General features: G+C 55.2%; 52 protein-coding genes. 25 read left to right on the top strand and 27 right to left on the bottom strand.

The window, feature by feature from the left end; all coding sequences use genetic code 11:
* Window positions 1–34 precede the first annotated feature (34 nt).
* Both AC2FLP_RS19760 and AC2FLP_RS19755 read right to left on the bottom strand, forming a co-directional pair.
* Window positions 35–1,147: a sigma-54-dependent transcriptional regulator gene (locus AC2FLP_RS19760; protein WP_496685707.1), complete on the bottom strand. Its 1,113-nt coding sequence runs from the start codon at window positions 1,145–1,147 to the stop codon at window positions 35–37.
* Window positions 1,144–3,141: a sensor histidine kinase gene (locus AC2FLP_RS19755; protein ID WP_496685709.1), complete on the bottom strand. Its 1,998-nt coding sequence runs from the start codon at window positions 3,139–3,141 to the stop codon at window positions 1,144–1,146. Before AC2FLP_RS19755 ends, AC2FLP_RS19760 begins: the two co-directional genes overlap by 4 nt.
* Window positions 3,142–3,452: 311 nt before the next feature.
* On the opposite strand from AC2FLP_RS19755, the gene AC2FLP_RS19750 reads away from it, so the two are divergent.
* Complete coding sequence (locus tag AC2FLP_RS19750) at window positions 3,453–4,169, top strand: DMT family transporter (protein WP_496710069.1); 717 nt, start codon at window positions 3,453–3,455, stop codon at window positions 4,167–4,169.
* 652 nt (window positions 4,170–4,821) lie between these two features.
* Here AC2FLP_RS19750 and AC2FLP_RS19745 read toward each other — a convergent pair.
* The 3 genes from AC2FLP_RS19745 to AC2FLP_RS19735 form a co-directional block, all read right to left on the bottom strand.
* Window positions 4,822–5,208, bottom strand: coding sequence for a YybH family protein (locus AC2FLP_RS19745; protein ID WP_496685713.1), 387 nt, complete (start codon window positions 5,206–5,208; stop codon window positions 4,822–4,824).
* 25 nt (window positions 5,209–5,233) lie between these two features.
* Window positions 5,234–5,668 (bottom strand): hypothetical protein, encoded by a 435-nt coding sequence (locus AC2FLP_RS19740; protein ID WP_496685715.1) that lies wholly within the window; start codon window positions 5,666–5,668, stop codon window positions 5,234–5,236.
* A gap of 72 nt (window positions 5,669–5,740) precedes the next feature.
* Window positions 5,741–6,127 (bottom strand): YybH family protein, encoded by a 387-nt coding sequence (locus tag AC2FLP_RS19735; RefSeq protein WP_496685717.1) that lies wholly within the window; start codon window positions 6,125–6,127, stop codon window positions 5,741–5,743.
* 147 nt (window positions 6,128–6,274) lie between these two features.
* Here AC2FLP_RS19735 and AC2FLP_RS19730 point away from each other — a divergent pair, with 147 nt between their 5' ends.
* Window positions 6,275–7,177 carry a LysR family transcriptional regulator gene (locus AC2FLP_RS19730; RefSeq protein WP_496685720.1) on the top strand — a complete coding sequence of 301 codons (903 nt, stop codon included), beginning with the start codon at window positions 6,275–6,277 and terminating at the stop codon, window positions 7,175–7,177.
* A 25-nt stretch (window positions 7,178–7,202) separates the two neighbouring features.
* On the opposite strand, the gene AC2FLP_RS19725 is transcribed toward AC2FLP_RS19730, so the two are convergent.
* The gene (locus tag AC2FLP_RS19725; RefSeq protein WP_117869982.1) at window positions 7,203–8,117 is read right to left on the bottom strand and encodes a LysR family transcriptional regulator; all 915 of its coding nucleotides are present in this window, start codon (window positions 8,115–8,117) and stop codon (window positions 7,203–7,205) included.
* 108 nt (window positions 8,118–8,225) lie between these two features.
* Here AC2FLP_RS19725 and AC2FLP_RS19720 point away from each other — a divergent pair, with 108 nt between their 5' ends.
* From AC2FLP_RS19720 to AC2FLP_RS19705, 4 genes are all read left to right on the top strand, one after another.
* Window positions 8,226–8,861: a glutathione S-transferase family protein gene (locus AC2FLP_RS19720; RefSeq protein ID WP_496685723.1), complete on the top strand. Its 636-nt coding sequence runs from the start codon at window positions 8,226–8,228 to the stop codon at window positions 8,859–8,861.
* A 1-nt stretch (window position 8,862) separates the two neighbouring features.
* A complete protein-coding gene (locus AC2FLP_RS19715) occupies window positions 8,863–9,285 on the top strand; it encodes a nuclear transport factor 2 family protein (RefSeq protein WP_496685726.1) in 423 nt (140 codons plus the stop codon).
* Between the two features lie 171 nt (window positions 9,286–9,456).
* Window positions 9,457–11,427, top strand: a complete 1,971-nt coding sequence (locus tag AC2FLP_RS19710; RefSeq protein ID WP_496685729.1) for a pyridoxamine 5'-phosphate oxidase family protein — start codon at window positions 9,457–9,459, stop codon at window positions 11,425–11,427.
* 389 nt (window positions 11,428–11,816) lie between these two features.
* Entirely contained in the window at window positions 11,817–12,170 is a 354-nt protein-coding gene (locus AC2FLP_RS19705; protein ID WP_496685731.1) for a nuclear transport factor 2 family protein, read from the top strand.
* 413 nt (window positions 12,171–12,583) lie between these two features.
* Here AC2FLP_RS19705 and AC2FLP_RS19700 read toward each other — a convergent pair whose 3' ends face one another.
* Both AC2FLP_RS19700 and AC2FLP_RS19695 read right to left on the bottom strand, forming a co-directional pair.
* Window positions 12,584–13,951, bottom strand: a complete 1,368-nt coding sequence (locus AC2FLP_RS19700) for a sensor histidine kinase (RefSeq protein WP_496685733.1) — start codon at window positions 13,949–13,951, stop codon at window positions 12,584–12,586.
* A complete protein-coding gene (locus AC2FLP_RS19695) occupies window positions 13,948–14,616 on the bottom strand; it encodes a response regulator transcription factor (protein ID WP_496685736.1) in 669 nt (222 codons plus the stop codon). The genes AC2FLP_RS19700 and AC2FLP_RS19695 overlap by 4 nt, the downstream gene beginning before the upstream one ends.
* A gap of 139 nt (window positions 14,617–14,755) precedes the next feature.
* On the opposite strand from AC2FLP_RS19695, the gene AC2FLP_RS19690 reads away from it, so the two are divergent.
* From AC2FLP_RS19690 to AC2FLP_RS19670, 5 genes are all read left to right on the top strand, one after another.
* Window positions 14,756–15,844, top strand: coding sequence for a type 2 periplasmic-binding domain-containing protein (locus AC2FLP_RS19690; RefSeq protein WP_117869994.1), 1,089 nt, complete (start codon window positions 14,756–14,758; stop codon window positions 15,842–15,844).
* A gap of 77 nt (window positions 15,845–15,921) precedes the next feature.
* Window positions 15,922–17,952 carry a tripartite tricarboxylate transporter permease gene (locus AC2FLP_RS19685; protein ID WP_496685739.1) on the top strand — a complete coding sequence of 677 codons (2,031 nt, stop codon included), beginning with the start codon at window positions 15,922–15,924 and terminating at the stop codon, window positions 17,950–17,952.
* A gap of 10 nt (window positions 17,953–17,962) precedes the next feature.
* The gene (locus AC2FLP_RS19680) at window positions 17,963–19,051 is read left to right on the top strand and encodes a 4-oxalomesaconate tautomerase (protein WP_496685742.1); all 1,089 of its coding nucleotides are present in this window, start codon (window positions 17,963–17,965) and stop codon (window positions 19,049–19,051) included.
* Between the two features lie 50 nt (window positions 19,052–19,101).
* Complete coding sequence (locus tag AC2FLP_RS19675; RefSeq protein ID WP_117870000.1) at window positions 19,102–19,338, top strand: hypothetical protein; 237 nt, start codon at window positions 19,102–19,104, stop codon at window positions 19,336–19,338.
* Window positions 19,335–20,315 (top strand): D-2-hydroxyacid dehydrogenase family protein, encoded by a 981-nt coding sequence (locus AC2FLP_RS19670; RefSeq protein WP_496685745.1) that lies wholly within the window; start codon window positions 19,335–19,337, stop codon window positions 20,313–20,315. Before AC2FLP_RS19675 ends, AC2FLP_RS19670 begins: the two co-directional genes overlap by 4 nt.
* Here the strand turns inward: AC2FLP_RS19670 and AC2FLP_RS19665 are convergent.
* Complete coding sequence (locus AC2FLP_RS19665; RefSeq protein WP_117872859.1) at window positions 20,284–21,348, bottom strand: AbrB family transcriptional regulator; 1,065 nt, start codon at window positions 21,346–21,348, stop codon at window positions 20,284–20,286. The genes AC2FLP_RS19670 and AC2FLP_RS19665 overlap by 32 nt on opposite strands.
* Window positions 21,349–21,426: 78 nt before the next feature.
* Here AC2FLP_RS19665 and AC2FLP_RS19660 point away from each other — a divergent pair, with 78 nt between their 5' ends.
* Genes AC2FLP_RS19660 through tcuB form a run of 3 tightly spaced genes read left to right on the top strand, consistent with a single transcriptional unit; the run spans window position 21,427 to window position 24,582 of the window.
* Window positions 21,427–22,107 (top strand): GntR family transcriptional regulator, encoded by a 681-nt coding sequence (locus tag AC2FLP_RS19660; RefSeq protein WP_117870004.1) that lies wholly within the window; start codon window positions 21,427–21,429, stop codon window positions 22,105–22,107.
* Window positions 22,108–22,118: 11 nt separating this feature from the next.
* The gene (tcuA, locus tag AC2FLP_RS19655) at window positions 22,119–23,513 is read left to right on the top strand and encodes an FAD-dependent tricarballylate dehydrogenase TcuA (RefSeq protein WP_496685749.1); all 1,395 of its coding nucleotides are present in this window, start codon (window positions 22,119–22,121) and stop codon (window positions 23,511–23,513) included.
* Window positions 23,503–24,582 (top strand): tricarballylate utilization 4Fe-4S protein TcuB, encoded by a 1,080-nt coding sequence (gene tcuB / locus AC2FLP_RS19650; RefSeq protein WP_117870008.1) that lies wholly within the window; start codon window positions 23,503–23,505, stop codon window positions 24,580–24,582. The genes tcuA and tcuB overlap by 11 nt, the downstream gene beginning before the upstream one ends.
* Before the next feature lie 960 nt (window positions 24,583–25,542).
* On the opposite strand, the gene AC2FLP_RS19645 is transcribed toward tcuB, so the two are convergent.
* From AC2FLP_RS19645 to AC2FLP_RS19630, 4 genes are all read right to left on the bottom strand, one after another.
* Window positions 25,543–26,619 (bottom strand): lyase family protein, encoded by a 1,077-nt coding sequence (locus AC2FLP_RS19645; protein WP_117870014.1) that lies wholly within the window; start codon window positions 26,617–26,619, stop codon window positions 25,543–25,545.
* Complete coding sequence (locus tag AC2FLP_RS19640) at window positions 26,612–28,126, bottom strand: tripartite tricarboxylate transporter permease (protein ID WP_496685750.1); 1,515 nt, start codon at window positions 28,124–28,126, stop codon at window positions 26,612–26,614. The genes AC2FLP_RS19645 and AC2FLP_RS19640 overlap by 8 nt, the downstream gene beginning before the upstream one ends.
* Window positions 28,127–28,131: 5 nt before the next feature.
* Entirely contained in the window at window positions 28,132–28,599 is a 468-nt protein-coding gene (locus AC2FLP_RS19635; protein WP_496685752.1) for a tripartite tricarboxylate transporter TctB family protein, read from the bottom strand.
* 69 nt (window positions 28,600–28,668) lie between these two features.
* Window positions 28,669–29,628, bottom strand: a complete 960-nt coding sequence (locus AC2FLP_RS19630; protein WP_496685754.1) for a tripartite tricarboxylate transporter substrate binding protein — start codon at window positions 29,626–29,628, stop codon at window positions 28,669–28,671.
* Between the two features lie 109 nt (window positions 29,629–29,737).
* Between AC2FLP_RS19630 and AC2FLP_RS19625 the strand changes: the two genes are divergently transcribed.
* A complete protein-coding gene (locus AC2FLP_RS19625) occupies window positions 29,738–30,655 on the top strand; it encodes a LysR family transcriptional regulator (protein WP_162896818.1) in 918 nt (305 codons plus the stop codon).
* Window positions 30,656–30,680: 25 nt separating this feature from the next.
* Here AC2FLP_RS19625 and AC2FLP_RS19620 read toward each other — a convergent pair whose 3' ends face one another.
* Window positions 30,681–30,842 (bottom strand): hypothetical protein, encoded by a 162-nt coding sequence (locus AC2FLP_RS19620; RefSeq protein WP_496685755.1) that lies wholly within the window; start codon window positions 30,840–30,842, stop codon window positions 30,681–30,683.
* A 131-nt stretch (window positions 30,843–30,973) separates the two neighbouring features.
* On the bottom strand, window positions 30,974–31,552 hold the full coding sequence (locus tag AC2FLP_RS19615) for a TetR/AcrR family transcriptional regulator (RefSeq protein WP_496685794.1): 579 nt from the start codon (window positions 31,550–31,552) through the stop codon (window positions 30,974–30,976).
* Window positions 31,553–31,648: 96 nt separating this feature from the next.
* Between AC2FLP_RS19615 and AC2FLP_RS19610 the strand changes: the two genes are divergently transcribed.
* Genes AC2FLP_RS19610 through AC2FLP_RS19600 form a run of 3 tightly spaced genes read left to right on the top strand, consistent with a single transcriptional unit; the run spans window position 31,649 to window position 33,919 of the window.
* On the top strand, window positions 31,649–32,755 hold the full coding sequence (locus tag AC2FLP_RS19610) for an NmrA family NAD(P)-binding protein (RefSeq protein ID WP_496685756.1): 1,107 nt from the start codon (window positions 31,649–31,651) through the stop codon (window positions 32,753–32,755).
* Window positions 32,756–32,802: 47 nt separating this feature from the next.
* Window positions 32,803–33,375 carry a carbonic anhydrase gene (locus AC2FLP_RS19605; protein ID WP_496685758.1) on the top strand — a complete coding sequence of 191 codons (573 nt, stop codon included), beginning with the start codon at window positions 32,803–32,805 and terminating at the stop codon, window positions 33,373–33,375.
* Between the two features lie 55 nt (window positions 33,376–33,430).
* Window positions 33,431–33,919: a DUF8737 domain-containing protein gene (locus AC2FLP_RS19600; protein ID WP_496685761.1), complete on the top strand. Its 489-nt coding sequence runs from the start codon at window positions 33,431–33,433 to the stop codon at window positions 33,917–33,919.
* A 294-nt stretch (window positions 33,920–34,213) separates the two neighbouring features.
* On the opposite strand, the gene AC2FLP_RS19595 is transcribed toward AC2FLP_RS19600, so the two are convergent.
* On the bottom strand, window positions 34,214–34,675 hold the full coding sequence (locus tag AC2FLP_RS19595; RefSeq protein ID WP_496685764.1) for a hypothetical protein: 462 nt from the start codon (window positions 34,673–34,675) through the stop codon (window positions 34,214–34,216).
* Between the two features lie 385 nt (window positions 34,676–35,060).
* Between AC2FLP_RS19595 and AC2FLP_RS19590 the strand changes: the two genes are divergently transcribed.
* Together AC2FLP_RS19590 and AC2FLP_RS19585 are read left to right on the top strand one after the other, a co-directional pair.
* Window positions 35,061–35,972: a homocysteine S-methyltransferase family protein gene (locus AC2FLP_RS19590; RefSeq protein WP_299898892.1), complete on the top strand. Its 912-nt coding sequence runs from the start codon at window positions 35,061–35,063 to the stop codon at window positions 35,970–35,972.
* 315 nt (window positions 35,973–36,287) lie between these two features.
* A complete protein-coding gene (locus tag AC2FLP_RS19585; RefSeq protein WP_496685766.1) occupies window positions 36,288–38,786 on the top strand; it encodes a tetratricopeptide repeat protein in 2,499 nt (832 codons plus the stop codon).
* A gap of 97 nt (window positions 38,787–38,883) precedes the next feature.
* Here the strand turns inward: AC2FLP_RS19585 and AC2FLP_RS19580 are convergent, their stop codons facing one another.
* The 11 genes from AC2FLP_RS19580 to AC2FLP_RS19530 form a co-directional block, all read right to left on the bottom strand.
* On the bottom strand, window positions 38,884–39,810 hold the full coding sequence (locus AC2FLP_RS19580; RefSeq protein WP_496685769.1) for a DMT family transporter: 927 nt from the start codon (window positions 39,808–39,810) through the stop codon (window positions 38,884–38,886).
* A gap of 807 nt (window positions 39,811–40,617) precedes the next feature.
* The gene (locus AC2FLP_RS19575; protein WP_496685771.1) at window positions 40,618–41,745 is read right to left on the bottom strand and encodes a cytochrome-c peroxidase; all 1,128 of its coding nucleotides are present in this window, start codon (window positions 41,743–41,745) and stop codon (window positions 40,618–40,620) included.
* Window positions 41,742–42,047 (bottom strand): hypothetical protein, encoded by a 306-nt coding sequence (locus AC2FLP_RS19570; RefSeq protein WP_496685774.1) that lies wholly within the window; start codon window positions 42,045–42,047, stop codon window positions 41,742–41,744. The genes AC2FLP_RS19575 and AC2FLP_RS19570 overlap by 4 nt, the downstream gene beginning before the upstream one ends.
* A gap of 68 nt (window positions 42,048–42,115) precedes the next feature.
* Window positions 42,116–42,922 (bottom strand): amidohydrolase family protein, encoded by an 807-nt coding sequence (locus AC2FLP_RS19565; protein ID WP_299898903.1) that lies wholly within the window; start codon window positions 42,920–42,922, stop codon window positions 42,116–42,118.
* A gap of 21 nt (window positions 42,923–42,943) precedes the next feature.
* Window positions 42,944–43,810 (bottom strand): dioxygenase family protein, encoded by an 867-nt coding sequence (locus AC2FLP_RS19560; RefSeq protein WP_299898905.1) that lies wholly within the window; start codon window positions 43,808–43,810, stop codon window positions 42,944–42,946.
* Window positions 43,811–43,820: 10 nt separating this feature from the next.
* Entirely contained in the window at window positions 43,821–45,125 is a 1,305-nt protein-coding gene (locus AC2FLP_RS19555) for a TRAP transporter large permease (RefSeq protein WP_171117805.1), read from the bottom strand.
* Window positions 45,122–45,673 (bottom strand): TRAP transporter small permease subunit, encoded by a 552-nt coding sequence (locus AC2FLP_RS19550; protein WP_171117803.1) that lies wholly within the window; start codon window positions 45,671–45,673, stop codon window positions 45,122–45,124. The genes AC2FLP_RS19555 and AC2FLP_RS19550 overlap by 4 nt, the downstream gene beginning before the upstream one ends.
* 30 nt (window positions 45,674–45,703) lie before the next feature.
* Window positions 45,704–46,777 carry a C4-dicarboxylate TRAP transporter substrate-binding protein gene (locus tag AC2FLP_RS19545; RefSeq protein WP_171207041.1) on the bottom strand — a complete coding sequence of 358 codons (1,074 nt, stop codon included), beginning with the start codon at window positions 46,775–46,777 and terminating at the stop codon, window positions 45,704–45,706.
* A 29-nt stretch (window positions 46,778–46,806) separates the two neighbouring features.
* A complete protein-coding gene (locus tag AC2FLP_RS19540) occupies window positions 46,807–47,262 on the bottom strand; it encodes an OsmC family protein (protein WP_171615300.1) in 456 nt (151 codons plus the stop codon).
* Window positions 47,263–47,280: 18 nt separating this feature from the next.
* Entirely contained in the window at window positions 47,281–47,946 is a 666-nt protein-coding gene (locus tag AC2FLP_RS19535; protein ID WP_496685780.1) for a malonic semialdehyde reductase, read from the bottom strand.
* The gene (locus AC2FLP_RS19530; protein ID WP_496685783.1) at window positions 47,943–48,827 is read right to left on the bottom strand and encodes a fumarylacetoacetate hydrolase family protein; all 885 of its coding nucleotides are present in this window, start codon (window positions 48,825–48,827) and stop codon (window positions 47,943–47,945) included. The genes AC2FLP_RS19535 and AC2FLP_RS19530 overlap by 4 nt, the downstream gene beginning before the upstream one ends.
* A gap of 83 nt (window positions 48,828–48,910) precedes the next feature.
* On the opposite strand from AC2FLP_RS19530, the gene AC2FLP_RS19525 reads away from it, so the two are divergent.
* The 5 genes from AC2FLP_RS19525 (at window position 48,911) to yghX (ending at window position 53,802) form a co-directional block, all read left to right on the top strand.
* Window positions 48,911–49,297, top strand: coding sequence for a YciI family protein (locus AC2FLP_RS19525; RefSeq protein WP_496685786.1), 387 nt, complete (start codon window positions 48,911–48,913; stop codon window positions 49,295–49,297).
* Between the two features lie 42 nt (window positions 49,298–49,339).
* Window positions 49,340–50,005: a GntR family transcriptional regulator gene (locus AC2FLP_RS19520; protein WP_299898915.1), complete on the top strand. Its 666-nt coding sequence runs from the start codon at window positions 49,340–49,342 to the stop codon at window positions 50,003–50,005.
* Window position 50,006: 1 nt separating this feature from the next.
* Window positions 50,007–51,305 (top strand): malonyl-CoA decarboxylase domain-containing protein, encoded by a 1,299-nt coding sequence (locus tag AC2FLP_RS19515; protein ID WP_496685789.1) that lies wholly within the window; start codon window positions 50,007–50,009, stop codon window positions 51,303–51,305.
* Window positions 51,302–52,825, top strand: a complete 1,524-nt coding sequence (locus AC2FLP_RS19510) for a malonate--CoA ligase (RefSeq protein ID WP_496685792.1) — start codon at window positions 51,302–51,304, stop codon at window positions 52,823–52,825. The genes AC2FLP_RS19515 and AC2FLP_RS19510 overlap by 4 nt, the downstream gene beginning before the upstream one ends.
* Before the next feature lie 89 nt (window positions 52,826–52,914).
* Window positions 52,915–53,802: a YghX family hydrolase gene (gene yghX, locus AC2FLP_RS19505; protein ID WP_299898922.1), complete on the top strand. Its 888-nt coding sequence runs from the start codon at window positions 52,915–52,917 to the stop codon at window positions 53,800–53,802.
* The last annotated feature ends 353 nt before the right edge of the window (window positions 53,803–54,155 follow it).

Below are 54,155 nucleotides of genomic sequence, written 5' to 3'. Positions count from 1 at the left end.
TTGGCGGTTACGATGAGCCAGAAACCCTCTCTTATCAAATCGACCTAAACTGTCCCATTGGCGCTGACGTCAGACAACGTACATTCCCGGGCCAGTCATGTGCTAGCAGAGCAGCCAAATCGTCCTGATCAAGTTCTGGCGAGTCTATCTCATAAACCTGCGCGTATTCGTTCAAGAAATGCGTTGCCAACAGAACAAGATCATCCCGTCTTTGACGCAAAGGAGTTAAAGACAGGACAACGGTATTCAATCGAAACAAAAGGTCCTGACGCAGGCGACCTTCCTCGGCTGCCAGTACAACATCTTCGTTGGTTGCTGACACGACCCTGAAGCTTACTGGCACTGGCGACACAGCCCCCACCGGCAGCACCTGCTGATCTTCGATGACCCTTAACAGCTTGGCCTGCGCTGCAGGCGGGCATGAGCAGATTTCATCCAGAAACAAGGTCCCGCCCGATGCCGCCACAAGCCTTCCGTCGGATTCACCTGCGACGCCGAACATTTCCGCTTCAAACGTATCGGCCGACAACGCGGCGCAATTCAGCGCTAAAAACGGTGCCTCCGGCGAGCGGCCCAAATCATGTAAAGCATGAGCAACCAGCTCTTTCCCGGTGCCCGTATCCCCCTGCAACAAAACCGCAACCGAGGTATCAGCAAGATCAAGTACATCTTGTCGCAAGTCTGTGATGGCGTCTGTTTGGCCCAGCAGGATGCGGTCAAGGCCTGACAGTTTGAACAGCCGGTCTTTGAGGCGGGCATTGATTCTTCGCATTCGGTTTTGTTCAGCCGCGTGCCTCAGCACCGTAAGCAATCGCCGTGGCTCATATGGCTTTTCGATGAACCCATACGCCCCGTCCTGTATAGCCTGAACCGCCATCGGGATGTCACCATGTGCCGAAATCAATACCACCGGAGGTGCCACTTGCCTGTCCAGGGTGGCCAGCAATTCAAGTCCCGACATGCCGGGCATACGCACATCCGACAAAATGACATCGGGCGAGGCGTTGGCCAGATGTTCCGTCACCTGGGTCGCACGTGGCAAGGCGCTGACAGTCCAGTCGGCGGCTTCGAGCAATTCGACAAGAGATTGTCGCAGAGATTTGTCATCATCAACGACCAGAACTTTAAACGGTTGCCGCTGGGTCATTCGTTCGTTTCTTCAGTAATAGAGGCCATCGGGAAGGTGACACGAAAAACTGTTCCGCCGCCATCACGATTTCGGGCCGTCATCGTGCCATCGTGATCTTTGACAATGCTGGTGGAAATGGCCAGTCCCAAGCCCATGCCTCGCCCGCTCTCTTTTGTGGTTACAAATGGCTCTTGCAACTCAGCCAGCGTTGCCTCGCCCAACCCGTGACCGTTGTCCTGAATTTCCAACACTGCCTCATCATCAGATGCCATGATAGCGATTTGAATTTCAGGCGCATCCGCTTCATCCGTTGCATCTATGGCATTGCGCAAAAGATTGGTGATGACCTGTTCGATCCGCAGGGCACTGCCCCGGATAAAGACCGGATCGGTCGGCGCATCAACTGAGATTTTCACTTTGCCCTGCTCGATGTTTGGCGCAACCAGAGCCAAAGCGGCATTGACCGAAGTGCATAAGTCTACGTCGTCAAACGCCTCACTCTCTGAGCGCGCGAAGAACCGCAATTGGCGCGTGATCCCTTCCATCCTGTCGACTAGACTTCCAATTTTTTGCGGCAGCTTGGACTCACCGGAAGATGAGATCTCTTCTGCCACCAGGTGATTGCGCATCGCAGCGATGGGCTGGCCCAGTTCATGCGTGACCGACGCGGATAATTGCCCCAGAGCCGCCAATCGGCTTGCGCGCTCCAACTCACCTTGGGTGCGTTTGAGGCTCCGCTCGGCTGTCTTGCGGTCGTCGATTTCGATAGCGAGCCTTTCATTTGCCTCCCGCAGCTTTGCTTCTTCCTCTTCCGACCGCTCCAAGGCCGCGCTTACGCGCCTTGCGCGTTGTATCTGGAAAAAGATAAATGCGAGCCCCGCCAAAAGGACAAAGACTGCAGTTACAAGCCAACTACGTGCTACGGCCTGATCGTCACTTGCAAAATAGTGAAGCGACCAGCCATGGGGTAAATCCGTAGCTGCAAGGTGCAGGCGCTTCGTACCAGCAATTCTGGCCTGATCTCCCGGCAACTCAACCCAATCCAACACATCTAAGTCTTGCCCCGGAAACTGCCTGGCATCTCGAATCCGTTCTTGCTGAGTTTCTGACAATGGCGTCAACGAGCGATATTGCCAATCCGAGTTCGAAGAAAGCAAAACGACGCCGTCTTCATTGGCCAAAAGAACCTGCTCGCCCGAATTTTTCCAGCTTTCCTGAAGGTTGGAAAAATCAATCTTAATAGCAACGACGCCAGCTGGTTTTCCTGCTTCGCCACGCACCGCATTGGCAATGAAATAACCCGGCAATCCTGTTGTTGTCCCGATCGCGTAAAACCGCCCCTGGTCGCCGGAGAGAGCCATTTGGAAATATGGGCGGAACGCGTAATTCTGTCCTACAAAACTTCCGGCCTCACGGTAGTTGGAAGCCGATATCGTTATACCATTCCGATCCATCAGATAAATCGCGTCCAGGCCTGCTTGCGCTGCAAAATCCTCGAATCTCTGATTGAGAATTCCGGTACTGTCACCTTGCGCAGTTCCGATTACGAATGGGTCTTGCGCCATTACGTATGTGAGATGCGAAAAGCGCTCCAGCTCAGCGGTGACCGAACTTTGATAAAGAGAAAGCCGTCCCTGTGCTTTCGAAAGCTCTTCCGAAAGGAAATACCTGTAAGATGACAGGTAAAGGCCGGTGCTGGCGACAACTGCAGTAACCAGGATCGCAATATGTGACGATGACCGCATTAAGCACCCTTTGATCCCATAAGATAGGAACATAGTAGCTTGGGATAGTCTATCCCACACGCTGAGCGTGAGCGTAAGACACTGCTGCGTTGTGAATGAACGGCCAGTTTTCAGCCGCGTTACGGAGTTTGATTTTCTGTGCCAGCAACATCTGTCGCACTTTGCGCGCGCGCAGCATGAAACTAATATGACTGAAATGGGCTCACTGTCGGCATTCTCTGCGGTGGGCGTCGATTGGCGGTAAAAGCCCTTACCTGCCTTTTCCAAGCTACTTGACCTCTGCGGGTGCATGCGTCCGGTAAGCGGGCAAAGTTGCCGTTTATTTGTCTTGACGAGGTCACCCGCAATATAGCGTGTTAGTTGTCAGCAATGAACCAACTAACCTCAGCCAAGCGGAACGCCATACCCTATGCCCTTGCGGTCGTTGGTGTGCTTTTTGCATCCATCTGTTTTGGCCTTGTACCTTACTTTAGCCGTGGGCTCACCGATCAGGGCCTCGCTCCCTATGCGGTTGCCTTTTATCGGTACATCTTGGCAGCGGTTGTCCTTTTGCCCGAACTTGTAATGCATCGCTCGAAGTGCGGGAAATCGTCTGGGGTATGGTTGCAGGCGCAGTGATGGGTCTTGGCTGGGTCGGCTATGTTACCGCTCTTGAGACTGTTCCTGCATCGACGGTTGGTGTTCTCTACATGACCTTTCCGGTGTTTACGATTGCTATCGCATGGGCGCTTTTTGGTGATCGACCAACACGGCGTAGCCTTATTGCGGCTGGATTGATCGTTGTTGCTGCGATATTCGCAGGTTCTCCGGCATCTGTGCCTCCAGACCAAATTCCAATCCTGCTCGTCTCATTAGCGGCACCTTTCGGTTTTGGCTTCAGCATATGTGTTCTCGTGCACCGCCTGTCACGTATTGCGCCTTTAGCCAGAATGGCGTCAGTCTCGCTTGGGTCAGTTATTGGCCTTGCGCCTCTCATTCTTTCATCCGAGGTCGGCGAAATCCTACCAGAAAGTGGGGACGACTGGTTTCTAGTTGTCGGATTTGGCCTTGTGACGGCGCTTATTCCACAACTGATTTACACGATCTGCTCGCCTATTATTGGGGCAGCGCGCACTGCTGTAGTTGGAAGTATTGAACTACCCACGATGTTTGCTGTTGGCGTTCTTGCATTCGGTGAAGTAATCACGGGTGCACAGGCACTGGCCTGCGCGCTGGTTTTGGGTGCGATAGCTCTCACTCAAAGTCGGTCAATTCAAACTGTGACGACCGTGATCAGCAAGGAGCCTGAGAGGTAGCTTTGGTCTCGTTGCCGACTTTCTCTACGGCGAGTTTGGACACGCAGATTGAGCCCTTTGCAGACCACCGCTAGCACGACTGATTTTGCCAGCGCAGCACGTCGAGAACCGCAGAAACCGGACATTGTATTTCCTAGGCGGGATTGGTGGTCAGCAGGACATTGCTGCCGTTTGCTTCCGCGGATATTGCTGACGCAGCATTTGCTCGCACTTGCAGCACGGTCATCTTTGCACTGCAGCCGCGGTCACTAGAGCGGCCATTGCAAACTGGTCTAAGCCGTCAAATCCAAACTGCTCTTTGGCTCTTTCGCTGTTTGGTTGAGCAGTTTTCGAGACGCGGATCTAGGCGACGTGGAAACTTTGAACTTCGCTGACGCCGCATCATTTCGCGGTCACAGCTTTGCTACTATTGCTTCGCAAAGTGAGTTAGCAATGCTTTTGTTTGATGATATCGATTTGCGCCGATTTGAATTCGCTCTTTCGCTTTCTCGCACACATGTCAACGGAGCGCCGGTCTATCCGGCGCGAAATCCCACATGTAATGCGCGGGCGTCACGTCGACCTTTGCCCGAATCCCGATCTGTTTTGCAATCCCACCCAGCGATCATGAGAGCGTCCGGTAGCCGTGGGACGCCCTCAAATGCTCGTACGATCAGGCAATGCTTGGAGGACCGTTAGGGCAGTCGATCAGATACCCCCAACCGCCGTTTTCCAGCTTTTTGGCGACTTCGGTGGATTGGCCTTCGGCCATCACATTACCGTCCGGGGCAATAACGCGCCAGTTTGCGCGCAGCAGAGCGACATCGCCATTAATGACCTCGCTGAACACCTCGCTCTTGATTTGAGGGCGGATGTCCAAGAATCCTTCAAAGGCTTTGCGAGCCCCTTCCAACCCTGTCAGGGGCGGCTGGTCGGGTGGAAAGAAGATCCGGCAATCTGGATGGAACATTGAGGTGATGCCATCCAGATCACCTTCTTGCAAATAGGCGCTGACGCAATCAGCGATTTCACCGGGGTGATGGGCGATACGTTGTGTCATGTCGTTGCTTTCAGATTAGAGGTGATCAGAAATCGAATGGGCCTGCCGCGCGTAGAGCATCGGGAAGCCATGTTTCCTGAATGTGCAGCCAAGTCACCGGGTCGGTCATTTTCATTAAGACGCTGGACACACGCGCGTTTTTCTTTTCGGCTGACAACGCGGCACCTATCTGCCACTCGGTATATGTTACCATCACCAGATCACCGATTTCATGCCGGATGGTGACGTCGCGGATTTTGATGCGGAAGTCCTTGTTCGAGCCATACCCGCGGTCGAACCCGCCCTTGAGCATGTCGCCTGTCATGATGTGTCCTTCGGGCGGGATGAAGACGACATTTTCATCCAAGCGTGACAAGAACCGTGGCTCCAGTTGGTCGCGCTCTACGGTTCCGTTGAACCACTCGGTAAAGAAGTCGTGCAAATCGACGATTTCCTTTGTGACAATCTGAAGTGTTTTCATCTCGAACTCCTGGGGTCTTGGTTTTTCCTGAAAGAGGTCCGGTCGCGCCAGATCAGGCGCGGCGGCGACGGCCTAGGCCGGGCCGTTGTTGTCGATGTCGAGGAACATCTTCCACGCTCCGTTTTCGTCGCGCCTGTACACAAGCACCAAGCGGCCCTCAGGCTTCTTGACCTCGCCTGTGTCGCGCATCTTCATCGTGCCGTAGAAACGGCCGGACACGATGGCTGTGTCACCGTAGACCTGCAGATCTTCGATGTCATAACCAGAGATGATTTCTGCGGCGGCAATACGTGGGTTGTATTTGTCGCGGATCGCTTGCGTGCCGATTGTTACGGGGTTGCGTTCGTTCACCGTCATCACATCAGGATGGCATGAAGCCACCATCCGTTCGATGTCACCACTGTCGAGGCCATTGTTCCATTCGTCGATGGCGGCTTGGATTTCTTCACGTTCGGTCATTGTCTTGCTCCTTGGGTTGTTGATTGAAGAACCGGCTATCGACCTGATCTTCGTTGCCACATTTTTGCGTCTTGCTGAGTATGTATGGCGCTGCTAACGTAAGGATAACCCCACTTCATCCTGACAGCGAGATCGGAAAAGCGAACAATGGCCCGTAGTAGCTTTGGTGACATTCGTGTATTTGTCGAAGTCGCGCGCCGTGGTGGTTTCCGCGCGGCGGCCGAGCATCTTCAGCAAGCTCCGGCGTCGGTTAGTGAGGCAATCCAACGTTTTGAAGACCGTCTGGGCGTGCGGCTGTTTGAACGTTCATCACGGTCCGTCGTGCTGACACCGGTAGGCGAACAGTTCTATGTAAAAAGCCTGCCCGCCATACTTGATCTGGAAGGCGCGCTGGATGACATCCACGCGCAGAAAGATGAGGTCGCAGGCACCTTGAGGCTTTCGGCCCCTTACAGCGCTGGCCCCTTCTTTCTGGATGATCTGGTCGCGCGTTTCGCGGCTGCATTTCCAACGGTCGATGTCGAAGTGATCTATGATGATCAGAAGGTCGATCTTCTGACGTCAGGCGTCGATGCCGCCATCCGTTCAAGCACGCTACTCGGGCCAGATACTCATGCTGTTTCTGTTGGGCCAGAGCTGGAGATGACCATCGTCGCTTTGGCTGAGTACCTTGCGCAGAAGGGGACACCCGACCATCCGCGGGATATCCTAGATCACGATGCAATCTGCTATACTTTTGGCTCGGGTGATAATCTGGCCGCGTGGGAGTTCAACGGTCCAGAGGGTATTTACACGATACAGCCAAAACCGCGTATGGTGGTAAACGATATGCGGTCGCTTCTTGCCTATGCAAAGCAAGGGCTTGGTCTTGCATATCTTTACAGAGAAATAGCTGTGCCTCATTTGGAAGAGGGTGGCCTGACCGAAGTTCTTAGCGGCCAAGTGGGACAGCTTCCGCGCTATTCTTTGAATTACCGCAGTAAGCGTAATATGACACTACGGCTCAGAGCATTTATCGATATGGCAAAAGCGTCTGGCAAGGCGGCGTAGCGCAGGGTTGGGGCGATTGTCCGGGTCAGCCTGGCAGTGTCGCGACGCTGTCAGAACATAAGGCCGCGTCGCCTGAGAGATGATCAATAAGCGCGCGCACCCGCGTTGTAAGGCGCCTGTTCTGCGGGAAGAGCGCGGCAACAGTATATGGAGAGACCCGGTGCTCGGCGAAAAGTTCAACCAAGTCACCGGACCTGAAGGCGTCCGCCACCGTGTAGGCGGGGCAACGTGCTATTGCAGCCCCTGTTGCGGCGAGCCGGGCTGCGGCTGCGGGCGCGTTCATGCGAAAGCGTCCGCTGACTGAGACAGCCTCTTCCTGGCCATTGATATTGAACCTCCAGACGGTGGGCTCGGTCATGTTCCCGTCGAGAATACACTCATGCGTGGCCAGCGCGCGCGGGTGGTTTGGCGTTCCGGCTTGCTCCAGATAGGCAGTTGATGCGCAGACCACCAAGGGCATGCGGCCCAGTTGCCGTACCTTGAGTGAGCTGTCTCGCATGGGGCCAATCCTGATGGCGAGGTCGAAGCCTTCTTCAATGATCGACACGCGGCGGTCAGAGAATTGCAGATTAAGTTCCACGTTGGGGTGTTTCGCCGCAAACTTTGCAAGCGACGGCGTTAGCCGCAATGCACCGAACCCGGTGGGGGCCGAAATGTGTATCGCACCACGTAGCGACGCCTGATCGTGTCTGACCCTTTCTTCCAACTCATCAAAGCCATCAAGAAGCGGTTCACACAGCGTTAGGTATGTCGCGCCGGCGTCTGTCAAAGAGACACTACGTGTGGTGCGATTGAGCAGCTGCACACCAAGCGCGTTTTCCAAGTCAGCGACGTATTTGCTGACCAAACGCGCAGATCGCCCCATGCGTTGCGCGGCAATAGTGAAAGAGGCGTTCTTGGCGACAAGCGCAAACGCCCGCATTCGGTCAATTTTGTCCATCTTATTGCGCCTTCTCAGGGCTTAAACATACGCCAATTTAAACAATTATCGCTGGAATGTGCAACTGGTAGGGCTAGCGCATACCTTGGAACATAACTGGAGACACTGATGTCAAACGCCGTTCGCATTCACCACTTCGCAAAGTCAGGTCACGCCCATCGTGCCTTGGTTTTTGCGAAGCTCGCCGGGATCGCTCATGAAGAAGTTCCCGTGGATTTGGCAAGTGGTGCGCACAAATCACCGGAGTTTTTGGCCATGAACCCAAACGGACAGGTGCCCGTTATGGAAGATGGCGATGTAATCGTATCGGATTCAAACGCAATTCTGGTCTATCTCGCGCGGACATATGCGCCTGACTGGATGCCAAGCACCCCGGTCGACGAAGCCAATGTTCAGCGCTGGCTGACCCTTGCGGCTGGTGAAATTGCATTCGGGTCTTGTGCCGCACGTCTGATCACCGTTTTTGACGCCCCGCTGGACCCAGTCTTTGCTGATTCCACAGCGACCAAGGCGATGCAAAAGCTGGAACATGGGCTGGAAGGCCGTGATTGGCTGGTTGGCGATCGTCCGACGATCGCTGATGTCGCGAATTATTCCTATACCGCCCATGCGCCTGAGGGGAATGTCTCGCTTGATCCTTACCCGAATGTCCGGGCATGGCTCGCCCGTTTCGAAGCCTTGCCAGGTTTCCAGGCCATGCCAGCGACGGCTGTCGGCCTTGTGGTTGAATTAGGGGCGCGCTGATATGACATCCGCAGCCCCGCGCCATCCGGTACCGCCGTTTACGAAAGACTCCGCGATCGAAAAGGTGCGTCTTGCAGAAGACGGTTGGAACGGTCGAAACCCTGCGAAAGTCGCACTTGCGTACACACCCGACAGCAAACGGCGCAATCGGGCCGAGTTTCCCGAAGGCCGTGCGCAGATTGAAGAGTTTCTGACCCGCATGTGGGCCAAGGAACTGGACTATCGGTTGATCAAGGAATTGTGGGCTTACGGCGGTAATCGCATCGCCGTGCGATACGCCTATGAGTATCACGACGACAGCGGAAACTGGTTTCGGGCCTATGGTAATGAAAACTGGGAGTTCGACGAAGATGGGTTCATGGCGCATCGTTTTGCCAGCATCAACGAACACCCCATTCAAGAGGCAGATCGAAAGATTCATTGACCGCTTGGTCGCCGCCCTGATGATCATCCGGGTCTAAGCGATCTGGGGCTATAGCTCTGACGCCGTAGCACGAAAAGTCGCTAACGCCTTCCAGACCCACAGATCCAATGGAAGGCGTCAGCGGAAGCATTGCAATACAACTGATTGTCAAACGGATGAACGGAGCACGGGATGGTTCGGATACATGAATCTCACAAGGGTGAGCTGTTGCTTCAAAAGCGGCGCAAGACACCAAAAGAGCTGATCGACTCCATTCCTCGGTACATCGACAGTGACATGCCGCAGCAGCACGCGGATTTCTTTGCGGGCCTGTCTTACTTGCCGCTGGCGACGCTGGATCGCGACGGGCGACCGTGGGTCAGCCTGCTGGTCACACAGTCAGAGAGCGATCCGTCGGTCGGCATCAAGATTTCGGGCCACAATGCGATGGACGTCTTCGCCGAAAGCAACGCTTTCGATCCCTTTGCCCGCTCTTTGAAGCAGGACCCAATATCTGGGCGGCAACAACGGCTCTTTTCTGGAGTAGGGGTCGACTTCCGCAACCGTCGACGGAACAAAATCGCAGGGGGAATTCGCTCTGCATCTGTTGAAGAGGCTGGAAAAATCAGCCTACAACTGGAGTCTGATCAACACCTTGGGAACTGCCCCAAGTACATCACCGTGCGGGCATTGGCGCATGAACAGCGCGCCGCTGAACTGGTTCATGATTCCTTTGACAGCCACACAACTGCTTTGCCGGATGCGGCCAAGGCGGTCGTGGATCAGGCCAGCACGGTCTTTCTGGCGACAAAGCACAGTGGAAATGAAACCGCTACTGGCACGAAGACGGATATGGGGGTAAATCATCGTGGCGGTGCACCGGGTTTTACCCGCATTTACGAAGAAACCGATGGCGACGATATCACGACCTATCTGGTTTTGCCCGACTATTCCGGCAATCGCTTCTATCAGTCCTTGGGCAACATTGAGACTGACCCAGAGGTCGGCCTTGTCTTTCCAGACTTCACCACGGGTCATGTCCTTTATGTCACGGGTAAGGCAGAAAACCTGATGGATGATGAAGCGCCAGCGATCATGCCGCGGGTCAGCCTGCTTACGCGCATCAAAGTTACAGGGGCGGTTTTTGTGAAAGACGGCCTGAACCTCAGGCTCATGTCGGAAGAGCACTTCTCGCCCTATAATCCGCCGGTAAAGCCCTTGCGTCAGGAACTGGAACAGATGGGGCATGCACTCGTTGCGCACGAGACTGCAACCCCAATCACTGCCACTCTTGTTTCGACGAAACCGCTTTCTGAAAGTATCACAACTTTCAACTTCGATCTGTCACAGCCGATCAACTCACCTTTGCCGGGTGGGTTTGGTGTTTTCGATTTCTCTGGGCTTCTGGACACGGGGTACAGCCACATGAACGAAGCCAACCCTCAGCTTGTCAACGAGGACTTCGTGCGCACCTGGACGCTTTCGAATGCGCCCAGCTTTGCGGCAGAAAGAAATGCGTTTGCCGCGACCCATCAGGTCAGCGTCACTGTCAAACGTAAACCGGGCGGCTTGATGTCGAATGTTCTACATAACAATGCCCAAAAATTGATCAAGGACAGACTGCCGATTGAATTCAGAGGGTCTGGCGCGGGGTTCACCTGCTTTTCGCAAGGCGCCAAAGACACGCCTCCACATATCCCATCAAAGGTTCTGTGGATCGTCGGCGGTGTCGGCATTACCCCATTTATGGCGATGTGGGACGGCATCCTCCAGTTGGCGAACGCTCACCCGCAAACATCGACCGACATCGTCCTCCTGTTTTCTGGTCGTGGTGATGACATCAAAGTGCTGGAGCATTTTGCCGGGCAAATTGGTCCTGTCCCAGCCAGTGTGAAACTTCGCATTGTGGCGTTTCAAAGCGTCGGAGATGACCCATTCGTCGCAAAATCTGCAAGGGATGATCTGCGTCTAGCATTTTCTGAGGATGCGCTGCAGACCGAAGAACGGCGCGCGCAGATTGAAGATATCCAATCCATCTCCGCACTCAACACGCGAGAAGTCTATATGTGCGGACCCGATGCGTTAATGACGTGGAGCGAAGCAGCGCTCACTAAACTAGGCGTCGAAGAAGGGAGACGTCATCGCGAGTCCTTCGTCTTCTGATTACAAAATTCACAAAGCCAATGACCATTTTTACCCGCAGTTAGTGAATTCTGAACCAGATTTTTGCTGCAGTATGTACGAATGGCTGATTTATCCACCGCGCGGCAGCACTAAATTTTACACTGACGCAGCAGTTCCCGCGCTGCATGCGCGCGCAGCGAGAAAACCGAATTCACAGGTAGGGCTCAAACCAGACCTCGGAGGCGGCGCAGCATGTGAATTGAGGGATACCAGAAGCGGTATCGTGGACGGCCCGGATCGGATGAAGTGGTTGGCTCCTGCACATTCGACATCGAACGTGCCATAGTGCAGCTTTCATGCGGTGGCTTGTTCACCTTCAAGGTCCCAATTAGAATTTTCGGAACGAATAATCACTGAGGGACGTAGCCATGACACCTGATATCCAAACAGCCCGAAAATTGGCGCAAGATCATTGTGATGCCTGGACGAACAAGGCTCCGGATCAAGTCGCCAGTCGGTATTCGGAAAATACAACGATGATTATGAATGGTGGCGAACCGATGAACAGTCGCTCGCAGATCGGTGAAATGGCGGCCGGTTTCATGACTGAATTCCCCGACCTAGTGCTTAACCTCGATACTGTTCTCGTAGCCGATCATCACATGGTTTACGCATGGACGTTCGAAGGCCAGCACAAAGATACAGGAAACAAAGTTCGCTTTTCGGGTTGGGAAGAGTGGGACCTCGATGAAAATCTAAACGTGACCAAGTCGCTGGGGTGATATGACGGCGCAGATTACGATCGTCAGGTTTCAGGGACGTAACCAGCCAAATCGCAAACACACTAACGGTCGATTTTGGGGTCAATGGTGGCCTCTGGTCAGCGCAGCCTTTCCCGTCGCGATACGAAGTCACTTGTGGGTGACGGTCCAAAACTGCCGTTGACAGAGAGACATCTTTGCTGCGATGCGGTCCGTCAGATGAGACATTCGCCGCGGGCGCAAAACCGAGATCGAGTCGAACTCACGGTTTGCGGACCAAGCGCAATTTCGCTGCAAGAGGCTTCAAAGTCTGGTGAAGACGTATCAAGACCGCCGTGCCCAGCACCTAGGGTGGAAACCGGTCATTCGCTGCAATCGCAAAAATTCGCTTTGATTGTGACAGGTCTCGGGCTCCGAGCAGAAATAGAAACGAACTACAGGGCTATGGGAAGCTGAAGCGTAACGCTTGCTCCTTTTTCGACTTGGTTGATCGCGACCACTCCTCCGTGGCGCTTCGCTACAGCTGAGACAATCGATAACCCTAAACCGCTACCTTCGGAATATTCCAACTGCGAGAACCGACTGAAAACAGCTTCGCTTTGGTCGGGTGAAAGGCCGGCTCCGTCATCGGATACGGTTAGCTTGACGTCCCCTCCTTCACAGCGCAGCACAACTGAAATTCGACTCAGTATAGCGCCGCCGTGCTTAACCGCGTTATCCAGCAGGTTCTTAATAGCCTCTGCCAAAAAGACCCGATCTCCCAAGACCAAGATTGTCGGTTCTGGCATTGAGACTTCAAAATCGATCCCTTTTGCGAGGATATGAACACCCATGTCCGCGCAGGCTTCTTCCACAACCGCACGGAAATCAATCTTGTCCATCTGATCCTGATGCGTAGGCTGCCGCAACCGCTCCAACGACAATAGCTGTTCGGCCACCTTGGCGGAGTTTTTTGCTGCCGACACAAGCTCGACAATCCGTTTGTCCTTGTCCTCATTCGTTTTTGCATCCCGCAACGCCTCGGCCATGGACTGAACTGCTGCCGCCGGATTTCGCAGCTGATGTGCGGCTTCTGAGATAAACACCTGGTGGGCGTTGATGCTGTGCTCGACCTGTCCAAACAGCCGGTTCAAGGTCTGAACAATGCCAAGAACCTCGACCGGGACCGGGCGTTTGATTTCGCTCAGGTCGTCAGGTGAGCGTAGGTCGATCGCATCCTGTAAATCCAGCAAGGGCCGCAACCCGCGAGCGACCCCAAACCACACTACAAAAGCAAGGGTGGCCAGCAGGATACCCATCAGGATCGCCGCGCGGATCGACAGTTCGTTGGCAAAGGCGTTGCGGTCCGCAACGCGTTGCCAAGCTGTTACCGTCGCATCGCCCACTAGGTTACCCAGTGTGACACGCTCGGTCATTTTCAATACGCGCACCGGCTCATCCCGATAGATAGCCTCGAAAAACCTCGGCTGGTACGCGTCTTGCTCAGACGGGTTTGCAGCGGCCGGAGGATATGCATACCCTGTGACGTAGATGCCGCCGGGTCCGGTCACGTGATAGAAAATCTCTCCGCCTGATGCGTCGCGGATCAAGCTGCGCGTGGTGGGCGACAGGGCATCGCCTTCGGACACCGCCACATCGCGTGAAATGGCCAGACCGGCAGACAACAGGCTGTCGTCAAATAACTCTTGCGCCGTCTTTTGGGCGACCGTGTAACGCCAGTATCCAAGCAGGATCGCGAGCAGTACCAAGGGCGTCAGGATCAGAATGAACAGCCTGAGCCTGAGCGAACGGTGCCGGATCACTTTTGCACCTCAAGCAGATATCCAAGACCACGGGCCGTCTTGATCCGGATGCCAAATTTCTGAAGGCGCTTGCGCAGTCGTGACACATGCGGCTCGATGGCTGAATCGTCGACATCGGCGCCCACGCCGTAGACGTAGTCGGTCAACTGACTTTTGGGGACGATCCTGCCGCGCCGTTCCAACAGGCATTCAAGCACAGCCATTTCCCGACGCGGCACATCGAGAACTTGGCCCTTTGCGCTCACTTGCCGGGCGGTACGGTCAAACTCAAGATCTCCGATGGTCTCTCGCGCGCCATAATCCAGTTGTTTGCGGCGGGACAGCGCGCGGATGCGGGCCTCAAGCTCATCCATCTCAAAGGGCTTCACAAGGTAATCGTCTGCGCCCATATCCAGGCCCGATACGCGATCGCTGGTATCGGTGCGCGCGGTCAGCAGGATGACAGGCGCACTGTCGCCCCGATGGCGCAGCGACCGCAAGATCTCAAGACCTGACCGACCCGGCAGGTTGATGTCCAGAACAATCAGATCCGCGCCTTCCTGTTCCAGATACAGATCGGCGGCATCGCCATCTGTCAGCACGTCGGCGGCATGGCCCCGATCCCGCAGGCGATAAGCAATGGCGTTGGCGAGGGTTTCATTATCCTCGACGATGACGATCCGCATTTGGGCTCCTGCAAGTTTCGCGCAAGGTTGGCGTTCCATGATTGCCAGATGGGAGGGGGAATCAACCCCGCAGTTCTATTTGCGATCACGGTGGCGCGGGGAGCGCCGACGTGGTTGTCTGGTCAACAGGGAGGAACCAATGGCCATTTCCAACTTTACCCGTCGCGCCGTCGTGGGGCTGATCGCCGCCGCCGGAGTCGCCGCACCTGCCGCTGCCGAAGTCGATTTCTCAGGCAAGACCATCGAATGGGTCATTCCGTTCTCAGAAACGGGCGGGTCGGCCAAATGGGCCAACTTCTTTGCGCCGCTTCTGTCCGAAGCACTGCCGGGTCAACCGACTGTGGTTGTGAAATTCATGCCGGGCGCCGGTTCGACCAAAGGCGCAAACTGGTTCCAGGAGCAAAGCCATGATGATGGTACGCTGCTGTTTGGCACCTCCGGTTCGACTCAATTCCCGTATCTGCTGAGCGATCCGCGCGTACGCTATGAATACAACGATTGGATTCCGGTCATGGCGTCGGGAACAGGTGGCGTTGCGTATCTGAACCCCGAAGATGGGGCCAAGTTTGATGGTTCCGCCAATGCGCTGAAAGACACCAACTTCATCTACGGCTCGCAGGGTGCAACCCGTTTGGACCTTGTGCCTCTGCTGGCCTGGCAGATGCTGGGCATGAATGTTGAGCCGGTCTTTGGCATCAAGGGCCGCGGAGATGGTCGCCTAATGTTCGAGCGGGGCGAGGCCAATATCGATTACCAGACGTCCTCGGGCTATCTGGGCGGTTCGGCCCCGCTAGTCGAAGCTGGTCAGGCCGTTCCGATGATGACATGGGGCGCATTGGACGCGGATGGCAACATCGTGCGCGATCCGACCTTCCCGGATATCCCAACTTTCAAAGAGGTTTGCGCGGCCACCGAAGGGTGCGAAACCAGCGGAGAGGCATGGGATGCTTGGAAAGCGTTTTTCGTGGCAGGGTTCCCTGTGCAGAAACTGGCGTTCTTGCCCGGTGACACGCCACAGGAAGTGGTCGACGCATATACCGCAGCGTTCCAAGCCGTGACCGAGCGGGGTGATTTTGCCGATATTTCCTCTAAACGCGTTGGTAAGTATCCTGTGTTTGTCGGCGATGGTTCGAAAGCGGCGCTGCAAACGGCGACCAATGTGGACGACAACGCCAAGCAATACGTCTTGAACTGGCTGAAAGAGGCCTATGGTGTCGAGCTGAACTAAGCCCGGACACCGCGGCGCGCGCCCGGATATTGGGCGTGCGTTTTCCAACAAGTTACAATTAATGAAAGGCGGCCGCTATGGAGGTTTTCGCCACCGCTCTACCTGCGCTCAGCGACGCGTGGGGTTTGATCCTGCAACCCATTGTTCTGGGCTATCTTGTGCTCGGCGTCGTCATGGGGCTGGCCGTGGGCGTTTTCCCGGGTCTCGGAGGCATTGCCGGCCTGTCGCTGTTGCTACCTTTCATGTTTGGCATGGACCCGATCCTGGGTCTGGCCCTGATGATCGGTATGGTCGCGGTGGTGCCGACCTCGGACACCTTCGCTTCAGTCTTGATGGGCATTCCCGGCAGTTCTGCTTCGCAAGCCACGGTGCTGGACGGCTTCCCTATGGCCAAAAAGGGCGAGGCTGCGCGGGCGCTTTCGGCGGCCTTCTCCTCGTCCCTATTCGGTGGGCTTGTCGGCGCGACTTTTTTGACCATGTTCATCCTGATTGCGCGGCCTATCGTTCTGGCCTTCGGCTTGCCCGAGATGCTGATGATCACAATTCTCGGCCTGTCGATGGTCGCTATTCTGGCCGGGCGGATCCCGCTGAAAGGCGTCGCCGCCGCCGGTCTGGGCCTGATGGTTGGCACAATTGGCGAGGCCGACGCAGGCGGATCGCTGCGGATGGCAACCTATGACATTCCCTATTTGACGGACGGCCTGAAGCTGGTCATCGTGGGTCTGGGCATCTTTGCAGTACCCGAGATCGTTTCGCTGCTACGGCAGGATCGGTCTATTGCCAAAGGCGCTTCGTTGGGCGCTGGATGGTTGGATGGCGTCAAAGACTGGTTTGCGAACATCTGGTTGTCGGTGCGCTGTTCCATAATCGGAGTGATCGTCGGGGTTATCCCCGGCCTCGGCGGCTCGGTTGTCGACTGGATTGCCTATGGTCATTCAGTTCAAACGACCAAGGACAAAAGCAATTTCGGTAAAGGCGAAGTGCGCGGTGTCATCGGCCCGGAAAGCTCGAACAACGCCAAGGAAGGCGGCGGTCTGGTGCCGACGCTTCTGTTCGGCATCCCCGGCTCAGGATCGATGGCGATCTTTATCGGTGCAGTCGCTCTGCTGGGGTCGGGGGATATCGAAGTCGGTCCGAGCATGCTCCAGGACAATCTCGACATCACCTATTCGATCGTTTGGCTGCTGGCGCTGGCCAACGTCGTGGGCACGATCCTGTGCATCGCAGCCTCGGGCGGAATCGCCAAGCTGACCACGATCCGGTTCACCTATCTGGCCCCGTTCCTGTTCATGCTGATCAGCTTCGCGGCCTTTCAATCCGGACAGAACTTCGAAGACCTGCTGGCCCTGTTCGTGATCGGCCTGATCGGCATCTTTCTGCGTCGGTTCGACTGGTCGCGTCCGGCCTTTCTGATCGGCTTCGTACTGTCGAACCCGGTCGAGAAGTTCACCAATCAGGCGTTCCAGATCGCCTCATTCCGGTTCCGCAAAAGCTTTGGCGAGGGGATGGAATATGTCTTCAGCCCCATCGTCATCGTGCTGATCGTGGTCACGGTTGTTTCGGTCATTCTGGGTATCCGGCAGGCCAAGATGATCATGGCCGAGGGTGATGTTCAGGCCGGTACCAAACGCGCGCCGCTTATCTTTCTGCTGGTGATCATGGCCTATCTGATCGTCGCTTTGGTCAACGCCAACATGATCCCCGACTACAACATGACCGACAAGATCATCCCGCTGGTTATCGGCAGCGTCTCGCTATTCTGTTGCGTGATCCTTCTGATCCAGATGATGCGACGTCCCGAAGGCGACGTGATCTTTGCCGACAAGGAAATCGCCGGTGAAGACGCCAGCGCACCCCACGGTCTGTGGTCCACTCTGGCGTGGTTCGCCAGTTTGATCGCGGCCACGTGGGTGGTGGGCTTCATCCTCGCCCTGATAGGGTTCCTGATCGCCTTTCTCCGTATCCGCGCCGGGTCCAGCTGGCAGATGACATTGATCCTGACCGCCTGCGGCATTGGGTTCATGTGCCTGATGGCCGGTGCGCTGAACCGCGATTTCCCGCCGGGTCTGTTGCAAGACATGGTCAGCCTGCCCTGGCCGTTGAAGTGAGGGATCCAAAATGACCCAAACTGCGATCCCTTACATCTTCATGCGTGGCGGCACTTCGAAAGGTCCGTATTTCCGCCGCTCAGATTTGCCCGAGGATTTGGACACGCTGGCCGAGGTGCTGGTCGCCGCCCTTGGTTCCGGGCAGTCGCTGAACATCGATGGTATCGGCGGCGGCGCGGCGGTGACCACGAAGGTCGCGATGCTGTCGGTCAGTGAGGATGACTGGGCCGATATCGACTATTTCTTCGCGCAAGTCTCGGTCGACGAGAAACTGGTCGATTTCAAGCCCACGTGTGGCAATATCCTGTCCGGCGTTGCCCCTGCGGCCATCGAAATGGGACTGTTTGTACCACAGGGCGATGAAACTGAGATCCGCATTCGGGCCGTCAATACGGGGGCTCGGGTCGTGGCCAAGGTGAATACACCCGAGGGCGAATTGACCTATGAGGGCGATGCGGAGATCGCTGGTGTACCCGGCCATTCAGCGCCGGTGCAGCTGAGTTTCATGGGTGTGGTGGGCTCGGCAACCGGAGCTTTCCTGCCCACGGGCAACTTACGCGATACCGTTCAGGGCGTTGAACTAACTTGCATGGATGTTGCAATGCCGATGGTCATCGCCCGCGCCGCAGACTTCGGGCTGACGGGCTATGAAAGCGCCGAGGAGTTGGATGCCAACCACACTTTTTTTGATCGGATGGAGGCTGTTCGGATTGAGGCCGGGGATCGGATGGGTATGGGGGATGTGTCCAAATCGGTCACTCCCAAATTCGGCCTCATCGCGCCTGCCAGAGAGGGCGGAACGCTTGCGGTGCGGTATTTCATGCCGTGGAAGACCCACCCGACCATGGCGGTCACCGGCGCGCAATGCATGGCGTCCTGCGCGCTGACGCCTGGCACAGTCGCGGACGGCTTGCTGGATCGCCCCACTGCAAGTCCGGCTGAAGTCGTGCTGGAGCACGCCTCCGGCGAAATCGACGTGCTGGTGGAGTTCTCCACCACTGACGGGTTCTCCGTGGACGCGGCGGGCCTAGTACGGACCGCGCGCAAGTTGGCGGACGGGCATGTTTATGTGCCGCAATCTGTTTGGAATGGAAGTTGATCAGGTGCCATCTATTAGGTATACGACGGTATACAATATTGGAGGATACGATGGACGACTATTCGGAATGCCTCGCTATCGCGCGTCAGGAACTTAGGTTGGCGCAAGCGGTCCTAAGGCGGGATATGGCAGAGTACCCGACACCGATCGCTGGGTGCGATGAGCAGTTCAACCATCTGCTGGACCAAAGCGAACGCGTCCGGAACGCGCTGGCCGCCCTCGACGCTCCGCATTTTGTACCAACCCCAAGAAAGCTGACCTACGGTCAGGGTATAGAAAGCCGATGAACGTACATATTCTGGATGACTGGTTTGACACGCTGCGTGGCCTGCCGTGCTTTGAAAAACTCATCAGTCATGAGGTGACGGTATGGACGGATCATGTCGAAGACACTGACGTTCTGGCCGAGCGGTTGCAGGATGCAGAGGTGCTGGTGCTGTTCCGGGAACGCACCAAAATCACTCGCGCCTTGCTGGAGAAATTGCCGAAGCTGAAACTGATCAGCCAGCGCAGCGTTTATCCTCATGTCGATGTTGAGGCCTGTACAGAACACGGAATGTTGTTGTGTTCGAACATGCATGGTGGGACGCCGTCCTACGCCGCAGCCGAACTCACTTGGGCGTTAATCATGGCTGGGATGCGCGACTTGCCCGCACAAATGGCCTCGGTCAAAGCGGGGCATTGGCAGGCTGGTGTGGGCAAAACGCTGCGGGGCCGTCAGTTGGGGCTCTATGGCTATGGTCGCATTGCCCGCGCCGTTGCGGGTTATGCCGAGGCGTTCGGGATGAATGTTGTCTGGTGGTCGTCTGAGGAAGGTCGGGCACGCGCGCAGGCGGATGGCGCGCTGGTCGCGCCCAGCCGTGAAGCGTTCTTTGCCGACAGCGATGTCGTCTCAGTCCATGTGCGCCTGAAACCGGACACGCGCGAGATCATCACCGCATCGGATTTCGCACAGATGCAGCCGGGGGCGCTGTTTGTGAACACCTCGCGGGCCGGGCTTATCGCTCCGGGCGCTTTGATTGAGGCGCTGAACGCCGGTCGCCCCGGCAAGGTGGCCATTGATGTGTTCGATACCGAGCCACTGACCGATACGACCGATCCGTTATTGTCGCATCCCAACCTGATCGCGACCCCACATATCGGCTTCGTCACCGAGGATGAGTTCGGCCTGCAATTCGCTGATATTTTCGATCAGGTGAACGCCTATGCCGAAGGTGCTCCGATCCACATGATCAACCCCGAGGTTTGGACCAGCGCAGAATAAGATTTGCGGCGATGGGCGCACCGATGATCACCAACACGATCCTTGTAAGATGGTGGGTGATCACAAAGCCCAGATCCGCGCCCGAGACGATGGCCAGCACCGTCATCTCTGCCTGCCCACCAGGGGCGAAGGCCAGAAACGCCTCGACAGGTTGGCCCAGTCCCAAGGTCGTGACAACGGCGGTGAAAGCGGCTGCCAGGACGGCGAGGACAATGACATAGGCGAAGCCCGCTGCCACTACCCGGCGCAACTCGACCCAGGTAACACCAACAAACTTCACTCCAATCCCGCAGCCAATGAAAAACTGCGCTGCAAGGATGGCCTCGCGAGGCGGTCGGGTATGAATGAAGTCGCCCAGTGACAAGGCTGCCGTCAGGATCATTGGCCCCAGGATTGACGCCCCGAATAAGCCGATCCGCTCCCCGCCTTTCCAGCCGACAAAGGCGGCCAGAACCATCAGCGCTAATTCATTTATTGGCAGGTTGTGCGCGGGCTCGCCAATCGGATTGGTGAGTTGGGCATCATAGAACACGGCGAGGAACAAGGGGGCCAACGTCACGATGATCAGCACGCGCGTACCGTGGATCAAGGACAAGGTACGCGGATTGGCCCCCGCCTCAGTGCCAAAGATGATCATGTCTTGCAAACCGCCCGGCATAGCTGCGTAGAAAGCCGTTGTGGAGTCAAAGCCCCAGATCTTGCGAAAGAATGGCACACCTACCAAAGCGATCAGCAAGATGAAGAACGGGATCAGCGCAATCGACGCGGCCATTTGGGGCAATTGGGTAAAAAGAGCCGGCGTAATCGACGCCCCTACTGCCACGCCCAGTATGGTGCGGGCGGCGACGGAGACCTGTCCAAAGCCTTCCATCGGTGCATGCGCAAGCGCTGCAATCAAACATGCGCTCATTGGCCCGAACAGAAAGGGTAGCGGCAGGTTCAACGCCCAGAATACCCCCGTGCCCAGAACGGCAAAGCCGAGCGTCACGGCCCGCTTTGTCAGCAGAGAAGGTGTCTTGTTCTGGGTGGGCAAGGTGCGGGTTCCGACAATATTGACTCGATTTGCATCCAACTGTATACATCTGGACGCAATAAGACAAGTGAGCCCGTTATGACCATTCAGGACGACCCCTTACAGCCCGGCCCGCAAGGCAATTCTGCGTATCAGCGGTTGCTGGAGGAGATTCGAGACGGCAGTCTTCTGCCTGGCGAACGTCTTCGCGAGGTCGAGCTGTCCGAACGGTTGGGAGTCAGCCGCACCCCTGTACGCGAGGCGATCCGGCAATTGGAGGCCGACGGGTTGGTCACGCATGTGCCACGGCAAGGCGCGACTGTGCGCAGTCTGGATTACGCCGAGGTCATGGAACTCTATGAGATGCGCGCGGTGCTTGAAGGGACAGCGGCCCGTCTGGCAGCCCGCGCGGCGTCTGATGTCGAACTGGATGAGCTTGAGGTTCTGAATGACCGGCTGGCAGAGGCAGGCACGGGACCTGACGCAGCGCGTCTCAACCGGGTTTTTCACGCGACGCTTCTGGATGCGGCCAAAAATCGGTTTCTGGCGAAATCCATGTTGTCGCTGCAAAAGGCGCTGCTGATCCTTGGGCCGTCTCAACTGCTGGATAGTGATCGGGCCGAGGCTGCGGTGGCCGAGCATCGGCGCATTATGGCGGCTTTGAAGGCCCGCGACGGCGCAGCGGCCGAAACAGAAATGCGGGCGCATATTCAGGCGGCGCAACGTATGCGCATCCGTGCGTTGCAGGAACGCGATCGAACAACCGACGAACATCAATAGGTGGACAGGATATGGCCACCCAAAAGGAAACTTACGATATCGTTGTGATTGGCGGCGGCAACGCTGCGCTCTGTGCCGCGATGACCGCCGCTGAAGCAGGCGCCCGCATTCTGATTCTCGAAACGGCTCCGAAACCTTATCGTGGTGGGAACTCGCGTCACACGCGTAACTTTCGGTGCATGCACAAATCTCCTCTGGGTCCGTTGATCGAGGAGTATAGCGAAGACGAATACCTCTCGGATCTGCTCAAGGTCACCGGCGGAAAAACCGACGAACATCTTGCCCGCCTTGCAATCCGTACCTCCGAGGAATGCTTGCCCTGGATGGAAGAGCACGGGGTTCGGTTTCAGCCATCTTTGTCGGGAACTTTATCTTTGGCGCGGACCAATGCGTTCTTTATGGGGGGCGGTAAGTCTCTGGTAAACGCGTATTATCGGACGGCGGCTGGGCTGGGCGTTGATGTGCTGTATGAGGCTGCAGTCACGCATTTGGAACTGAATGGTGATCAGATCGATTGGGTCAATTACACCTACGAAGGTCAGTCTCATCGCATTACGCCCAAAGCGGTCATCGTTGCCTCCGGTGGGTTTCAGGCGGATACGGATTGGCTCACTAAGGCCTGGGGTGAGCCCGCAAAGAACTTCCTGATCCGGGGTACTCCTTACAACAGGGGCGTGGTGCTGGCCGATCTGCTGGACCAAGGCGTCGATAGCGTCGGTGATCCGACCCAATGCCACGCTGTTGCCATTGACGGGCGTGCGCCGAAATTCGACGGCGGCATCGTCACCCGTCTGGACTGCGTGCCATTTTCCATCGTCGTGAACAAGGACGCCCAGCGGTTCTATGACGAAGGCGAGGATGTCTGGCCCAAGCGCTACGCGATCTGGGGTCGATTGGTGGCAGCCCAACCGGATCAGGTGGGTTATGTGATCATCGACGCCAAGTCGTTGAACCTGTTCATGCCGTCCGTGTTCCCGCCGCTAAAGGCGGAGACGTTGGACGAATTGGCCGGGATGATGGACCTGCCTGCGGACAAATTGAAAACGACCGTCAGCGAATTCAACGCCGCTTGCGGTGACACCAGCGGGTTTCATCCGACCGAGTTGGACGGGGTCGCGACCTCGGGTCTGACACCGCCTAAGACCAACTGGGCGCGCCCAATTACCGAACCGCCTTTCTATGGCTATTCACTGCGCACCGGTGTGACCTTCACCTATCTTGGGCTGAAGGTTGATGAGGCGGCCCAGTGCTCGACCTCAAACGGAAAGATCAAAAACCTGTGGGCCGCAGGCGAGACCATGGTCGGGTCGATCCTTGGGCAAGGTTACTTGGCCGGGTTCGGCATGACCATCGGAACTGTTTTTGGACGCATCGCAGGACGTGAGGCCGCCGCTTATGCAAACTGATCTTATTCAGGAAGCCCGCCGTCAGGCAGAGATCTGCAACGCATGCCGATATTGCGAAGGCTATTGCTCGGTCTTCCCCTCCCTGCATGCGGAACGCGCGTTCTCGGATGGGGATATCACGCAACTGGCCAATCTGTGTCACAACTGCCGGGGCTGCTACTATGCCTGCCAGTACACGGCGCCGCACGAGTTCGACCTGAACTTGCCCAAGGCGCTGGCCGAAGTGCGGCGCAATAGCTGGGAAAACTTCGCCTGGCCGCAGCCGCTGGCGCGCCGGTTTCACACGCATGGCGGGGCCATCGCCCTGGCGCTTGTGATCGGATTTGCCATGTTGCTCTGGGCCATCCGCGCCATCGGTTCTAGTGGAGGCGGGGGATTCTACGCCGTCCTGTCGCACAACGCGATGGTTGCGATCTTCGCGCCTGCGTTCCTGCTGCCTCTGTTCAGCATAGCCATCAGCCTTCGGCACTATTGGTTCAAGGTCGACGGCAAACCGATCCAGGTGTCTGATCTGATGGCCGCGTTCAAACACGCGGGCCAGATGCAGGATCTGGCCGCAGGCCACGGCGAGGGCTGTAACTTCGAGGACGAAGACCGTTTCAGTCAGGCACGACGCCACATCCACCACGCCATCATGTATGGGTTCCTGTTGTGCTTTGCGTCGACCTCGGTGGCGACGGTCATGCACTACGTCTTCGGATTGCACGCGCCTTACGGGTTCTGGTCTTTGCCCAAATTGTTCGGAATTTCCGGGGGGCTGCTGCTGACGGTGGGATGTGGTGCGATGGCTGTGCTTAAGCAAAAGTCAGACCGGGATCTGGGGGACCCGTCGGCTTGGGGCGGCGATATTGGTGTCATCCTGCTGCTGGGCTTTGTTGGGTTCAGCGGTTTGGTTCTTTTTGCCCTAGTTTCAACGGCACTGATGCCCGCGCTGCTGGCCATCCACCTCGGATCGGTTCTGACCTTCTTCCTGCTGACGCCCTACTCAAAAATGGCACATGGGTTTTACCGATTAGCGGCGCTGATCCGGGACGCGCAACGGAAAAGAGATGTGTCTGTGGTCCGTTAACAGCTCGTCGCGTCTGTGTGAGCAGAAAGAACATGCAATAGGGTCAAATATGATTGTGAAGAACTCTGCGTTGCAGCACTTCGAGTGGCGGTCAACGTCTGGAATGGACCGTCCCTTGCACGACCGACGGCAGCGACGCACGCTTCGCTGGTATTTGGGCCAACCGCAGCATTTGGCACTCTGGGCTCACTGCCGCCGTTCCGGCTCGACCCAACTGGTGACCGTTTCCAACCAGCGAATGTCCTCACATCGTGGCACTGAGTTGAAAACGCAGAACTATACCATCTTTGGAAATGGCCGCTTTCGGATTGTTCTTCAGACTTGAACTACTGCGCCGCCGCAAGTCGGCTCTGAGCCCAAAGCCCCGGATGCTGCAGCGTTCTTGAAAGTCGGTTTCGGAGAGTTTGGTTTGCCTCTTATCGGCGGCGCCGTAGAAGCCAAAAACTGAAGCTGAATAATTCAAATACAAATGCGCCGGCAACTATGCCAATGAACAAGGGGAGCCCAAAGAATGCGCATATCGCCCCGCCCAGCGCGGCACCTACGGCTGCGCAGCCTATGACGAAGGCTGCCATTAGTATGAAGTCTTTCAAGTGCCACTTCAGGCCTTCGTGGAACTCTGACTTCCAGTTTCGTTTCGTGCGATATTCCATCACCTGACGTTGATCAAAAAAGAATGTCCATAATGCGGCAACTCTATTTTCGAACCTTGACGTATTCAAAGCGGTCATTGGAGGATGTGCAGCGAGTTGGCGCTTCGTTCGCAAGTTTGACATCGGCCACCAAAATCTTGCTGCGGTTGGGACGAACGGCAGCTTTTCCTGCTGCGAAGCGGCTATCGGCTTAACTCATGGAATTGCTGCAGCTGCGAATTATGGGCTTTGTCGATCTCACCGAACGCGGACAGCGTTGCCGTTCGCCGCAACAACGCGAATGACGGCTAGCGTTTCTTAACTCTTCTCAGATTAAATTCTGTTCCATCCCGCCTTCGTCGACTCTCAAATCAGATAGCATCCGATTTGCCCATGACAAAGCTCCTGAAGACAGCAAGAACACTTCAGGAACGACAAGCCACTCACCGACCCAAACACCGCCAGAGCGCTCATGTTGGTGCAGAGTCAGTTCCCCTATTTGCTCCGACCTTTGGCGCCCCAATCTTGCTACGGCCTCGGCAAATTCACTGGCCCGTTGGTTACGTTTGTGATGCATTGAGGATGAAGCACCCCTACCGTTTTCATGGCATTCGCAGACCTCACCGATATCACTGGATGAAAGCAGGTTGATGTTGTGGGCTATTTTGCAGATCGTCGCACACAGCGCGCCGAGGGCGGTGACAATATCGGCCACGCCGTCACGCGCGTTTTGCCAATGAGGTTCTGCAACGCCCAAACCAAGCGCCTCTGCCATTCGCACCTTTATCTCTGTCCCTGTTCCATCGCTATAATTTGACAAATCCCCTAACGGCCCGCCGACCTGAACGAACACCCCACGCTTTTCCGCTTCGGTGATCACCTCGCGACGACGTAGAAGCTCCTCTAGCCAGACTTCAAACTTGGTCCGGAGCAGCATCGGGATCGCGTGTTGCCCGTTGGTGCGCCCGATCATTCGCGTGTTGGGGTGCTCCTTGATCAGGCCCGTCAGGGAAAAAACGAGCTGATCGAGGTCGCTCAACACGGTCGCCAGACCGAGCTTCATTTGCATCGCAAGCGCTGTGTCCATGATATCTTGCGTCGTGCTATTGAAATGGACGAACTTGGCGAGATCCTCGCCGACGTGTTCGCGCAGTTGCCCGACCAATCCCACAATGGGCCGCCCGACAAGCGCCATGTCCTGCCGCAAGCGCTCCTGATCGAGCTTTCCGATGCCAAACCCGTCGAGTGCAACAACAGCTTCATTCGGCACGAGACCCGCATCACTTTGCGTACGCGCCAGCGTTTGTTCGACTTTGATCCAGGCAGAGATTGTCGAGGATTCAGACCAGATGTGCCGCATATCTGTGCTGGAAAAGCTGCCTTGCATGAGCTGCCATTCAAGCATCGCCCAACCCTCCCTGCGCCAGTTTGCGTTCTTTTAAGATGCCGCGAATGCGAAAGGCAATAGCCCCGGCACCAAGGATCAGGAAGGCAAGCGCGATCGGGCGTTCAACAAAGATCAGCGCGCCGCCATCCGACATCAGCAGGGATTGCCGGAACGTCTCTTCCGCACCTTTGGCCAGAACGAAGGAGATTACGAATGCCGCAATGTTGAAGTCATGCTTGCGCATCAGCCATCCGACGAAACCGGCAAAGGTCATAACCGTCACATCGAACATCGAGCCTCGTGCTGAGTATGCCGCGACGAAGGCTGTCATGAAGATTAGCGGATAGAGAACGTTGGTCGGGATTTTCAGGATTAGTCGGGCGACTTGTGTGGCTCCGAAATAGCCGATCAGGCCATACACGAGGATACCAAGCATCCCGCAGGCAAAGAGCTTGTAGACAAGTTCCTTGTCGGTCAGAAATAGCGTCGGCCCGACCTGGATGCCATGGATCAGAAACACGCCCAACAGGATCGCGCCGATGGTCGAGCCTGGAATACCCAAAGTCAGCAGAGGAGCCATGGACGGGCCGGACACCGCGTTGTTGGCCGCTTCTGGCGCGGCCACGCCTTCCAATGCGCCCTTACCCCATTGTTCAGGGTTTTTCGCACGGCGCTTGCCTTCTCCGTAAGAGATGAAAGCCGCAATCGCTGAACCAAGTCCCGGCAGTACACCAATGCCAGCACCGATGAACCCGCCCCGCACAGCATGAGGCAGACAGGGTTTGTATTCCTCCCATGTCAGATCATTGCCATCAGCCGAGCTTTCGTTTTCTTTGGTCTCGCCTGTTGCTTTGCGCCGCTCTTCAAGTTGCGCAAAGACTTCGCCCAAGACAAAGACACCGATCATCAGCGGCACCAAGCCGATGCCATTGGACAAGTCGAACGAGCCGAATGTGTAGCGCTCTTCGCTGGAAATCGGATCGAGCCCCACCATTGCCACCAGAATTCCCAGGAGCGCGGAGGCCAGACCTTTAACAATGGATTCTCCGATCACCGAACCGATCACCACAAAGGCGGCAAAGTAGATGGCAAAGGTTTCTGGAGGTCCCAGCTTCAGAGCAATTGCTGCGATGAACCCGACACCAACAACCAAAAGAACGTCGCCCATGAGATCGCCGATCACGGATGAGATTGTGGCAACTTTCATTGCTTTACCCGCCTTACCAGCGCGAGCCAGTGGATAGCCGTCAATCTGCGTCGCAGCACTCGCGGCTGTACCAGGCGTATTAAACAAGATTGCTGCGATGGAACCGCCATAGCGTCCGGATTTTCCGATCACATAAAGAAAGGCGAGAGCAAAGAGGGGCGACATATAGAAGGTGATTGGCAGCAGCATCGCGATTGCTGCTGAAGCTGTCAGACCCGGCGTTGCGCCCACAATCATGCCAACTGTGGCAGCAAGAACGATGGCAAAGAGCAGCATCGGATCAGTGATGACCGAAAGAAGGGCGGGAAAAATTTCCATGAGACTTACCTCTGTATCCAGCTGAGTAGGTCGAACACTTCGCCATAGGGCGGGAAGACACCAAGCAGCACAAAAAAGATGAGGTGAAAAACCAACGGGCAGATGACTACAGAAACTGCAAGGCCGATCCAGCTCCGCACACCGAACAAATATAGCACGATGGGAGCCACGATGGCCGTAGGTAGTAGAAACCCGAACCAGCGGAATGACTGTTGGTAGACCAACGCAATGATGAATAGTGCGATGATCTGAACAGTCGCCCCATTATCTGTGCTGGCGGCGGCGACATCGCCTGTCTGACGGGATGCACCTATCAGCAAGAGACCAGACAAGCCCAATAGAGCGACGGATGCGGCAAAGGGAACAATCCCGGCCCAGGTATCTCCGGGCGATGCAGCGGGCACCTGCCACGCGCCCCAAATAGCCACAAGTGAAACGGCCGCCAGTACCAAACCTTCGGCATAAGCGCGCATGTCATCCTCCCTCAACAACGCGTGGGCAAAAAAAGGCCGGGGAATCATCGAACCCCCAGCCTTGAAGACTTAATTAGTCAGACTTTCGACCAACGGAGCGGCGTCCTCTTTCATAGCGCTAAGCGCTGCCTTGGCATCCGCGCCATTCTGATAGACAGGACCGGTCCCACGCGAAGCCAGCAGCTCGGCGAACTCGGGCTTAGCCGAAATCTGCGCAAGCGCGGCTTCCATTGCTACGACCACCTCGGCAGGCGTACCCTTCGGAGCAAACACTATTACCGGCGAGGAGACAGCAGCAAACGGAATGCCCAATTCTCCAAAGGCAGGTACATCCGTCATGATGCCGTCGCGTTCCTGGCTGTTGACCGCCAGCGCGCGCAGTTGGTCCTCGAAACCGGCAAGCTGTTGTACGCCCAAGAAGCCGAAGTCGGCTTGCTCACCGATGAGAGCAGCACGGGTCGGGCCACCACCTTTGAATGGAACGTCTTGCGCTTCGATGCCGTTATTGGCCAGAAAGCCCAGACCGCCTACATGGTGGAAACCACCGCGGCCTGAATGCGCCCAACGAAGCGAGCCAGGATCAGCTTTAGCCGCGTCGATCACGTCTTGAACGGATTGAAACGGGCTGCTCTTCGGGACCATCAGAGAGGTTTGCAATTGGCCGACCTGTGCGACGAACTCAAAGCTGTCCAGCGCATCAATGTCGGTGTCGCGGGTCATGGTGGACAGCAAGAACGAGCCCCCTGAGGTCATCATCATAGTATAGCCGTCGGGTCGGGCGCCGACGACAGAATTGGCTCCATTCAAGCCGCCCGAGCCAGGTTTGTTCACGACCACTACGGGGACATCCAAAATGCCATCAGCTGCCGCCGAGATGGCGCGAGCATAGGCGTCAGTGCCGCCACCCGCCTTGTAAGGCACGACCAGATTGATCGGGCGTTTGGGCCAGTCAGCCGCAAAGCTTGCTGTTGCTGTTGCCGCAAGGGCGATGCCTGCCAGTGCGGCAGAAATGAGTGTTCTGCGTTTCATAGTATCCTCCCTAATTCCTCTCCTGATCTCACCTAGCAGATGATGGAGATTGCGAAAAATGCAAAGGTGTTTAGTTTACTTGCAAAAAGTGCAAGTGACGGTGGCGAACATGAACATCAAAGCGCTTCGTGCATTCAGAGCAACGCTGTCAGAGGGATCGCTCGCAGCAGCAGCAAATATACTGCACCTTTCGCAACCGGCAGTCAGCCGGTTGATTTCTGGACTCGAGGGGGAGTTGCGGCTTAATCTTTTTGATCGAAGCGGCCGGAACCTCACTCCAACACCCGAGGGACTTGCGTTCTATCGCGAAGCTGGTCGCATCCTCGACAACCTGGATGAGATCCCCAGAATCGCCGCCGAGATTCGTGCAGGCCGCACTCAGAACCTTCGGATCGTCGCAATGCCGCGCATCGCCCGCGCGCTCGCCTCCCCCGCTGTTGGCCAATTCATAAGGGAAAATCCTGATATCAATGTCAGCCTCGATGTGCGCGCGCGCAGAGAAGCTGGCAAATGGTTGGCCGGTCGGGAATATGACGTGGGAATTGGTGCTCTACCGGTCGAACACCCCGATATCCAAACCGAGTTGCTATTGCGCGTAAGAGCGCAAGCCGTCGTACCAATTGATCATCCGCTTGCCGATCTTGAAGAAGTTTCCATTGACGTTTTGGCTGAAGTTCCAATTGTTCGCCTTATGCACGGATTGCTCTTGCGCGACCAACTGGATGATATGTTTAGATCTGCAGGGGTGCTGCCAAAACAAACCTGCGAAGTCGCATCTTCTTCGCTGGCATGTGCTCTGGTAGCAGATGGCGGTGGTGTCACAATCGCAGATGAACTCGTGGCCGCCGATGTAGATCAGACCCGTGTTCGGACAGTTCCAATTTCGCCTGAACGCTGGATGTCGTTTGGGCTTCTCTTTCCATTGCATTCAGAACCAAACGAAGCGCGTGACAAGTTCGTTGAAGTATTAAAATCGCATGTCGCAACACTCGCGGCATCGAGCCAGTCGATAGAGGTAGTTAGTTAGCGATTTAACTAGTCCCACTGAGCATTCACTTGGAAACTCGACTTTCAGAGAGCCAAGCATCCAGGAAGCTGTCATTGGTGGACAATGCAGCATCGGTATCATCGGGCTCATTGAAGACTTCGGTGCCGTTGCAGCAAAGCCCCTGCCCCACAAACAACTGATCACGCGGACGGCCCAAGCCAGCCATTGGCCACGCTACTCGACGCCAAAGCGCAGCTTTCGCATTGCTGCCGTTCGTGCACCTTGCAGCATTGTCGATTAGCGTGTGATGGCAATGCACAACGCAACTGCGAATCCCTCGGAATACCCTGCAGCAGTTTAGGACCTGTCTTGCGGCCAATGATCCTGCAGCAAATCTATGGCAGTGCGTCCGGCCTCCAGAGCTCGGTCCGCCTCCTCTTCAGTTCCTGCCAAACGAGCCAGAGTAATCGTACCCATAAGGAGTGCCATCGCAGCCAGGCCCTGGTGCGAGCCGGATTCCGGCGTGTCCTGCAAAAGGGCCGCCATGCGATCCGAAGCTTGAGCGCCCGCGTGCCGGGGTGCGCCCTTGGTACGGGCAAGCTCGGTTCCCATTGCCGCAAGCGGGCATCCATGCCGACTGTCTTGAACATGTGCCTGGGACAGGTACTTGGCTATATAGTCCTGACGTTCTTTCCCTCGCCCTTCGCTGGACCCCTCGCGCTCCATTTCGGAAACCACATCATCGACTGCGTGCCGGAAGGCTGCCGCGATCAAATCTTCTTTCGAATGGAAATGCCGGTAGAAACCTCCATGTGTCATTCCGGCTGCCTTCATGACGTCCGCGAGGCTAGTCGCTTCGATACCGCGTTCGCGGAACAACTGTGCTGCAGCATCCAGTATCCTGTTGTGACTGCGCCTTTTTTCCACTTCCGACATTCTCGGCAAATTCGCACTCCTAGGCGGGTTGACAATTAAGATTATATCTATCATCTAAATTATAGATTGCAAGTATCATCTAAAAGGAGTGTGCCTATGCCTGCCAAGCCTAAGATCCTCGTCACCAGCGCAAGCGGCAAGACCGGGCTGCAAGTCGCGCTTCAGCTCAGAGCCAAAGCCTATCCTGTCCGTGCGTTCATACGGCAGAGGGATCATCGCTCTGATATCCTCGAACGCGCGGGCGCTGAACTATTCGTGGGTGACCAGTATTCGCTGAGCGACATGCGCAACGCCATGAATGGCGTGCAGCGGGCCTATCAATGCGCCCCGACGGCACCCAATGGGCTGCACTTCAACGCGGTCTTCACCGTTGCGGCTTACGAAGCTAAGATTGAGCACGTCGTTACGCTAAGCCAATGGCTTTCGAGCGTAGATCACCCGTCGCTGTTTACACGCGAAGTCTATTTAGGCGACATCCTGATCGGCATGCGCCCCGAGATGTCTGTGACCACGGTGAATGTCGGCTGGTTTGCTGAAAACTACCTGATGGTGCTGGGCATGGCGGCCCATCTTGGGCAGTTCACAATGCCGCTTGGCGACGGCGACGTGAAAAAGAATGCTGCCCCCTCGAACGAAGATATTGCACGCGTGGCGGTCGGTGCCTTGACGGACCCGGCACGCCATGCGGGCAAGACCTACCGCCCCACGGGACCAACGCTGCTGTCACCCAACGAAGTCGCCGAAGCAATGGGCCGCGCGCTGGGGCGGCGGGTACGTTATGTCGACATTTCCGAGCGTATGATGGTCAAGGCTCTGAAAGCCCTGCGCCCAGCCAACTATTCGGAAGCGGCAGTCACCCAGCTTGCAATCTATTCAGAAGAGTACAGGCGAGGCGCCTTCGCGGTGAACGCCCCGACCGGGGATGTATTCCAAGTAAGCGGGCACGAACCTGAAGCGTTTGAAAGCATCGTACGGCGCAAGGTCGCTGATCAACCGGACCTGGCACGCAGCCTGTTCGGCAGCATCGGTGCGATCGGCAGCTTTCTGAAGATCATCACGACGCGCGCCTTCGATCTTGATCACGCTCAGAAGCAGCGAGACTACGTTCAGCTTTCCACTTCGTCGTACTGCCTAGACGACTCGACATGGACGGAAAAACACCAACCCAAGGATGTTCAAGCCGCACCAATGCGCGTTGCCTAACGCAGCATAAGACGAAGGTTTACCCTCCAAGACGAAAGGACCTCTTCATGAACGTTCAAGACGAACTCATCACTCGAAACCAGGAATTCTCTGCGGGCTTTGACAGTGCTGGCCTACCGATCCTGCCAAAGTTGCGAACAGTAGTTCTAACCTGCGGCGATGCCCGGGTTGATCCCGCGCACATCCTCGGACTGGAGCTTGGCGACGCGGTTGTGATCCGAAACAATGGCGGACGGGTTACACGCGCCGCAATCGAAGAAATCGCCACCCTCGCCTTTCTGGTGAGCGCTATGACGGAGGGCCGCGAAGAGGGGTTCAACGTCATCCTGATGCAGCACACACAATGTGGAGCCGAGCGGCTGTCCAACCCGGACCTTCAGGACGCGCTGCTGAAAAAGCTTGGGATTGACGTATCCGAATACGCAATCACGGATCAGGAAAGCGACCTTTCGGCAGACATCAAGCGTCTAGCGGCAGCACCGGAGGTACCGGACGCGATCACCGTCTCGGCCTTGCTTTACGATGTCGCCACTGGAAAAGCCCTAGAGATTACTCCAGCCGCTTCACTGGGGACGATCCGGGCCGAGGCGAGCGTATCGCAAACTGCGGCCCGAGCATGAAGGTCTGCCCACCCTCAATTCACGTAAACAGACGCATATCGAAAGGATCGATCAGATGACCCCCACAGTGATATTCCTACTTCAGTTCGCGATGAGCCTCTTTGTCTTTGCTCTGATCGCGGCGTGGTACGTTGCACCCTGGCTTGCACGGCTGTCGGCGGCGGCGGCGCTCTCAATCCTGCTGCTGCCGCATGCTTTCCGACACATCGGAATGAGCTTCATGGTACCAAATCTCAACAACGGAGGGTTGCCCCAGGCATTTGCAACCAGCGCCAGCTATGGCGACTTGCTCTCGGCGTTTCTGGCAATCGCGGCGCTTTTCGCTTTGCGATGGAGATCAATGGCCGCCCTTCCGTTGGTGTGGGGTTTCAACATCCTTGGAACTGTCGATCTGGTGAACGCCTTGCGCCAAGCCGAGGCAATAAACTACTTTGGCCCCACTTGGTTCATTCCAACATTCTTTGTGCCGGTACTTTTGGTCACGCATGTGATGATCTTTGCACGGCTATTGAAGGCAGTTGGCCCCAAGACAGCCTCGGCATGAGAGGACAGGTGTTGTTCCAGGGCAGGCAGCGCTGCTGCCCGCCCAACTGTGTCTTACGGCCCAGAGCCGACCTTGAGTACGGTCTTAAAATGTTGCGGTCGGCCCGTCGAAGTTACATCCGCTGCGGCTTCATGATCGACGGCAGAACGAATTCACACTCCGCAGAATGAAGCGGCCGTTCGTCGCATTACAGCAAGCAATCCCGGAAGGTTTGAAACCAAGCAGCTAAACCCACTTAAGACCGACAAAGCTCGAGACCAATCGAAACAGTACAGATACAAAAGCGCAGCCGTCTTAGTCAGGGATTTCCACTGTTCCGACAAGGTGAGTTCGCCTCAGAGGCAACGCTTGGTATGCTGAGGCGATATCTGTTGTCGCGATGCCGCTGCCAGTCATCCCTTCATAGCGCCCCGTCCCGGTGATGATTTCCCAGGTGTTTGCCGCGCCTTTTTCTCCTGCCTTCCATCGCATGGTAAAAGTGTCATCACCTTCACCGAATACGCATATTCCATTGATCGAGTTGGTGCCGTCTTCGAACCCAAATCCCGAACCCAAACATCTGGCGGGCCCGTCATCCATTGGACCTTCAATTACTTCGAAACCACCAGTGTTGTCCGTCAGATGAAAAATGTGATCACCAAAATCAAAATTCTCTTGGTTCAGAGGGTAGACATTGTTGATCTCGATGCGTTGCTCGTCAGCACTGGCAGGAACACCAAGTATCGCCAAAAGCTGGATGATCCATAAGATTCTCATTTGGCTCTCCAAAAAATGTCACTCATCTTAAGGGCCTTCAAAGCATTTACAATCAGCAAAAATGCTGATGACCGTCCACTTATAGTGTGTGGGGAAAGCGCTAATACAATCTCGAGATTGGGCCTTCACGGTCGTTAGATCGGACACAGAAAGTTAAGCTGACGGGTAAATCTGCCCGACGAGGTGGCCCAAGTCGGCCATTGGCAATGGCTTGATGCATCCGCGGTTCAGCCCGCCGAAGGGGGCGTTCGCTGCGGTTGCGAGTTGCCCGGGAAGATGAGGTCATTCTCACGGCAGACACCCTGTCGCCGCCCTAAGGTTCACAGGAGGCCCAAGACAATGTAGGTTTCTTGTGAAAGCATAACGGCAATAGGCGTAGATCAGAATGGCCCGACAGCTCTCACTCGAAGGTGATAAGACCTTTCTGGTTTACGCCGGCACTGGCACCGACCTGATATTCAATCATGGAGTTGAGTTACCCGGTTTCGCGTCGTTTCCATTGCTGGAAGAACCTGGCACCAGGGCAATACTGGCCGGTCAAATGCAGGCACTTGTCGATCTCGCCCGAGAAATGAATGTCGGATGCATCCTTGATGCGCCCACTTGGATGGCGAACGCCGACCGGGCAGCGCCCTTGGGGTACGATGCAGAACGGCTCAGTGAGGTGAACAAAGATGCGGTGAGTTTGATGGAGGACCTGCGCCAAGCTTCTGCTCGCGATGACGTACTGGTGTCGGCCTGCATCGGCCCGCGTTATGATCCATACGCCGACATCCCGCCGGTACCCGTCGAAGATGCACGTCAATACCACGCCGCTCAAATGCAAAGCCTGAAAGACACAAGCGTCGATCTGGTCACTGCTTATACATTCAACCGTCCATGCGAGGCAGCGGGTTGCATCTTCGCCGCCCGAGACGCTGATCTGCCAATCATCATGTCTCTGGTTGTTGAGACAGACGGGCGCCTGGCAGACGGAACCAAACTTGTGGACGGCATAGACCAAATCGACGCGGCAACCGGCTCGGCGGCGCTGTTTTTTATGGTCAACTGCGCCCATCCGACCCATTTCGGCAGAGCGCTTGGCAACCACCCCCGACTTAGAGGCCTGGTGGCGAACGCTTCGAGTTGCTCGCATGCGGAACTTGACGAAGCCGATGAGCTGGACGAAGGCGATCCAATTGAACTTGGCAAACAGATTGCCTCGATTGCGCAGCAGAATCCGTCGATTCAAGTATTTGGAGGGTGCTGCGGTACCGACATGCGCCACCTGAAATCGATGATCAGCGAATTGGCGTAGCCAACTTGGTTCAATCTGCGCGTTAACGCCGAGATCTGAGGCGATACCGAGATTTCTTTCCGTAACTTGTTAGGAGCGGCCGAATACAATCATTGATCGCGTTCAAATGCTTATCGGTATTTTCTCGTAAAGCGGACTTTTATGCATGTTGCAGCCCTTCGGGCTCTATAGGGCAGGTCCAGCCGTCGCGTAGAAAGCTCTGACCGGTCGATTTAAACGCCTTGGTTCACACTATTGCTAGTGTATCATGTCACGAAACGGTGCCGCCTTACAGATATACACCTTCCATGGTCGCACTTCTGCGGAGTGACGTTAATGCCCGCTATCGATGATCTCTCATGGCCTGAAGCTTACATTGAGCTTCTGCCGCTGATAACTGACAGGTGGTCAGTGAAGGGTGAAATTTATTTTCACCGACAACTAAGTGCCGGCAAGTCCGGTGCCCTTGTTTTTATTGTCGACATTACTTGCGACGCATTCAGCGGCCAGGCCATTCTCAAATTTGACGCCCTGCCCGATCCGGAATGGAAAGAAAAGGCCGAAACCCAGCGACATCTGGAGGCGTTTGAAGCGGTTCCTGCGTTTGGATCAAAGCATCTGGCACGCATTGTCCATTCTTTGGAACACGACAGTAAGGTCGCGATCCTTTCCACCGTTGTGGCGCAAGGACTTGAATACTCTCTTCCTTGGAATGATTGCGGCTACGAGCTGGCCTTGAACGTTCTTGAGCGGCTGTCGAGAAGCCTGCTCGATGACTGGAACGTCGATTATGAAATGGCGCCCGGATTGCAGTCGCCCGGGGAACTGCTTTCCGGATGGCTCGGCTACAGACTGGACTCTGAACCAGGTCGGCTGCATCACTTTCTTTCGGATGTTTGCGGTCATGACCCGAACGAACGTTGTCTGATGTTTGAAGGGCACTGGTACCCAAACCCGCTGGCTTTTGCCTACGATGAGAACCTGCCAAGCCGGTTGAGTGTAAGAGCGGCAAAGGGTCGGGTGCATGGGGATCTCCATGGTTACAATGTACTGGTTCGAGCGCACCAAAGCCGTGATCCCGATTATTTTCTGATCGATTTGGCGTTGTACGTAAACAAACAGTTTTTGTTTTACGACCACGCGTATTTCGAATTGGCATACCTGTTGGCGCGGCGCGGAAACTGCATACCTGCCCAATGGGATGCCATCCTTGATGATCTTGGCCTCTTTCATTCAAAACACCACACATTGGGGCTTTGGCAGGATGATGTCGGCATCGTCGAATTTGTCAGAACTCTGCGGCGTGGGGCGATGAGTTGGGTTGAGCGCCACGAAAGCCATCGGCTCAGTTTTATGGAAAGCCAATACTTGCTGGCCCGTGTCGCAGTGGGCCTGAATTTCGCACACAAGAACCTCAGTGTCGCTGCTCGCAGCCACGCATTCTTGTACGCAGCCCACAACCTTAAAGACTACATGACGCTCAACAATGTTGAGTGGCCTCGGCACGGACCAGTTTTCCGCTTTCCGACAGCGGAAAAAAATTTGTCCAGCAATCGAACTGAAACCGAAACACTTGCACCAAAAACAGAGCCGCCGGCCGAAAAAGACCGTCTGTTTGATCAGATGGTCACACAGCTTCCAACACCGCAAAAGCCAGTAGTCGCAGTGCTGCCTTTCGATTGCCTCAGTGGACAAAGCGACACCAATGGGTTTGTGGCGGGCATCAACCATGAACTTGTGACCGAACTGGCAAAAGTGGATTGGCTATCGGTGGTCTCTCCTACTTCAACCAAGCTCCTCAAAGATGCTTCTTTGGCCGGCGAAGAGATCGCACAACGTCTCGGGGCGCATTATTTGGTAGAGGGTAGTGTGCGCTATGACGATCAGCGCGTTCGTGTGACCGCCCATCTGGTAGACACATCAACTGGGCATGATCTTTGGGCTGATCGTCTGGACCACAAAACGGAAGATGTTTTTTCCCTCCAGGAGGAAATTGCGTCAGCCGTTGTCGGGCACATAGATTGGGAGTTGCGGTTTGACTTGCGCGAACAAGCCCGATTGAAACGTGGTGAGATCAACGTATGGGACAGGGTTCAAAAAGCACTATGGCATCTGTTCAAATTCACAGATGAAGATACCCAGAAAGCAAACGATATCTTAACAAGAACCATCGATATCACACCAGACTACGCGCTCGCGCACGCAGTGATGGCAAACGCCGAGCTTCGAAAACTGTTCTTCGTCCAGGTCGATGATCGGGCAGAGGCGAAAGAACGCGCGCTCTATCACGCGGAGCGCGCCGTGGCCCTGGATGAACAAAGCAGTTTCGCGCATGCCACTCTTGCCCGTGCCTACACTCAGTATAACAAACACGATACCGCGATTGCAGAGGCACAACTTGCCGTCAGTCTCAACCCAAGTGCAGCAAACGCGCATTTGGTTCTCGGATATGCACATCTGGCAAATGGGCAGGCGAAGCCTGCGTTGTCCCATTTCGAGACAGCAACCCGGTTTGGCCCATCAGGTCCATATTTCAAGGTGAAACTGCTGGCCAAAGCTTTCTGCCTTTATGTTCTCGACAGTTTTGATCAGGCGGAAACTTGTGCGAGAACAGCTTTGGAGGGCAAATCGGTTGATCCATTCGGCCGTTATGTGTTGGCGGTAATACTGATACGACAGAAAGCTCCAGATGAAGCGAGACGAATAATCAATCAGAGCAAAGAAAAACGCCCCGACATGACCTGTTCGCGCGTCCGTCTGGCCTTCGAAAACCTGCAAAAAAGCGATCTTGACAGATTTGTCGGAGACCTCCGGGAAGCTGGTTTACTGGATTGAGCTTCACCTTCTGCGGACTGGCCGTGAGGCATTGAATTCCATTCAATTCGCCTTGCCCAAAATGAGGCCAGGCACAATACCGCTGGAAGCACATGTATCAATGAGGCGGATGGTCCGCAGCGGTTGGTCGATGGTGCAAACGGGTTGCGATCAAAACGCCACTAACAATCAGCACACCGCCGAAACCTTGATAGATCTGGAGATCCACGCCCTTTAGGGCTACGGCTTCGACCATAACGAGTATCGGCACGAGATATGCAAATAGGGAGGCTGTTGACGCACCAACTTCGTTTGTGCCGAAATTAAGCAGGTGCAGATAGATAGCACCCATACCAACTCCGACGAACAGGATCGAGCCCCAGACCTGCCAAGAGTAGTCTAATGGTCGAAATGTGCCAGCTTCATGTATCACAACGAACGGCAGCAGAACGACAATGCCAACAACGAAAATCACGAACAAACCTTCGTCGGGCTTAAGATGTATGTGCCATTTCTTGAGAAGAACCAAATAAAGCCCGCGGCAGGCATTGGAGGCTATCATCAAAAGGAAGGCGAGATGCGGGTTGAAATTGATTAGATTTTCCAAATCACCACGAAATGCAAAAACCAGCGCTCCAAAGAGTGCGATGGCGACACCCAGATACTGAACTGCTCGCAATCGTTCGTTAAGCAACAATGCCGAAAACAATATCGTGAGCAAAGGCACACTGGTATATCCGGCACCAAGATCTATCAGATCATTGGATTGGAGCGCTGTATATACAAACCAGGGCGTAGCCACCACGCCAATGCAAGCAAGGGTTGTAGTACGGAGCCAACTGCCCTGAAAATGCTGGAATGGGTTGCTCCGTCTCTTCAGAACAAGTGGTAAAACAAATATTGCTGCAATCAGGCAGCGCCAAAATGTTAATACAACCGGATGAACTTCGTTGACTGCCAGATTGCCGAACAAAAAGTTCCCGGCGCTGATCAGCATTGCAAGCAACAATGCCCCGTAAGCCAGTGCAGTTTTGTTCATTTTCATGGTTACATCAGAGCATGACCGGCTTTTGAAACAAAGCTTCAATCGATGCAGCGATTGTGTAAAAACCACCTTAATAAACTTGCACTGCTTTGACCTCGAAACTCGGAAAGCGGCCCAAAGGAGACCTTCAGGGTGGTTCTGTGATGCTGCGGTCGCAGCCCTCGAAGCGGCCATCGTAACAGTTCTGTCGAATGACTGTTTTGCCTTGTTACTGGTCGGCGCCGAGTCATTAGATCATCTTCTGCAGTTTCCTATCGGCGCGGATATCGGTCGTGAAATATGACCGGTTGTCCTCGGCTGTGCCTGCGGGCCGCACCACCCCTGTCGAATAGTGTTGCCTCCCCCCCCCGCGTTTGCCACGTGGCAGATTAGCAGGAACAGGCAGCTTCGCTGTCTGACCTGCAAATCAGCTCTGATTGTCCGAAAGGGAAGTCAGAACAAACCAAACTGTCTGCGGGAGCATAAAAAGGGGGCGGCGTTTTAGTTGATTACGCAAAGGTCAAATTCAACTGATGTCCAACGTTGGGGGCGCCATCTGATGTCGAACGTTCACCTTGTTTCTGGTCCACCTGTGACGGTTGGGTCAGATTCGTGTGACGTTCAACAGGAAATGTAGAACGTCACTGATACTTGACTCAATCGACATCCAAAACCTCAACAAATCGGCCGATCTCTTCATCCATTTCTGACCTAAACGTCAAGCAATTCTGACCCAGAGCGAGCAGAACCCCCTCATCGGCACTGCTAACGATAGTCGCCGAACCAGCTTGCCAAATAGCCCATTCCCGGGCTTTAAACACAATCGCTTTAGTAGGGCGCGTTGGACAGCGTCACCAAAAATGCAACTAAGTCTGCAATCTCTTGCTCAGACAAATTCAATTGCGAGAGAATGGCTTCACCGTCTGCATGCAACCTTTCCATATCAATACTACTGTAATGGCGGATCACAGCGTTCAGATCCCTTAGGCTGCCGTCATGCATGTACGGTGCGGTTTCAGCCACTCCGCGCAGGCTGGGCGTGCGGAAGGTTCCAAAATCAGCGTGGCTCCGGCGTACATTTCGAACCGCCCAAGCACCTTGCTTATTCGGATCGTCACTCCAGTTGCCGTCCAGTGTATAGGAGCTTGAGAGTAATAAGTTCAACCCACCGAACCGCCCTTCGTCGACCTCGGTTTCATTCAGAAAATATGGTACACCGGCATCGTGGAACTCATTGTTGGAAAACCTCGGGCCGTTGTGGCAAAACACGCAATTCCCGCGCCCTAAAAACAGCTGAAGACCTCGCTGGGCTGCTTCGGGGTAGTACGCAGCCGCTGCAAAATCTTGATCCTCTAAGGCGTCGCGAAAATCGTCGAACTGAGTCCGGTCGGTAGCTATAGTTTCCAAGTAAGCCGATAGGACCTTTGCAGTGTTTACCAGAACATGTTCTGGACCTTGATCTTGGATATCGCCAAATATTGCTTCAAAGTCATCAATGTAGGCACTTTCAAAGATTGCTGCTTTCAGACTCTCGGGACTATGCGCCATCTCATGCTCTTCGATGATCGGATGCAGGCTGGCTGCCCAAAGGTTATCGCTTTTGCCACCCCACCCATGCCAGCGGAGTCCAGCCAGGTTCCGCAGTGATGGAGTGTTTCTGTCCAACAGTACACGGCCGAGCGCCCGCGCCTCCGACGTTGCAAACGCCTGTTCAGGATCATGACAACTTGCACAAGAAAATGCACCGTCGACGGATAACACCGGATCGTTGAATAAGGCCTCTCCAAGCGCGATCGCTCTGGCATTGTTCGAAACCCTATTGCTTGGGTCTGACTGGAAGGATGGTGGCCACGGCCCAAAGGAAAGCGTTTCTTCGATTTCGTCTGTAGATAACAAGACCTCTGCACGCACTGCACTTGTCAAGGCTATGAACGCAGCTGTAACCCACAGCTTCATTTCAGCGTAATTTCTGACGAATAGAAAATTGATTGGCCATTGATGTCGACATCGACCTGCAGCTCCCACAAACCCGGCATGTGAAACAGCATATCATCAACGCGGAACGCTCCGCCGCCCAAGGCGGTAACTTTGGGGGTATAGTTCATACCGTGTCGATGAGCCGGCATTATTGCATCCACATGCAATTGGCGAACAGCAGCCTCATCGCAAACTGAAACCAAAATGGAAAACGGTTGCGCCAACGGAATTTCGTCGACAGCCAGATACACCTCGGGCGCGTTTTGAGCGTCCGAATTCATGCGTTGCCCCGTCGCCTCACAAGCAACGGCCGCGCTGGACCATATAAGAAACCAAGCAGCGCAGTGGGTCATTCTGATGCCAGCAAACGTTCTGCGTTGGCATAGGCAATGTTGTCTGCGATCTGGTCCGGCAACAAATCCAACCATTCACGCGAAAAATCGGCATGAGGGCCTACGTAGTACCAACGTTCAGGTGCGAACGTATCCGTACCGACCATGAAACGATCCGGATGGGCTTCGAAAGCCTCCTTCCAATCGGGGTCAATTCTGCCTCTTGAAGCCATGTCTGAACGAAACGCCAGGTCGGCCCAAAGCCTGGGATACGTGTCCAGCGCGTCAACAACGCTCGCTGGATCATCAAAGCCAGAGTGCGCCCACAATACCCTTGCCTCCGGCCAGGTTTCGAAGATCAGGTCAACGGCCTCTCGATCGCCGTGGTGATGTAGAATAAGGTTCCGCTCTTTAGCCAGTGCAATCATAAGCTGGATGACCGGCGTCTTAATGTCGTCTCCGTAAGCGTGAAACTCGCCGATGGCTTCGTAGTCGTTCTTGGCCAGATTTGCTTCCAAATAGTCGATTACAGTTTCATCGTGCATCCAGGTGTTGATTTCACCGCGGCGACGGTAAGGGCGCAGTGCCGGCACGACGATATCTGGTGCTGCGGCCAACAATAGTTGAGTGCCATTGTCATCCGAGCTGGAGACCAGGGCTTTACGAACGCCCGCATCCCGAAGGATTTTGGCCACCTGTTCGGGAGGAACCAGTTTGACGGCATCGTGGCTGTAATGAATATGCGCGTCAAAGATCGGGCGCTCTTCTGCGATAGCACTACTGCAAATCAGCGCAGCACCTAATATGAAGATATGTTTCAGCACCTCAAGCCTCCTCAATATCGTTCAGACTTTGGCAAGCCTCACATCGAACTTCACGTGCAAGAAAGGTTCAGTGATCTTACCAGAAAGCTCCATGCCATCAGGAAATTCTGAAACTGGCCTTTCAACATAGGTCATCACCAGATCGTCGCGCACGCCAAACACCGTGTCTTCATCCAGATAGGGATCATCGTCGGGAAATATTTCTGTCACCAACGAGCGATAACCCGGGGCCTTAATGATGTAGTGCAAGTGCGACGGTCGCCAGGGATGGCGGCCGCAGGCGCGCAGGATATCCCCAACCGGCCCGTCAGATGGTACAGTGTATTCCACTGGCTTGACAGTGGTGAAAGCATAGCGGCCATCTGAGCCGACCGTCATCAAGCCATGAAAAGAATAGGTATCCTGTTCCTCATCCTGACTGGCGTAAAGCCCGTTTGGCGCGGTTTGCCAAATGTCGAGCTCAGCACCCGCAATCGGATTGCCCTTTGTATCCCGGATCACGCCTTCGGCCAGCAGAACCGGCCCTCCATAGTGACGTTTCATATCGCCACCGATCGGCAGCGGGGGTGCGCCAGAGACATGGAATGGCCCCAGCACGGAGGAACTGGTCGCGTCAGGGCTGGAATGCAGCATATCCACCAAAGACGACAGGCCTAGCACATCCGAGGCCAGAACAAACTCGTGCCTGTCTTCTGTTTCTAGGGCGGCGCACCCCTCAAGAAACGCTATTCCTGCGCGCCATTCGTCATGTGTCAGATTGGTCTCACGGGCAAAATCATGAAGGTGTTTGACCAGAGACCCCATGATTTCACGCATCCTTGGATCGGTATCCTTGGACAAGTACCCCATGAAAACGTCGGTGATATTGTCTGAGGTAACAGAGCGCATCTTGGCCTCCTTATATCAGGGCAAGGCTGAGGATCGGGAATTCGATCAGAATGAACAGAACGATCAGCATCACGAACGCAAAGGGAAGTGCGCCCATGAAGACGTCCTTTAGCGATATGCGGTCATCGTTGATCGTGGATTTGATGACGAAACAGGATATGCCTAGCGGCGGGGTCAAAAGTCCGATTTCAGCGCCGACAACGGTGATAATACCGAACCAGATCAGCGACATATCCAGAGCTTCGGCCATGGGCAGAAACAGCGGGACAACGATCAGAATGATGGACGCCGTATCGAGTAGTGTTCCCAAAAAAAGCATCAGGAGGACGTAGAGCAGCATGATCGACCAAAAGGACGCTGAATTCCCCGCAAGCAAGTCCTGCAACTGATTGGGCAACCCGGCCAGTCCCAGCATGCGGCTGTAAATCGAAGCTGCCGTAATCAGGAACAAAATCGCCGCTGTAATGTGACCGGTTTCCAGCAACGCGTCCCAGAACGCTCTTGGTGTCATGGACTTGCGCACGACTGCGATCACGAGCGCAACCAGTGCCCCGGCGGCACCCGCCTCGACAGCAGTTAGCCATCCTGTGTAAATGCCACCGAGCACTACCGTGATAATGAACAATGTGGGCAGGGTCTTGGATGCGATCTCGCGCCCGGACATCCATTCGGTGTCTTCGACGACCCGGCCGCCCACAAATGCAGGTGTGAAACGCCCCATGACCCAGATCGCGCCCACATAAGCTATCGCCAGCATGATACCGGGTATTACTCCCGCCAGAAACATGTCCCCTACGGACTGTTCGGCGACAAAGGAATAGATGATCAGCATCGCCGAGGGTGGAATAATCATCCCCAAAACCGACGACCCGGCCACAACCCCAACCGCAAAACGTGGATTATATGCCTGTGCCATCATCTGCGGGACCGAGACCTTGGTGAACACTGATGCGGACGCAATGGACGACCCGGTAACGGCCGCAAACACGGCATTTGCTCCGACGGTCGCCATTCCGATACCGCCTTTGACCTTGCGAAATCGCATGGTCATGACCTCGTAAATGTCCCTGCCTAGTCCCGCTTTTGAAACGATGAGGCCCATAAAGGTAAACAGCGGGATTGTCGCGAAACTGTATTCCATCGCGCTGTCGCCGACCGCAACCTTCAGCAGGTTGAGCGCAAGCGTGAAGTTGTCCCGCATCAGCCAGATCGACACGAAGGAGACCACGCCCAAAGCAATCGGAATGTAGACGCCTGCGTAAATCAGAAAGACGATGGCTACGACCGAGATCAGGCCAATCTCAATCGGCGTCATTCTGCGTCCTCGTCATGTTCAGGTGTGCGAATAAGTTGCGGGCGGTCCTGCGCCGTGACGACCTTGAGCAGGAAAATCACGCAGGCAAGCGCAGTACCGCACGCGATGACCAGTTTAACCGGCCACCATGGCAGTGTGAAAAGACCCGGAACTCCGAAATAGTCCTGCGTCTCCCACATATGAAGAAATTCAGGGAAGGTCACATAAGCGATCAAGGCCATGAAGATCGCCGAGACGGCGTTTATAATGCGTCTGAGGTTGGCCGTCAGGCCGGGGCGGCGGTGGTGTATCAGGTTCAGGAACCCGTCCGAACGTGTCAGCCGGTCCACCCTGACCACGTCGGGCAATTGCAGAAAAACAATCATCACGACCGAGAACTGCACCATTTCGTAAGTGCCTCGAAGCGGAGCCGAAAACAGCCCGCGCGCAACGACGTCGACATTCAGAATGACCACCAACGCTAGGACGACGAGCGTGCCCAAGGCGTTGGCGGTTATTGCAAGCGAATTGGCGACCCGCGACAGGACGGCAACTGCGGTCTTCAGCATGTCTGGCCCCTTTCTCGGGTCGCTGAACGATTATTCGGCCGTCCAGTCCCGCACACCAGTGAAACCGGCATCCTGAAGCTTGCCGAGATAAGCGGCCAGCATATCTGTGCCCTGCTCGCCGTTCTCATTCAGCGTTGCAGCCCATTCCTGCGCAACATTGGGCATCGCATTTGCCCACGCAGCGCGGTCTTCGTCCGAGATTTCAATGATCGATCCGCCAGCTTCTACAAATGCATCTCGTGACGCAGCGGCTCGATCCATTGCAATACCTGCTACGTGGTCACGGTAGTCGATAGCCACGGCCTGGAGTACGTCTTTGACCTCGTCAGGCAGATTTGCCCAGTAATCGGCGTTGACTGTGACTGTTTTTGTATTCACCGCGCCAAGGTCTGCCTTCAACATGTAAGGGGCCACTTCTACGATCTTGAACGTCTTGGAAGCTTCCGGCCAAATCATCACGCAATCGACAAGGCCGGTTTGAACCATGTTGTAGAAATCAGTGAGGCCTCCGCGTACGCCCGCCGCGTCCTTGATACCCTCGAGGTAGCGCAAGTTCAGGCCGGCACCCGCGATCTTGCGTCCTTCAAGATCTGCAACTTTCTCGACCGGCTCTGAGCAGAACATCTGATACGTGTCGAGCACAACGCCCGTCGCCAGATAAACCTGATTTTGCGCAGCAAACTCATTCTGCATAGCCGGGTATTCTCGCGCGATCTCGTCAACCGCCTTGGCCACTGCACGGGCATCCGACGCGACGAATGGTGTCGAGCCGGAGATCCCCTGACTAGGCAACTTGGATGAATGGAAGATGGTTGTGACGATGCCAATATCCCCCAAACCCAGCTGTACGCCTTCCAGAACGCCCTTGGGCTTTACGATCGAACCGCCATAGTTTTCTTGCCAGTTCATCTTGTAGTTGCCGGACTCGGCCAACCGCTTGTCCACTTCGGGAATAAAGAAGTTTGTGAATTCCTTCACCCACAATGCCCGGTCCGGGTAACCATCAATCACGATCGCGGAAATGGTTTCTTCTGCGACAACGGGCAGCGCCATAACGCTAGCTAAAGCGGCGCCCATTAGACTACGTTTGGTCCAGTTTTTCATTTCTCTCCTCCCAGAAAGTCGGGTCTTTTTTATTTGTTTGCTTTGACCCAGTTGACGGTCAGGTCGGTGCCTGCCGCTTCAAACAGTTTTGCGATGGCGCAATATTTGGCTGTCTCCTCGCCCACGCGTGTCAGCTCCTCCTGACTGGCGGGGGTTTCACAATTCACGGTGAGTTCAATTTCCGGAAACGGAACTTCAATCTCCTCCTCCATCAGGACACCGCGCCGGTCCAACCTGCATTTCGCGTCGATTGTCACTTTGCCAAGATCAATTCCCAAACGGTGCGCATTTTTGTGCCCGATGACGTTGGTACAGGCGATCAGCGCTGCCATCGCGGTTTCAGTCGGAGACGGACCAAGATTTGTCCCGCCCCGCTCGACAGGTTCGTCGATAACCACATCCAGATCGCGTATTGGTAGCTCAGTGCGCGCGTGTGTCGGGCACCGAGCTGTCGTGCGGTAAGTCACGACGGGTTTCACTTTCATACCCACGGCAGCGCCTCCTCATGCATAAGAACAAACCTTTTCAAACTGAAATCGCGGAAGTTTGTGAAACAAACCTGTTTCATCCGCGTAGCCCAGATTGCAAAGAAAGTTCGACCTGAGCGTGGTGCCCGCAAAGAATTCCTCGTCGACGATCTTGTTTGAAAAGCCCGACATGGCACCAACGTCCAACCCGACGGCCCGCGCTGCGATCATGAAGTAGGCACCCTGCAGAGTCCCATTACGAAACGCAGTGTCGGCCACGTATTCGGGGTTGTCCACGAACAGGGGCCGACGATCTTCGTGCGGGAAAAGAAAAGGCAATTCCTTCCAGAAGTCCGTGTCATAGGCAATGATCGCCGTGACCGGCGCATCCATCATTTTTGGCACGTTCTTTGGCTTTAACGACTTGGCAAGCCGTTCTTTGCCTTCAGTGCTTTTCACGAAAATAAAGCGCGCGGGCAACGTGTTCATGCTGGTCGCGCCATTGATCGTGATGTCGTAGATCTCTTCAAGCAACGCATCAGAAACTGGCTTGTCGGTCCACGCGTAGTGAGATCTGGACTCGCGTAAGATCAACGCAATCGCGTCATCCGACAAGCGTGGAATGCGTTCGCGCAGATCGCGGTGATCTTGCTGCGCCTTGGCGCGAAGTGCCTCCAGCTCTGCTCCGGTTGGTGCGCTCATGCTGCAGCCACCTTGGACTTGGCGTCCTTTTCGTCAATGATTGGGCTGGCGCAAATTCCGATACCTTCAATCTCGACCTCAACGGTTTCGCCGGGCTTCAACCAACGGGGATTGGGCTTTTTGGCGTGTCCGACACCAGGCGGCGTACCCAGCGCAATCAGATCCCCCGGCTCCAAAGTGGTATATTCCGAAATCGTCGCAATTACCTGCCGGACACCCCAGATCATATTGGCCGTGTTCGAGATTTGCAGGATTTCGTCACCCACACGGCTTTCGATCTTCAGACCTGACGCCCCTTCGGGCAACTCATCCGGCGTCACGGTGAAAGGACCGATCGCGCCCGTGTCATCAAAGTTTTTGCCGGGCGTCCACTGAACGGTTTTGCGCTGATAGTCCCGCAGCGAACCATCGTTGAATACAGTGTAGCCAAAGACATAATTCAGTGCGTCCTGTTCCGAGATATGGCGGCCGCGTTTTCCAACGATCAGCATAAGTTCGGCTTCGTAGTCGAGCTTCTCGGAACAGGCGGGCCGCACCATAGGTTGCCCTGCCGCCATGATCGAGTTCTTCCCGCGCATGAACAGCGTCGGATATTCCGGGATGTCATACCCGCCTTCTTTGATGTGGTCCGTGTAATTCAACCCCATGCAAATGATCGTTCCGGGAGCAGCAACGGGCAATGCCGGAGTGATGGAAGACACGGGCATACTGTCTGCCGCGTCAATTTTGCCGACAAGTGAGTCGGCCAGTTCAGGCTTGGCTATCAAACCCATCAAATCCGAACCGACGGCAGGGTCCAAAGCCGTTAGATTCACTGCGTTCTCGCCGTTTACAGCAAAAACCGCTGTGCCTTCCGAAGTCTCTCCCACCAGGTATTTCATTTTCACCATCCATGTCAGTTCGCTTGATTTTTGCCGACTATTTTGCCATATGTCAAATAATATCGATATTTTGGAGACGGCAAATGGTTGCTTGGGCAGACTACAAATCAGAAGCAAAAAGCCGCGGTGCGCTTGCTTTAGAGCTTTACGTCGCGCTGAGCACGCCAGCCAAAACGCCCGAAGATGTAAAGGCGTCACTGCCAGATCACTTGGCGTATCAGGCGCAGTTGGAACGTTCGGGGCAGCTGGCTTTTGCAGGCCCCATGTCGGATGAAACCGGCGAGCATATGCAAGGAATGGGCCTGATCATCTATCGCGCCGACAACCTTGAATCCGCCCGGAAGCTGGCCGAAGACGATCCTATGCACAAAAGCGGGGCACGTAGCTTTGCACTTCGGCGCTGGTTGATCAACGAAGGCTCGCTGAACCTTTCAGTTGGTCTATCGACTGGAACGAGTGCCTTCAGTTAAGTGCACTCAAGAGTATTTGCTGCGAAATAGGAACAGTCGGATATGGACGCCATGCTTGATACCGAGGGCAAAGAGACATCAGCCACTCATGGAGCGTATCGAAGGCTGCGCGAAATGATCCTGACCGGAGAATTACCTCCAGGTCAAAAACTCAAGATCGAACAGCTTCGCGGGCTTTTGGACACTGGCGCTAGTCCGGTTCGTGAAGCGCTTAGCCTTTTGACTTCAGACATGTTGGTCGAGCGGATTGATCAGCGCGGATTTCGGGCAGCGCCAGTCAGCAAGTGTAACTTCGAGGAAATACTTCTGTTGCGCTGCAACCTTGAGGAAACCGCGTTGCGCGCTTCCATCACCAATGCGGATGCGGCCTGGGAAGATCGGCTTGTCTTACGTCACCATCATATGAAAAAGGCCAGCCAGAACGGGGCGCGGGACTTTGAGGACGCTCACAAGGCGTTTCATATGGCCTTGTTGGACAATTCGAAACTGCCGTTGCTGCTGCGGTATTGCTCGCAACTTTATGACCTGAACATTCGCTACCGCTATCTGGCGGCCGGCGGGTCGAGCTACAAAAAGCGAGACATCGCCGCCGAACATCAGCAAATCTTGGACGCCGCATTAAATCACGACGCAGACAGCGCAACTCGGCACCTAATCGATCACTACCGCCGAACAGGTGAGTACCTTAGCAGCCAGATGGAGCCCTGAAATGCAGCGGAATTGGTTTCTGGGTGATCTACTAAACCAATTGCTGGACCGTCCCGACAATAGGCGTGGCAAGGATGACAAACGGTCCATTGCCGAGCTATGTGAGGCGCTTTTATCTGCGGAAGGTGAAGTATCAGGCTTCACGCTCGCGTCTACGATCCTTGAGCGCTACCACACCCTGAATGATGCGGAGAAACTAGACTTTTTTGTCTATTTGAATGACCAACTTGAGTTGGACGCAAATCAGCTTTCTGAAGCAGCCCGCCTCTACGCCAGTGACCAAAGTGTCAATCTTTATCATAAGCTTAGTGAAGTTTCAGAGCCACGGCGGCAAGAGTTATTGCGACGGCTGAACCAGCCGTCTGGTGCGACGCAGGAACTTGTAGCCATGCGCGTTGATCTGCTGTGCTTTCTCAAATCCAAACCGGAACTCAAGCGAACGGATATCGATTTCGTCCATTTATTGCGCAGCTGGTTCAACCGAGGCTTTCTTGTCCTCAAGCAAATCAGTTGGGACACCGCTGCCCGCGTTCTGGATAAGATCGTCGCCTATGAAGCGGTACACCAGATCAACGATCTGGACGATTTGCGGCGAAGGCTCTACCCGCCAGACCGTCGTTGTTTTGCGTTCTTCCACCCCTCGATGCCAGATGAGCCACTGATTTTTGTTGAGGTCGCTCTGACCGCTGAAATCCCGAATGCAATAGATACGCTTCTATCCGAAGCACGAGAACCGATCGAAGCCGAGCAGGCAAAGGTCGCGGCGTTCTATTCCATTTCAAACTGCCAAAAGGGTTTGGCGGGCATCAGCTTTGGGAACCTATTGATAAAGCAGGTTGTGACCGAGCTTTCGCGGGAGCTTCGCGGGCTTGATACCTTTGTGACATTGTCGCCGATACCGGGGCTAAACCGGTGGCTGGCTGGTGAAACAGAAAACCCGGAACACGGGCATGCCGCCGAGGCCGTGCTTGCAGAAACAGCAACACCGCAGGACGTGCGCGCGATGGCCGCCCGATACTTGATGTTCGCCAAGCGCGAAGATGGAATGCCGCTTGACCCTGTGGCGCGCTTTCACTTGGGAAATGGTGCCGAGCTTCATGAACTGCATGCTCAGGCAGATCAGTCGCCAAACGGACGCGCCCACTCCGGAGGTGCGATGGTCAACTACCTTTACGATTTGAACAAAACAGAACGTTACCACGAAGAATTCGCGACACGTGCCACGATCCAAGCCTCGCGTTCAATTCGCGCGGCTTCAACTGCGACGCTTGCGGTAAAGCCTAGGGAAAATACAGCGTGACTAATACACTTTACGACAGTTTGTTTGCCCGCCACGAGGGCAACACGGCTCCATTCCTGCAACTCGATAATGGCCAGGTGGTCACTTATGATGAGTTTCTGCAGCGCACCGCGCAAATCGCGCATGTCTTGCAGAACAGTGGAGTTTCCCCTGGCAGTCGCATCGTTGTGCAAGCGCCCAAGCAGGCCGACACGATTGCGCTCTATGCCGCTTCGGTTCGGGCAGGTGCTGTCTACCTGCCCCTAAACACTGCCTATACCATGGCAGAGTTGGACTATTTCATCTCTGATGCGCAACCTGCGTTAATCGTTTGCGACAGCCACGACAAAGTTGAATTCGAACAATTGGCGACCCGGTCTGGTGCAAAGCTGCTGACCTTGGGCGGCGAAAATCCAAGCTTGAGCCGCGAAGCGGACGCACAGCCTTGTGTATTCGAAACTGTGGATCGCGCGCCGGACGACCTCGCGGCGCTTCTTTACACATCAGGTACCACGGGCCGGTCCAAGGGCGCGATGCTCAGCCACCGAAACCTGCTGTCCAATGCCCAAGCCCTTGTGGATTTGTGGGGTATCACCGACGCTGATCGCTTGATTCACGCGTTGCCCATCTTTCACACGCACGGGCTTTTCGTGGCGATGAACACATCACTACTCGCCGGTTCCAAAGTGCGGCTGATGAAAAAATTCGACACTGGAATGATCTTGGAGGAATTGCCCCACTCGACCCTTCTAATGGGAGTCCCCACTTTTTATACCCGATTGCTGGCCGACGAAGGTTTCACCGATGAGATCACAGAGAACATGCGTCTGTTTGTTTCCGGCTCAGCCCCGTTGCTGGCAGAGACCCATGTGGCGTTCGAAACGCGCACGGGCCACCGTATCCTTGAGCGCTACGGTATGACCGAAACGAACATGAACACCTCTAACCCTTATGGCGGTGAGCGTCGCGCGGGAACTGTTGGTATGGCCATACCCGGCACCGAGGTGATCGTAACCGACCCTGAAACTGGAGAACCGCTGCCCCAGGGCGAGATCGGAATGATCGAAGTACGTGGCCCCAATGTTTTTCAGGGCTATTGGCAAATGCCCGAAAAAACGGCTGAAGAGCTTCGAGATAATGGATTTTTCATCACCGGAGATCTGGGCCAATACAGCGAGGATGGCTACCTGTCGATTGTAGGTCGGTCAAAAGACCTGATCATCACTGGTGGTTACAACGTCTACCCTAAAGAAATTGAAGACGTTTTGAACGATGTCGATGGCGTTCAGGAATCGGCGATTTTCGGCGTCCCCGACAAAGACTTCGGTGAAGCAATCATTGCCGCTCTGGTTGCCGAGCCTGGAGCACAGCTTCAGGTGGAACAGATCGAGTCAATCATCAGAAGCAAGCTGTCGCGATTCAAACATCCTCGCCGCTACGAACTCGTCCAGGAGTTGCCGCGAAACACTATGGGAAAAGTTCAAAAGAACGCGCTGCGCGAACGGTACGCGAACAAGGAACGGTCACCGGCGTTATCTTAGGAAGCCCAGCCAGACGCTCAATCAAATCAAGACCTTCAGATCGGATACTACCCACCCTTCAGACTGCCAAACTCATCAGGAGATCCACAATGACTCGCATGACGGCAAAAGACTTCGACCAGGAACTTCTGGACCTGTATGACTATTACGCGCACGGCAAGATCACCAAGCGCCAATTCCTGGACCGCGCAGGCAAGTTCGCGGTCGGCGGCGTGACAGCGGTCGCGCTGCTGAACATGCTCAGCCCGAACTACGCGATGGCTCAGCAAGTGTCGTTCAACGATCCCGATATCCACGCGGACTACATCACCTATCCTTCACCGAATGGAACCGGTGATGTTCGCGGATACCTTGTCCGACCCGCCGGCGTTGAAGAGCCCCTGCCCGCGGTATTGGTAATCCACGAAAACCGCGGCCTTAACCCCTACATCGAAGATGTGGCGCGACGCTTGGCGAAAGCAGGCTTTATGGCTCTGGCTCCAGACGGTCTGACGTCGGCTGGCGGATACCCAGGCAACGATGCTGATGGGCGCGAGCTTCAAAAGACGGTCGATCGGGTCGAGCTGATGAATGATTTCTTCAATGGCTTTGAATACCTATTGAACCGAGAAGACTGCACCGGGAAGGTTGGCGCTGTGGGTTTCTGCTATGGCGGTGGTGTGGTCAACGCAATTGCCGTAGCTTACCCCGAATTGGCCGCGGGCGTGCCATTCTATGGTCGCCAGCCAGCAGTTGAGGATGTGGCCAAAATTCAGGCACCGTTGCTGATTCAGATGGGAGAGCTTGATGAGCGCATCAACGCAGGTTGGCCGGATTTTGAAGCCGCCCTGCAATCCAACGGAAAGGTTTACGAGGCCTACATCTACGAAAATGCCAACCACGGTTTTCATAATGACAGCACGCCTCGTTACGACGAGGAAATGGCAAACCTAGCCTGGGACCGCACCATTGATTGGTTCAACACTTACCTGAAGTAACTACAGTATACAGCGAAGCGAGCATTGTGTTTTCCTCGCTTCGTCGCAACCCACAGTTTACCGGGGCCAAGTCATTTGAAACCCCAGTATTCTATTTCTCATGATCAGATTGATCGACAGGAACGCTTGGCTAAAAGGCTTGGGTGTAAAGAACACCTGATTTGAGCCCCAAGGCAGCAGTCTCAAATTCAATGAATCACTTTGACCGCTTTAAACGGATGGCAATCCCAATCAGATTAGAATTGCGAGCTATTTCGCAATACCGTTAGCATCGCGGAGTGTCCGTCGTCAGGGATTTTGGGACAGATGGCGGCGTGAGCTAAGAGAGGGTCTGGCTCATCTGGTTCATGTGA

This window comes from Ruegeria sp. CDSA141, from assembly GCF_059612005.1.
This window is presented reverse-complemented; position numbering and strand designations above follow the sequence as displayed.

Excerpts from the sequence above, each read along its gene's own strand:
- AC2FLP_RS19760 (WP_496685707.1), bottom strand. The coding sequence starts at position 1,147 with ATGACCCAGCGGCAACCGTTTAAAGTTCTGGTCGTTGATGATGACAAA.
- AC2FLP_RS19745 (WP_496685713.1), bottom strand. The coding sequence starts at position 5,208 with ATGACACAACGTATCGCCCATCACCCCGGTGAAATCGCTGATTGCGTC.
- AC2FLP_RS19740 (WP_496685715.1), bottom strand. The coding sequence starts at position 5,668 with ATGAAAACACTTCAGATTGTCACAAAGGAAATCGTCGATTTGCACGAC.
- AC2FLP_RS19735 (WP_496685717.1), bottom strand. The coding sequence starts at position 6,127 with ATGACCGAACGTGAAGAAATCCAAGCCGCCATCGACGAATGGAACAAT.
- AC2FLP_RS19730 (WP_496685720.1), top strand. The coding sequence starts at position 6,275 with ATGGCCCGTAGTAGCTTTGGTGACATTCGTGTATTTGTCGAAGTCGCG.
- AC2FLP_RS19725 (WP_117869982.1), bottom strand. The coding sequence starts at position 8,117 with ATGGACAAAATTGACCGAATGCGGGCGTTTGCGCTTGTCGCCAAGAAC.
- AC2FLP_RS19720 (WP_496685723.1), top strand. The coding sequence starts at position 8,226 with ATGTCAAACGCCGTTCGCATTCACCACTTCGCAAAGTCAGGTCACGCC.
- AC2FLP_RS19715 (WP_496685726.1), top strand. The coding sequence starts at position 8,863 with ATGACATCCGCAGCCCCGCGCCATCCGGTACCGCCGTTTACGAAAGAC.
- AC2FLP_RS19710 (WP_496685729.1), top strand. The coding sequence starts at position 9,457 with ATGGTTCGGATACATGAATCTCACAAGGGTGAGCTGTTGCTTCAAAAG.
- AC2FLP_RS19705 (WP_496685731.1), top strand. The coding sequence starts at position 11,817 with ATGACACCTGATATCCAAACAGCCCGAAAATTGGCGCAAGATCATTGT.
- AC2FLP_RS19695 (WP_496685736.1), bottom strand. The coding sequence starts at position 14,616 with ATGCGGATCGTCATCGTCGAGGATAATGAAACCCTCGCCAACGCCATT.
- AC2FLP_RS19690 (WP_117869994.1), top strand. The coding sequence starts at position 14,756 with ATGGCCATTTCCAACTTTACCCGTCGCGCCGTCGTGGGGCTGATCGCC.
- AC2FLP_RS19685 (WP_496685739.1), top strand. The coding sequence starts at position 15,922 with ATGGAGGTTTTCGCCACCGCTCTACCTGCGCTCAGCGACGCGTGGGGT.
- AC2FLP_RS19680 (WP_496685742.1), top strand. The coding sequence starts at position 17,963 with ATGACCCAAACTGCGATCCCTTACATCTTCATGCGTGGCGGCACTTCG.
- AC2FLP_RS19675 (WP_117870000.1), top strand. The coding sequence starts at position 19,102 with ATGGACGACTATTCGGAATGCCTCGCTATCGCGCGTCAGGAACTTAGG.
- AC2FLP_RS19670 (WP_496685745.1), top strand. The coding sequence starts at position 19,335 with ATGAACGTACATATTCTGGATGACTGGTTTGACACGCTGCGTGGCCTG.
- AC2FLP_RS19660 (WP_117870004.1), top strand. The coding sequence starts at position 21,427 with ATGACCATTCAGGACGACCCCTTACAGCCCGGCCCGCAAGGCAATTCT.
- tcuA (WP_496685749.1), top strand. The coding sequence starts at position 22,119 with ATGGCCACCCAAAAGGAAACTTACGATATCGTTGTGATTGGCGGCGGC.
- tcuB (WP_117870008.1), top strand. The coding sequence starts at position 23,503 with ATGCAAACTGATCTTATTCAGGAAGCCCGCCGTCAGGCAGAGATCTGC.
- AC2FLP_RS19645 (WP_117870014.1), bottom strand. The coding sequence starts at position 26,619 with ATGCTTGAATGGCAGCTCATGCAAGGCAGCTTTTCCAGCACAGATATG.
- AC2FLP_RS19640 (WP_496685750.1), bottom strand. The coding sequence starts at position 28,126 with ATGGAAATTTTTCCCGCCCTTCTTTCGGTCATCACTGATCCGATGCTG.
- AC2FLP_RS19635 (WP_496685752.1), bottom strand. The coding sequence starts at position 28,599 with ATGCGCGCTTATGCCGAAGGTTTGGTACTGGCGGCCGTTTCACTTGTG.
- AC2FLP_RS19630 (WP_496685754.1), bottom strand. The coding sequence starts at position 29,628 with ATGAAACGCAGAACACTCATTTCTGCCGCACTGGCAGGCATCGCCCTT.
- AC2FLP_RS19625 (WP_162896818.1), top strand. The coding sequence starts at position 29,738 with ATGAACATCAAAGCGCTTCGTGCATTCAGAGCAACGCTGTCAGAGGGA.
- AC2FLP_RS19620 (WP_496685755.1), bottom strand. The coding sequence starts at position 30,842 with ATGGCTGGCTTGGGCCGTCCGCGTGATCAGTTGTTTGTGGGGCAGGGG.
- AC2FLP_RS19615 (WP_496685794.1), bottom strand. The coding sequence starts at position 31,552 with ATGTCGGAAGTGGAAAAAAGGCGCAGTCACAACAGGATACTGGATGCT.
- AC2FLP_RS19610 (WP_496685756.1), top strand. The coding sequence starts at position 31,649 with ATGCCTGCCAAGCCTAAGATCCTCGTCACCAGCGCAAGCGGCAAGACC.
- AC2FLP_RS19605 (WP_496685758.1), top strand. The coding sequence starts at position 32,803 with ATGAACGTTCAAGACGAACTCATCACTCGAAACCAGGAATTCTCTGCG.
- AC2FLP_RS19600 (WP_496685761.1), top strand. The coding sequence starts at position 33,431 with ATGACCCCCACAGTGATATTCCTACTTCAGTTCGCGATGAGCCTCTTT.
- AC2FLP_RS19595 (WP_496685764.1), bottom strand. The coding sequence starts at position 34,675 with ATGAGAATCTTATGGATCATCCAGCTTTTGGCGATACTTGGTGTTCCT.
- AC2FLP_RS19590 (WP_299898892.1), top strand. The coding sequence starts at position 35,061 with ATGGCCCGACAGCTCTCACTCGAAGGTGATAAGACCTTTCTGGTTTAC.
- AC2FLP_RS19585 (WP_496685766.1), top strand. The coding sequence starts at position 36,288 with ATGCCCGCTATCGATGATCTCTCATGGCCTGAAGCTTACATTGAGCTT.
- AC2FLP_RS19580 (WP_496685769.1), bottom strand. The coding sequence starts at position 39,810 with ATGAAAATGAACAAAACTGCACTGGCTTACGGGGCATTGTTGCTTGCA.
- AC2FLP_RS19575 (WP_496685771.1), bottom strand. The coding sequence starts at position 41,745 with ATGAAGCTGTGGGTTACAGCTGCGTTCATAGCCTTGACAAGTGCAGTG.
- AC2FLP_RS19570 (WP_496685774.1), bottom strand. The coding sequence starts at position 42,047 with ATGAATTCGGACGCTCAAAACGCGCCCGAGGTGTATCTGGCTGTCGAC.
- AC2FLP_RS19560 (WP_299898905.1), bottom strand. The coding sequence starts at position 43,810 with ATGCGCTCTGTTACCTCAGACAATATCACCGACGTTTTCATGGGGTAC.
- AC2FLP_RS19555 (WP_171117805.1), bottom strand. The coding sequence starts at position 45,125 with ATGACGCCGATTGAGATTGGCCTGATCTCGGTCGTAGCCATCGTCTTT.
- AC2FLP_RS19550 (WP_171117803.1), bottom strand. The coding sequence starts at position 45,673 with ATGCTGAAGACCGCAGTTGCCGTCCTGTCGCGGGTCGCCAATTCGCTT.
- AC2FLP_RS19545 (WP_171207041.1), bottom strand. The coding sequence starts at position 46,777 with ATGAAAAACTGGACCAAACGTAGTCTAATGGGCGCCGCTTTAGCTAGC.
- AC2FLP_RS19540 (WP_171615300.1), bottom strand. The coding sequence starts at position 47,262 with ATGAAAGTGAAACCCGTCGTGACTTACCGCACGACAGCTCGGTGCCCG.
- AC2FLP_RS19535 (WP_496685780.1), bottom strand. The coding sequence starts at position 47,946 with ATGAGCGCACCAACCGGAGCAGAGCTGGAGGCACTTCGCGCCAAGGCG.
- AC2FLP_RS19530 (WP_496685783.1), bottom strand. The coding sequence starts at position 48,827 with ATGAAATACCTGGTGGGAGAGACTTCGGAAGGCACAGCGGTTTTTGCT.
- AC2FLP_RS19525 (WP_496685786.1), top strand. The coding sequence starts at position 48,911 with ATGGTTGCTTGGGCAGACTACAAATCAGAAGCAAAAAGCCGCGGTGCG.
- AC2FLP_RS19520 (WP_299898915.1), top strand. The coding sequence starts at position 49,340 with ATGGACGCCATGCTTGATACCGAGGGCAAAGAGACATCAGCCACTCAT.
- AC2FLP_RS19515 (WP_496685789.1), top strand. The coding sequence starts at position 50,007 with ATGCAGCGGAATTGGTTTCTGGGTGATCTACTAAACCAATTGCTGGAC.
- yghX (WP_299898922.1), top strand. The coding sequence starts at position 52,915 with ATGACTCGCATGACGGCAAAAGACTTCGACCAGGAACTTCTGGACCTG.